Genomic DNA, 55163 nt, shown 5'->3' with positions numbered 1-55163 from the left:
AGCTGGAGGCGCTGATAAACAGGCGCGTGAATGGCTGACGAAACTTTTGAGAACCTGACCCAGACGGAATCGGTAGCGGAACGGATCGCTTCTGAGGCGTTGATCGTGGATGTGGACGGTTTTGAAGGGCCGTTGGACCTGTTGCTGACGTTAAGCCGGACGCAAAAGGTAGATCTGCGAAAAATCTCGGTTTTGGAACTGGCCCGGCAATATCTTGAGTTTGTGGAAAAGGCCAAGCGCTTACGGCTGGAGCTGGCTGCCGATTATCTGGTGATGGCCGCATGGTTGGCATTCCTAAAATCCCGCCTGTTGCTGCCGCCCGATCCGACTGAAGAGGGGCCATCAGGCGCAGAACTGGCAGCGCATTTGGCATTCCAGTTGGAGCGTCTGCAGGCGATGCGCGATTCTGCTGCTAAGCTGATGGCACGAGATCAGTTGGGGCGCGATTTCTTTGCTCGCGGCATCCCTGAGAATGTCGCCCGAGTTAAAAAAGTGACCTATACCGCAACCCTTCTGGATCTGATGCAGGGGTACGCGCGGATCAGAACCAAGGATGAATTTCGCCCCTTTGTCATGGACCGCGACGCGATTTTTACCATGGAACAGGCGTTAGAACGTATGCGCGGACTGATTGGTTTTGCAGGAATGTGGACCGACATTGTCAGCTATTTACCCGATGATTTTACCAGCGATCCGGCGCGTCGCCGCAGTGCGACAGCCTCAACATTTGCGGCCTCGCTAGAATTGGCAAAACAGGGGCAGGTCGATCTTCGGCAATCTGACACATTTGCCCCAATAGAGCTGCGCCGTAAGAAAGATAATTGATGTCCGAAGATATAGTGAAACAAGAAGAAAGCCTGTTTGAGGCCCCTCCCATGGCGGAGCAGGAGCGCATGTGTGAGGCTATTTTATTTGCCACAGCCGAGCCGGTCACAGTGAAGGAGATCGAGGCGCGGATGCCGCATGGATGCGATGCGGCCGAGGCGTTGGTTTATTTGCGAAAACGCTATGAAGGGCGTGGCGTCAGCGTGGTCAAAGTCGGGGATGCGTGGGCCATGCGTACCGCATCGGATCTCGGGTTTTTGATGCAAAAAGAAACGGTTGAGATCCGCAAGCTCAGCCGTGCGGCGATCGAAACCTTGGCTATTATTGCCTATCACCAACCGGTGACACGGGCTGAGATCGAGGAAATTCGTGGCGTATCTGTGTCACGCGGTACTGTGGATCAATTGTTGGAAATGGAGTGGATCCGTTTCGGCCGCCGCAAGATGACACCAGGTCGCCCGGTGACATTTGTGGTGACGCAAGGGTTTTTGGATCACTTCGGTCTGGAAAACGCGCGCGACCTGCCAGGATTGAAAGAATTGCGTTCTGCTGGGTTGCTGGACAATCGCCCGCCGCCAGGATCGATGCCACAACTGGGTGAGGGGGATGAAGATGCCGGCGAAGAGACACAAGAAGGTCAAAGTGAGCTGTTTGAAGACTGACAGTTTCGTGAGTTGAGCTGTTTTTGGCGGCATCAATTACTATATTTAGACATCAAGAGACAATGGATAATGACGTAGATGAACCCTAATCAGATCCTGAACATGGCTATGCGAATGATCATGCGCCGCGTGATCGGTAAGGGCGTCAACCTTGGCATGAATGCAATTGAGCGCAAGATCAACAAAGGCCAACCACAGCAAGATGCAGCCATGACAGCACAGAATCGCGACACCATAAAGCGCACCAAACAGTCGCTGCGCACCACGCGGCGGTTCGGAAAGTTCTGACCCTAGCTTTTGAAGTGTTTGGACAGCTTTAGCCCCTGACCCTGATAGTTTGATGCAAGCTCTACGCCATAAAGCTGTTCGGGTACCTGATCCATTTTTTCATAGACCAAGCGACCGACGATCTGACCATGCTCCAACACGAATGGAGCCTCGTGACAGCGCACCTCAAGCACACCACGTGAGCCTGAACCGCCGGCTGCATCATAGCCGAATCCGGGATCGAAAAACCCGGCATAGTGAACGCGAAACTCACCAACCATGGCCAGATAGGGGGCCATTTCTGCCGCGCAATCTGGTGGGATGGCGATCGCCTCACGACTGACAAGGATGTAGAATGCGCCGGGGTCGAGAATGATCCGCCCATTTGAGGTGTGAACCTCTTCCCAATACTCTGCCGGATCGTAATGGGCGAGCTTCGACAGGTCCACAACACCCGTGTGGCGTTTTGCGCGGTAACCAACAAGGTCGCCTGATGTTGGTTTCAGATCGACCGAAAACCCCAACCCATCCGAAATCACCGGATCGCCCGACACGATGGGTGTACGTTGATGAACTTCAAGCAGTTTCTCATCGGAGAGGATCGTTTTTCCTTGTCGAAAAATTACCTGATTGAGCAACTGACCTGGTTGCGCCAGGACCGAGAAACTCTGTGGGCAAAGTTCGGCGTAAAGCGGGCCATCATAACCCTCGGGCACGCGATCAAATTCGATCCCATGATCGGTGATCACGCGGGTCATCAAGTCAAGCCGTCCGATAGAGCTTTTGGCGCTGGCGGCGGCTGTCATGCCCTTGGGCAGGTGCAATCGTTCCATTAAGGGTACGACATAGACGCAGCCCTTTTCCAACACGGCACCACCTGTCAGCGAGACCTCGTGCATGGTTAGTTCGTCCAGCCGTTCGGATACAGTTGATGACCTTCCCGGCAAGAAAGAGGCGCGTACGCGGTAAGCCACGTCGCTTAACCGCAAATCAAGCGAGGCGGGTTGAATTTGTTCATTCAGAATCGGCAAGGACGCCGAAATACCGCCTTCGACAATCATCTTTTTGATCTGCTGATCTGCTAAAACGCCGGTTTTCATCTGCGTTCTCCCTCGTCGCCGTGATGCGGATACAAAAACACCCACCCGAGAAACGGGCGGGCGGTTTTGAATTTGGTCGGGCTAGCAGGACTCGAACCTGCGACCTTCCGTCCCCCAGACGGACGCGCTACCAGGCTGCGCCATAGCCCGACGATTGGCGTTACATACCCTATTTTTCTGAGGGAACAAGAGGGAATTCCCGAAATTTCCACGTTAGTTGGATGCCTTGCTGCCCGGCCGGGATGCCAGTGCTTGCAGACGTTCAGCAATTGGCGCGAGCGCGGTGATTTGTGCAGCTGTCAAAGGCCGGTCAAACCGTGACAGAGCCGTCAATACGCCAGAGCCCGCCATGCAGTCATCGGCAGGGTCCTGCTGTATGGAAATCTGTTCTGGCCGGACCATGGGCGCCTCTGCCGGGCTGGGATCTGCATCTATGACAGTTGTGGGAGTGGTATCTTTCACAGCGGTTTCAGGTGAAACAGATGGTTCGGCGTCTGCTTGTTGCACAATTTTTGCTGTCGCGGCGGTCTCTCTGGCTTCTGAAGGCTCTTCCCTTGGTGTAGGTGAAGGAGTTGCATCAACCGGTATATCAGTGACTGGCTGCGTTGTGCCGACAGGGAGAGGCTCTGGTTTCTGTGCCGGATTTTGAGGCGTCGAAGCAACAGTTGCATCGATTATGCTTGGGGCAGGGCCAGCACCGCCATCATCCAACGATTGAGACAACGAGGCCACATGTTTGATACCATCAGCGCGCAGGATTTTCTGAACCCCTTTGATGGTCATGCCATCATCATGCAGCAATTTTTTGATACCGCCGATCAATCGCATATCATTGGGGCGGTAATACCGCCGTCCACCCGCGCGTTTGACCGGTTTTATCTGGCTGAATTTGCTTTCCCAGAATCGGAGGACATGCGCAGGTGTTTCTAGCCAGTCGGCCACTTCGCTGATTGTTCGAAAGGCATCGGCAGATTTGGCCATAACCAGTTCCCGAGGTTATTTCTTGTTCCCGGCCGCTACGCGATCTTTCATTAGATGCGAAGGGCGGAAGGTCAGGACACGGCGTGGATTGATCGGAACTTCTTCGCCAGTCTTGGGGTTGCGTCCAACACGGGCGGTCTTTTGACGAACTGAGAAGGTGCCAAAGGACGAAATTTTGACCTGCTCACCTTTAACTAAAGCATCGGAGACATGATCAAGAACACTTTCTACCAGCTGTGCAGAATCATTCCTCGATAGACCAACTTCGCGGAAGACGGCCTCGCTTAAATCCATCCGGGTTAATGTTTTATCACTCATGATGTCCCCTCCGACTGTTGTATGACTTTAGGGCGGAAGGAATTTACGAGTCAATGTCAATGGCTTGAGAGAGGGTCTTTAAGCGATGTTTCTCTGACACTTAGGCGCTTACCAACGCAAAATCACAGCACCCCAAGCCAATCCGCCTCCGATGGCTTCGGTCAAGACGAGGTCACCTTGCTTGATTTTGCCCTCAGAAACGCCAACAGACAGGGCCAAGGGAATCGATGCGGCAGAAGTGTTGCCATGATTCTGTACCGTCACCACGACGTTATCCATCGGGATGTCCATCTTCTTGGCTGTGCCTTGAATGATGCGGATATTCGCCTGATGTGGCACGATCCAATCGATATCGGCGCTTGTTAGTCCGATTTTATCCATTGCCGTTTCAGCAGTGCTCGCCAGCTTCTCAACCGCCTGACGGAAGAGGGCATTGCCCTGCATGCGAAGCTTGCCCGAGGTGCCGGTCGAAGATACGCCGCCATCAACATAGAGCATGTCACGATGGCGACCGTCTGAATTGAGATCCGCCGATAGGATACCACGATCAGCATTGGTGCCTGCGCCATCTTGTACCGACAAAATCAGCGCACCAGCCCCATCACCGAACAAAACGCAGGTGGCGCGATCCGTCCAATCCATGATTCGGCTGAAGGTTTCCGCACCAATCACCAAAATGCGATCAGCCTGCCCAGAAACAACCATCGCATTTGCATTGGTCAGCGCATAGACAAAGCCGGCACAGACGGCTTGGACATCATACCCAAAACCGCGTGTCATCCCCAATCCTTGTTGCACCATCGTTGCGACAGAGGGGAATGTCAGGTCTGGGGTGGATGTCGCGACAATCACACCGTCGATATCATCAGCTGTCAGGCCAGCACTCTCAAGCGCGGCCTGCGCCGCCTTGATGGCCAGATCTGATGTCAGCTGCCCCTCGGCCGCAAAATGGCGCTGTTCAATGCCAGAGCGGCTGCGAATCCATTCGTCGCTTGTATCGAGTGATTTTTCGAATTCGGAGTTCGGGACAATGCGGTCAGGTAGATAGTGACCGACGCCTTCGACAACGGCGCGTAACTTCATTCATCTTCACCGTTGTTTGAGTCTTCGGTCAGGTCATCCTGCTCAAGCAGAGAGGCAGATGCAACCCGTGCGGCCAGCTTTTCGGTAAAACCTGTTTCGGCGAGCTGATATGCCAGTTTGACCGCTGCTGAAACCCCGGTTGCATCAGCAGCCCCATGGGATTTAACAACGGTACCGTTTAGCCCAAGAAAAACACCGCCATTGGCGCGGCGCGGGTCAACGCGTTTCTTGAGGCGTTGCAATGACGTAAAGGCCAGAAGTGAGGCCAACCGCGACAAGACACTGTATTTAAAGGCCTCACGCAACAGGGTTGTGATGAGACCTGCTGTGCCTTCGCCGGTCTTCAAAGCAACATTTCCGGTAAATCCATCGGTAACGATGACATCACAAACGGTGCCAGGAAGGTCGCGACCCTCAACAAAACCGACGAACTCAAAGTCTGCATTGCGCGCGTTGGCGGCAATTAGGTCATAGGCTTCTTTCAGCTCGGCCCGGCCCTTGTGCTCTTCAGTGCCAACATTGAGTAAACCCACGCGTGGGCGTTCAAGGCCAAAACCGTTGCGGGCATAGGATGTGCCCATGAGCGCGTATTGCATCAGGTCCTTGGCGTCGGCGCGGATATCGGCGCCACCATCAAGCATGATGTTGAAGTTTTGTGGGTTTTGCGAGGGCCACAGCACGGCAATAGCGGGGCGGTAAATGCCGGGAAGCTTGCGGAGCCGGATAACCGACATCAGCATCAATGCGCCGGTATTACCGCAAGAGACACAGACTCTGGCCTCGCCTTTGCGCACAGATTCGATAGCAGACCACATGGATGTGTTTTTGCCCTGACGCATGATCTGGCTGGGCTTATCCGACATCTGAACGACGTCGCGTGCATTGCGAATTTCACAACGTCCGGCGAGATTTTTGCGGCGCGCGACAAAGCGCTGCAGTTCTTCACGCGGGCCGTGAAGAATGAACCCGATATCAGGGTTTTTCTGGGCAGAACTAGAAATACCGGCAACAACAGCTGCCGGTCCTTCATCGCCACCCATAGCATCAACAGATATAATGATGCGTCCGCTTTGAGCGTTGGACTGATCCAATGCAGAAGTCATGCGGACGCGATCCCCGTTTGCTTAGGCTGCGTCGTCTTCCAGATCGACTTCGTCTGCCATGGCGACGATTTCGCGGTCAGCATAGTGACCACAAGATGCACAAACATGGTGCGGGCGCTTCAGCTCACCGCAGTTTGGGCATTCATTAGGATTCGCAGCAACCAGTGCGTCATGGGCACGACGGTTGTTGCGACGTGATTTCGATACTTTGTTTTGCTGGACGGCCATGTCGCAACCTCAATTTTAGTGGGTACATACGACCCAATGTTAATAGCTTGACCGGCTCTTAATCGGTTAAGAGCATCCGGTTCAAGTCCAAATCCCGTGAAAACGCGAAAATACAGTGAATTCGCACGGGGGCAAGTGTTTTTTTGTCACGCTACTCTGGCTTTTCCAGCTTTGCCTTTAAGGCGGATAGGCCAGCAAATGGGCGTGTATCTTCATCGGTCATCGGGGTGACGCCTTGTTCAGCATAATTCTGCTGCTCAAGAGCGCCGTCTTCTGTTCTGGGATAGTCGGGCAGGGCAAGCGCCAGTGATTCCACCATGATCGATTCGATATCGATAACCTCACCAAGAAGCTCAAGATTATCATCTTCGGGCATCTCAAAGCCATCGTTCGTTGCCTGCTGTTCAGGCAGTTTCCGAACGAACTGACGCGTCACAGGCTGATCAATACGTGTTGTAACCGGTTTAAGTGTCACGATGCAGGGTTGGACAACGGTTGCGCCAAGCTGTGCTTCAACCGTCCAGTCAGATTTTCCGTGCGCCTTAAGAGCGCCAGTAAAGCGTAGCTTTTTTAGCCCACTTAACCCAAGAGATTGCGCAATGATCTCACATTTCTTCGAATCTGGCGTTAAATTGAACGCGACAGGCTTGTGCGAAGAGAGCTTTGCAACGTAGTAGGATGTTGTCGTGTGTTGTATGTCTTGCATGATGTTTGGTCTCTAGTTTCTTGAACCTGTAGGCCACCTTGTTGTATGCGGGATAAAAGGCCTTAGGGGCCAAGTTCAAGAGGGCAGTGATGTTCACAGTAAAAAAACGGTTTCTGTCCGGTGTGGGCGTATTTGGCTTGGTGGCTATGACAGCCTGTACAGCACAATATAGCAATCATGGTTATGTACCACCACAAGAAGACTTGGCCGAGCTGGTTGTTGGTGTCGACAGTCGTGCCACCGTTGATGATGTCATCGGTGCGCCATCCACGGCTGGTGTGCGTAGTGGCGGTGATTACTATTATATCCGCAGCCGCATTCGAAAATATGGTGTCAAAGCCCCAGAGGTTGTTGAACGTCAGGTTTTAGCAATCAGCTTCGATGAGGCTGATCAGATCAAGAATATCGAACGTTTCAGCCTTGCAGATGGCAATATCGTTCCTTTGGCGCGCCGCGTGACCGAGACGTCCGTTCATGGGCAGGGGTTCCTCAAACAACTTCTTGGCAATATCGGCAATTTCGACCCAAGCCAATTCTTGAACTAGCCCACGTCATCGCCATGACATATCCTCAGGGTCAAATGGAGCGTATCCAGTATGGCTGATGAAGGGCTAGAAGGCATGGGCGCATTAGAAACATGCCGATATTCGTTCCGTGTGGCCGAATCTCTGGCAGATATCCGGGCCTGTCAGGCCCTAAGGCATCTAGCCTTCCACCGGATGAATGAGGCACAACAAGCGTTGGATCAGGACGCCTTCGACGCCATCTGTACGCATGTTTTGGTGCATGAAGTGAAAAGCCAGACATTGGTATGTTGTTTTCGGATCCTTCCACTTTCTGGTGGGGCGGAGGTGGAGCGCAGCTATTCTGCACAATTTTATGAGCTGTCTGGCTTGAGCAATTTCACCGGTCCTATGGTTGAGATGGGAAGGTTCTGCATTCATCCGGATTACTCTGACCCGGATATCCTGCGCCTCGCTTGGGGGGCAGTCACGCGCTACGTTGACGAAAACAATATAGAAATGTTGTTTGGGTGCTCATCATTTAAGGGCACCGATTTTGAAGCGTATCTTGATGCCTTTGCAATGCTGAAAGAGCGCCATCTGGCACCACGTCGTTGGCAGCCACGTGTCAAGGCTCCGGCGGTCTTTCGGTTCGCGCAGGCGCTGCGTTTACGCAAGCCAGACGCTAAGATGGCAATGTCGCGAATGCCGCCCTTGTTGCGGACCTATCTTTTGATGGGGGGGTGGGTTTCAGACCATGCTGTTATAGACAGTCACATGGACACATTGCATGTTTTCACCGGGTTGGAGATCAATGCGATTCCAACTGCACGCAAACGTTTGTTGCGGGCGGTGGCGCAATAGCTTGACGGCGCTGTGCTACCGAGATAGCCGCGTCTCATGGCACGTATACCCCTTCTTCAGCTCAACGATATTTCACTGACATTCGGCGGCGAGCCGGTGTTTCATGACCTTTCCCTTGTGGTGCAGCCCGGTGATAGGGTGGCGTTGGTTGGACGTAATGGCTCTGGCAAGTCGACCCTGATGAAAGTCATGGCCGGATTGGTTGAGCAAGACCAGGGCAAAAGCATCGTCCCCGCAGGTATCAGCGTGGGATATATGGAGCAGGACCCCGATTTGTCTGCGTTTGAAACGTTGGGTGATTATGCGGCCAGTGCTTTGGATCCGGGCGAGATGTACCGGGTTGAAATGGCCGGTGAAGGGTTGAAATTTAACCCTGATCGCCCAGTCGCAACGGCCTCTGGTGGGGAACGGCGCCGTGCGTCATTGGCCAAACTGATGGCTGAAGCACCACAATTGATGCTATTGGATGAGCCGACGAACCATTTGGATATCGAGGCGATTAACTGGTTGGAGCAGGAGCTGAAATCAACCCGTTCGGCTTATATCTTGATCAGTCACGACCGTGCATTTTTACGCGCACTAACGCGTGCAACCCTTTGGATCGACAGGGGAATGGTGCGTCGTCAGGAAACAGGGTTTGAAGGATTCGAAGCCTGGCGTGACAAGATTTGGGATGAAGAAGATCAAGCCCGCCATAAGCTGAACCGCAAGATCAAATCCGAGGCCCGATGGGCTGTCGAAGGCATCAGCGCACGGCGCAAGCGGAACCAAGGCCGGGTGAGAGCCTTGCAGGACCTGCGCGCAGAACGTTCTGCCCAGATTAAACGCGAAGGTGGTGCAGCCATGGCGTTGGACAGTGGTCCAAAATCGGGTAAAAAGGTAATAGAAGCTGTAGGAATATCAAAGACTTACAAGGATAAGATCATCTTGTCTGATTTTGATCTAAAAGTTCAACGCGGCGACAGGGTGGCCTTTGTTGGCCCTAATGGCGTGGGCAAAACTACCGTACTCAAGATGCTGCTGAAAGAGATTGAACCGGACAGTGGCACTGTTGGATTGGGCACAAAGCTGCATAAGGCAGTGTTTGATCAATCGCGAGCGCGACTGGACCCTGAGCAAAGCCTTTGGGATAACCTAACCGCTGATGATGAAATGCGGATTTCTGGCCAGTCAGACCAGGTGATGGTCCGGGGCATGCCGCGGCATGTTGTTGGGTACCTCAAGGACTTTTTGTTTGATGAACGGCAGGTGCGCGCACCGGTTAAGTCCTTGTCTGGTGGTGAAAAAGCCCGGCTTTTATTGGCCAAACTGATGGCGAAGGAAAGCAATCTTCTGGTCTTGGATGAACCGACCAATGATCTGGATATTGAGACGCTGGATCTGCTGCAAGAACTGCTGGACGATTATGATGGCACGGTGCTTCTGGTTAGCCACGACCGTGATTTTCTGGACCGTGTGGCCACCATTACCGTCGCCATGGAGGGTGATGGTCAGGCGGTGGCTTATGCCGGTGGTTGGTCAGATTATCAGGCGCAGAAACGTGATTCTGTTGCGTTTGAAAGTTCAGAAAGTAAAGATAAAACAAAGGCTAAGGATAAATCATCCAAGTCGAAGTCTGACCCTAAAAGCCAGCTATCCTTTACAGAACAGCACCGGTTAGAGAAGATCCCTTCGGAAATTGATCGGTTGAACGCCGAGATCGCCAAGCTAGAAGAGCTGATGGCTGACCCCACGCTATTCACGCGTGAACCCGTGAAGTTCAAAAAGGCGATGGAAGCCCTGACCACGCGGCAAGAGGCCTTGATGGCCGCCGAGGAAGAATGGTTGGTTCTGGAAGAAAAAGCCGAAGCGGGCTCCTGAAATTTGCGTACAGGTTGTACACAAATGGGGTCAGTTCTGTACACAAATCGGGCTGTCGCATTCACTGCATTCTGAGCGCCCCGTCGAGGCGGATAACCTCGCCGTTGAGATAATCACATTCAACAATGAATGCCGCCAGTTTGGCGTATTCAGATGGATCGCCTAAGCGTTTGGGGCAGGTGACGTCTTGAGCAAGGGTGTCTTGCACCTCTTGCGGCAGACCTTGCAGCATCGGGGTCAGAAAAATGCCCGGTGCGATGGCCATCACCCGAATGCCGTCACGGGACAGATCGCGGGCCATGGGCAGGCTGAGGCTGACAATACCCCCTTTGGAGGCGGCATAGGCAGCCTGACCTTTTTGGCCGTCAAAGGCGGCAATGGACGCAGTGTTAATGATGACACCGCGAGTACCGTCAGGTGATGGTGTGTTTTGGGCGATTTCAGCGGCGGCGAGACGGGCAATGTTGAAGCTGCCCACCAGATTGATGTCGATGGTGCGCTGAAAGGCAGACAGATCATGCGGGCCGTCACGACCGAGGGTTTTTTCGCCAATGGCAATACCCGCGCAGTTGATGGCGGCGGAGATTTTGCCCATGTGCGATTTCGCGGTTGCGATCGCAGCCAGCACCGAATCCTCGTCTGTGACATCGACCTCGACAAAATGAGCACCGATTTCAGATGCCAGTGCCATACCTGCCGTGACATCACGATCCAGTATAGTGACTTGTGCGCCCTGAGTGCAGAAATGACGGGCTGTGGCCGCGCCGAGGCCAGAGGCGGCACCCGTGATGATGGCGGCGGTATGGTCAAGTTTCATGGTAAATCCCTTAACTGAACATATGTTCAGATAAGCAGATGTTATGACTTTGTCAAAACTGACGCCGCATTACACGGGCGCTGATCGATAGGCCGACCACTGTTAGCAAGATGCGCCAAACGTGATGGAGTGTCACCAGTGCTGGGCTGGCCTCAAGGCTAAGAGCCACCAACGCCATCTCAGTGACGCCGCCGGGGGCGAAGCTGATCAGCAGGGCATCAAAGGGCAAGCCTGTGTAGTGGTGCAACGCGATGGCAAAGAGAGCGGCCATTGCCAGCATTCCACCAACTGAAAGCATTGAGAGCCAGAGACCACGTTGCAGCTGGCTGCGGTTCAATCCGCCGAAGCGGCTGCCCAATGCAGTGCCGATCACAATTTGCGCAGCATTTACCAACCATTGCGGCAGGTGCAGGTCGATTATTCCACTGAGCGAGACAATCGCCGCCACGACCAGCGGGCAGGTCAATTGTTTGGCGGGCAGGGGGAGAATGCGCCCAGCGAGAATGCCAAGGACAATAACCATGATCGTTGGGGGCAGATCCAGAAGTGCGGTATTGGTCTCTGCCATCGTTGCGCCGCCCGCGCTGCCGACGGGTTCACCAATCCAGAGCGAAATGCCAAAGGGTAGGGCAGTGACTACCAGAATGACGCGCAGGAACTGTTGCAAGGTCAGGCGGGCGGGGTCCGCGCCCATTTCTTCGCCAATGGCTAGCGATTCATATAAGCCACCGGGGGCACCTGCATAGAACGATGTGACGCGGTCATATTGCCCAACTTTGTTGAAAATAGTGAAGCTATAGGCATGCGCCAAAGGCACAAAGATAAAAACCGCGATCAGACCAGCAACGCGTTCGGGGGTGAGCACAAAGAGATCTGGTGTGATCCGGGCACCGATCATCACGCCGATGACGGCGATGAAAATCAGGCGCAGCCAGTTGGGAAAGCTATATCCGCTTGGCAGGTGTTGCGGCACAAGGGTGGAGATCACGCCGGTTAGGATCAGCGGACCCAGCAGATAAGGAAGTGGTAGGCTAAGCCATTGCGCCCCGAAGGCGGCAGCACTGCTAAGCGCGATCAGTATGGCGGTGGTCAGGGCGTGGGGCATAAGCCCTATGAACCACCGCCAAGTGATTGGTGCAAGCGGCTTATTCGTTCAACGACCAGTCATAGGCGCTGTTTGAGATGCGGCCGATTTGTTTGATGGCTGCCTTACGTTCTGCGTTGGCGTATTTAGCCAGATGGTTGAGAACGGCGGCTTCGGAATTGCCGAAGTCATAGGTGAACCATTTGTAGATCTTGGAAACGGTGATCTTGCCGTTTTTTACCGACAATCCGCGTGGGCTGTTGATATAGTCGCGGGCCAGCTTATCCATCAGCTTGTTGGTGTTTTTAGCGGTAAAGGCCTGATTGTGCAGGTTCGGACAGCCGACCGAAGCGCAGTTGACGGCGTAATGAATGCGCGGGTCTTTCCAGATCGGGCGCAGAATGGCGTGCTCGATATCGTCCAATGCAAGGTCTGCGCCTTCAACGGTAATCAGTTCCGAGCCCCATGGACCGTTGGAAAATAGCCCTGAAGTGTCAATGTCGCGGATCGATTTGACCGGGTAGTTGTCCAGAATGACCTTAACGGTGAGGGCATTATAGAGATTGATCCAATAGGCCAATTGTACGGGGCGGGCGCGGTCGGTGATTTCAATCTGGCTGAGTTGGCCGAGATAGGTGTTGAGCGCAGCTTTGTCTGCGGCAGAAACTTTGCCATAGGCAAACCGGTTGAGGCCGTTTTGATCTTGGCGCACATATTTCTTGAGTAGCCTATCCCAAGTACCGTGATTGATTGGGGTTGTATTAGACGGGTTGTTGTCTTCCCAGATCTCCCAAGCTTCAGGGGCAGAAGAGCTCCACCCGGCCAAAAGCGTATTGGGCAGGGTGAGCATGGTCAGCACGATGATGAATTTGCGCAGCATGATGGCGGTCCTGTCTGATGGCGTTTCCAACGTTATGGGTTGTGGCGGCTGAAAGATGCAAACAACGCTTCTGCACAACGGCGTGAGGAAGGTTACAACAACAGTCTGGGTTTGCATCTTTGGTGGGTTGGGCGACGTGCCAAATGCATGAAACTGGATGGTAGACCAGAAAAGTGTTATTCTAATCTTATTGTTACGAGACGTTCTTTGTTTTCGGATTTACAAGCGTTTGTTTGGGAGGGTTGAGATGGTTCATATCAATCCGGATTTTATTTCGCAGGAGCGCAAGGCGCTGATCGCATGTGCCAAATCGCCCCGTGCTGATCGCCTGAAGGCGATGGAGTTGATCGTGGATGAGGCGTACCTGCATGTCATTCATGAGCAGGACGCTGATCAATTGATCAAATACCTTGTGCATGAGACAGAGGATGAAGCTCTGTGGGACATGTATGAGGACGATACATTGGATGATGTTCAGTGTGATCTGATTAAGGAATCTCTGATCAAGCGGGCGTTGTCGCGTAGATTACTGAGTGGCTGGGGGCCGCCACAATTCTGTACGGTTTCAGCTTGTTCGCGTTATTGCGCCGATGAGGATGATAAAAGTGGTCATGGTTGTCTTCGATGCCGGTATCACTGGGATTGCGAATAGCATTCCATAACACCTTGGCAAACCCGGCTGTGTACCCCATATGCAGGCGCATGACACAGACCACGAACACTCCGAACCCTTCGTTTCGCGCCAGGCTTCAAGGTGCGTTGGCCAGTCCTATTGTGCGCAATTTTATTCTGGGCGTGATCCTGTTCAATGCCATCATTTTGGGGTTGGAGACCTCGGAAGTGGTGATGGAGGCGGCAGGTGGGCTGATTTCGAGCTTGGATAAACTGTGTCTGGCGATTTTTGTGGTGGAGATTGCGGCGAAATTGGTGGCGCATCGTGGTCGATTTTTCCGCGATGGGTGGAATATCTTTGATTTTGTCATCGTGGCCGTAGCACTGATCCCGGCGGCACAGGGTCTTGCCGTTCTGCGGGCGCTGCGGATCTTGCGTTTGTTGAGGGTTATCTCTGTTGCGCCATCCCTGCGCCGGGTGGTTGAAGGGCTGATCAATGCATTGCCGGGCATGGGGTCGGTGTTTTTGCTGATGGGGCTGATCTTTTACATCGGTGCGGTGATGGCAACGAAACTGTTTGGCGATGCTTTTCCGGAATGGTTCGGCACCATTGGAAGCTCGGCCTATTCTTTGTTCCAGATCATGACGCTGGAAAGCTGGTCGATGGGCATTGTGCGCCCGGTGATGGAGGTTTTCCCCTATGCTTGGGTGTTTTTCGTGCCTTTTATCCTGATCACCACCTTTGCGGTGGTGAACCTTGTGGTGGGTCTGATCGTGAATTCGATGCAGGACGCCCATAACGCCGAAGCGGATGAGCGCACGGATCACTACCGCGATGAAGTTCTGGCTCGGCTTGAGGGGATTGAGGCGCGGTTGGCTGAAAGAGCGGAGCCAAAGAGCGCGAACGCTTCGGAGTAGCGAAATAGATCTGTCGGAGAAAATTTTGAAACAGATCGCGAGCCTCAAATTGTCGCGAAAACCGACACCTATTTGGCGTGTTATGACCTAACCCGCACTGAAATCAGCTTGATTTTTCGTGAATACGGCGGCTATCCTCAGGTGTATTGTTTGTATTCTCGGGACCAATTTTATGAAAATTCTGCAAATCACAACGGCAATCGTTCTTGCCGCTTCTACCGCACAAGCTGCCACAATCGTTGAAAGCACAGATTTCGCAGGGCAGACGTTAACCGGGCTTCTAAGTCCGTCCGCTAGCCCCTTTGATATTTCTGATGTCGGGGCACACTCCGTTCAGGGCAGTTTGATGGCGAGCTGTTTTCTGGGTGACTGCGGTTCAAGTGATGTATCAGATACGTTCTCAGTTAATTTGGGAACTGATCGTGAGATCGTGTCTATGGTTCTTTCTATATCCAATGCATTTAGCGGGTTTAGTTCGTCAGGAAATGGCCCTGATCCAGTGATTTCCAATGTAAATGTCACTCATCCGATAACGGCTTGGACCATCAATTCGATAACCGGGAATGGATCGCTCGATTTGTCCAATATTTTTAGCGATCCTTATACAACAGGTGTATATTCTCTTGGGGTTGGACTGAACACCGATGGTCTGATTGCCGAATTTTCCGCTGATTGGAAGATCGATTTCGTAGTTGCTGACATCTCGACCGGCATCTCGACTGTGCCCCTGCCTGCGTCGGCTGGGTTGCTACTTGCGGGTTTGGGTGGTTTTGGGTTGATAGGCCGCAGGAAACGACCAGCGGTTTGACCCGCAGTGAACTTTATCAAAAGTCTTTGAAATTAGGCGATTTTGGTAGGCCCGGCAGGACTTGAACCCGCAACCAAAGCGTTATGAGCGCTCTGCTCTAACCAGTTGAGCTACAGGCCCGCCTGAGGCCCCTCGTACGGCGGTTGAACAGAGTCGTCAAGGCTTTGCGATTGCGCTGATTTAGCGGATAGGCTAACGGGGGCGCGATAGATGTGGGAGCAAGGCCATGAGCGACGGAAAAAACGGGATCACCTATGCTGATGCAGGCGTAGATATCGATGCAGGCAACGCTTTGGTCGACCGGATCAAACCAGCAGCGAAGCGTACCAATCGATCTGGCGTGATGTCTGGTCTTGGTGGCTTTGGTGCTTTGTTCGACCTCAAAGATGCAGGTTACAATGATCCGATTTTGGTGGGTGCCACTGATGGTGTTGGTACCAAGCTGCGGATCGCGATTGATACCGGTAATGTCGACACGATCGGGATCGATCTGGTGGCGATGTGCGTTAACGATCTGGTGTGCCAAGGCGCCGAGCCGCTGTTCTTCCTTGATTACTTTGCGACCGGCAAGCTGGAGACAGAGCAGGCCGCGCGCATTATCGAAGGCATTGCCGAGGGCTGCGTACGTTCTGGCTGTGCGTTGATTGGCGGTGAAACGGCTGAGATGCCCGGCATGTACGGCGCTGGTGATTTTGATTTGGCGGGTTTTGCAGTTGGCGCGATGGAGCGGGGCACAGCCTTGCCGGATGGCGTGCAAGCGGGCGATGTTTTGCTGGGGTTGGCCAGTGATGGCGTGCACTCCAATGGTTATTCACTGGTGCGTAAGCTGGTTGAGATGTCTGGCCTTGGCTGGGATTCTGATTGCCCATGGGGTGAGGGAACACTGGGCGAGGCGCTGCTGGCGCCGACTCGTTTGTATGTCACGCAAGTGCTGGATGCGATCCGTGCGGGCGGTGTTCATGCGTTGGCGCATATCACTGGTGGCGGCTTGACAGAAAACCTGCCACGGGTGCTGCCGGATGATCTGGGCGCCGAGATTGATCTGGACAGCTGGAGCTTACCGCCGGTGTTCAACTGGTTGGCAGAGCAGGGTGGCATGGCCGAGGCCGAAATGCTCAAGACCTTTAACTGCGGTATTGGCATGATCCTGTCGGTTGAGGCCGGACAGGCGGATGCGATCGCTGCGTTGCTGCGTGACGCGGGCGAGGACGTGTCAGTGTTGGGCAATGTCGTTGCGGGCGAGGGCGTGAGCTATACAGGATCGCTTCGGTGACAAAACGGGTTGCCATTCTGATTTCTGGGGGTGGCTCTAATATGGTGTCGCTGGTCGATAGCATGACCGGCGATCACCCGGCGTGCCCTTGTCTGGTTCTATCGAATAATGCCGATGCTGGTGGCTTGGCCAAGGCGCAGGAGCGTGGTGTGTCCACAGTTGTGGTGGATCACCGGCCTTACGGCGAAGATCGGGTCAGCTATGAAAAGCAACTGATTGACGCTTTGGAAGCGGAGCAGCCCGATATCATCTGTTTGGCCGGGTTTATGCGGGTGCTTACGGCGCATTTTGTCAACCATTGGCAGGGGCGGATGCTGAACATTCACCCCTCTCTTTTACCCAAGTACCGCGGGTTGAATACTCATGCGCGAGCGCTGGAAGCGGGCGACAGTGAAGCGGGATGTACCGTACATGAAGTGACGCCAGCCTTGGACGACGGTCCGATCTTGGGGCAGGCACGGGTGCCGGTTTTGGCCGGGGATACGGCGGACCTTTTAGCGAAGCGTGTATTGGTCCAAGAACATCTGCTTTATCCTGCTGTGCTGCAGCATTTTGCGGCCGGAGATAAACGTCAAATCAATCTGACCTGAGGAAATGTTTTTATTTCAGTGCCCGTTCACTTATAGGTGAAAAGAAAGACGAAAAGATTTATGAAAGATTCACCTAGCTTGATGAAAACTCTGAAAACGACGCAAGAGCTGGCCGAGTTCTGCAGCCGGGCCGCCGCGCATGACTATGTCACAGTAGACACCGAATTTCTGCGTGAACGGACTTATTACTCCAAACTTTGTTTGGTTCAGATGGCCTTTCCCGGGGATGGTGAAGATGACGCGGTTCTGCTTGATCCGTTGGAAGAGGGGCTGTCTTTGGCGCCGCTTTATGAGTTGTTTCTTGATACATCCGTTGTGAAGGTTTTCCATGCCGCGCGACAAGATTTGGAAATCTTTTTCGTCGACAAAGGCGTTATTCCTACGCCCTTGTTTGATACGCAGGTCGCTGCGATGGTTTGCGGTTTTGGTGAACAGGTTGGTTATGAAACGCTGGTGCGCAAAATTGCCAAGGAATCGGTTGATAAAAGTTCACGGTTTACCGATTGGTCACGCCGTCCATTGACGGATGCACAAAAGGATTATGCACTGGCGGATGTCACACATCTGCGCCAGATCTATGAATTTTTGGCGAAAAAGCTGGCTGAAACCAATCGCGCGGCCTGGGTTGCTGAGGAAGTAAGCGTTCTGGAAAACCCCGACACCTATATTATAAACCCAGAAGATGCCTGGAAGCGGGTTAAAACGCGCAATTCGTCCGGTCGGTTCCTTGCGATTGTTCGAGAATTGGCGCGGTTTCGCGAAAATTATGCTCAGACCAGGAATGTTCCCCGCAATCGCGTGTATAAAGATGATGCACTGGTTGAGCTGGCTTCAACTAAGCCTGCAGATGGTAAAGATCTGTCACGTGCACGGCTGCTGTTGCGTGAGGCCCGTCGAGGTGAGATCGGGGATGGGATTTTGGCGGCCGTTGCTGCAGGCAAAAACTGCCCCACAGATCAGCTTCCGAAAGTGGACGATTCCCGTGACAAGCTGCAGGTCAATCCGGCATTGGCTGATCTGCTGCGGGTTTTGTTGAAAGCTAAGACCGAAAATTACGGGGTTGCGTCCAAACTGATCGCGAATGCGTCCGAGTTGGATGCCATTGCGGCGGGGATTCGTGATTTGCCAGCTCTCAAAGGCTGGCGCAATGATGTCTTTGGGACCGATGCAATCCGCCTGTGCAATGGCGAGATTGCACTGGCAGCCAAGAAATCGGCGATCAAAATCGTGGAGCTATGACCCTCAGGGTCTTGCGGTGACGCTGTTGGCCGCCGCTGAGACCCGAATGGTGTTGATTCCCTGCAGGTCCTGATTGGACACAAACAACGCGGCCTGAATAGTGCGGGAACGCTCAGAACCTTGCGGGGTCGTCGCGGGCTGGACAGCGCTAAGCGTGTAGTGCAACACGCCGGGTTCTGTCTTTACCTCGATCAACCGGACATCAAAAGCGCCTTGCTGCGTTGGCAGGCCAGTGGCCAGAATGATTGCACCGCCAGAGGTTTCGTCAATTTGTAGCGACTTCACTTGCGCCACAGGAATGCCCTGATAGGGGATGACTTTTACTTTTTTCTTGAACAGGCCGGTTTTTTTGATTGTGGCTGTGTTCTTAGCGGGCTGAAGTTCGCCCTTTTTTTCCGAGTCGATCAGCGGGTTCACGGTTGTCGTTGCGCCGCTTGTTTGAACTGAGGTGGCTTTGGATTTGCCGCCGCCAAACCAGCTGCAGCCGGACAGCGCGATAGAAGAGAGTAGGACACCACAAAGAAAGATACGCATTTTAACGGCCTTTTGTTCTTTCCTTTCGGTTACCGCATCCTGCGAGCGATGAAAAGAGACTTACGGGGCTGGACCTTCGGTTTCGGGAAACATAGGTGTCAGATCGTGAAAATCAGGAGCGCAAAATGGCCCAACCGGCATTTGAAGAGATTGTCGAAGATTTCGAATTTCTGGAAGATTGGGAAGACCGATACCGCCATGTGATTGATTTGGGCAAGGCGATGGAGCCGTTGGAGGAGGCGTTGAAAGTGCCTGCGACCAAGGTGGATGGTTGCGCCAGTCAAGTTTGGCTGCACATCACAATTGAGAACGATACTTTTACATTTGAAGGCGAAAGCGACGCGATGATCGTGCGCGGGCTGATTGCTGTTCTCAAAGCGCTGTATAACGGTGCTGGCGTGCAAGAGGTGGCCAATGTGGATGCAATGGCTGAAATGACGCGATTGGGCCTCAATGAACATCTCTCGGCGCAGCGGTCTAATGGCCTGCGCGCGATGATTGTCAGAATTCAGGAAACCGCAGCGGCGGCCTGAATGGGTGTCTGGCGGCGTGAAGGCCGCCAGTACGTTAGTGATTAAAACCCTTCGAGCACCAGTTTGCCCTTGGCTTTTCCTGTTTCAAGGATGGCATGGGCCTGTTTGAGGGTCTCGGCGTTGATTGTGCCCAGTGTTTCAGTTGCGGTGGAACGGACCTTGCCCGCATCGATAAGCTCTGCGACTTCGTTCAGGATGGCGCTTTGCTGGGATATATCGGCGGTACCAAAGAGCGAACGAGTGTACATGAACTCCCAATGGGTTGAGATCGATTTGTGTTTGAACGGGGCAATGTTCAAATCTTCGGGATCATCGATCAGGCCAAAACGACCCTGTGGTGCGATTAGTTCTGCAATCTGTTCGATGTAGTCGCCGGTATGATTGGTCGAAAACACATAGCCCGGTTGGCCGATGCCAAGCGCATCGATCTGTGGGGCAAGGGGTTGGCTGTGGGTGACCACATGATGGGCACCTAACTCTTGCACCCAAGCCTGTGTTTCCGGGCGTGAGGCGGTGGCAATGACGGTGAGATCGGTCTTGGCGCGCAGCAGCTGGATTGCGATGGAACCAACGCCGCCAGATCCGCCGATGATCAACACTGCAGGGGCCGCGCCGGGAACAGAATTAGTGACACACAGGCGGTCGAATAGCATTTCGTAGGCGGTGAGCGTGGTCAGAGGCAGAGCCGCGGCAGCGGCGTTGCTGACCGATTGGGGCTTATGACCAACAATGCGTTCGTCCACGAGGTGATATTCAGCATTGGTGCCGGGGCGGTTGATGGCACCGGCGTACCAGATGGTGTCACCCGCTTTGTATGTTTCAACGGCATCGCCGACCGCGACCACTTCGCCAACCGCATCCCAGCCAAGAATATCCGGCGTGTCGCCCTCAGGCGCGCGCAGCTGGCGGATTTTATAGTCTACCGGGTTGACCGAGATAGCCGCGATCTTGACCAAGAGATCGCGATCCGTTGGGGTGGGTTTTTCGGCGTCGAAATTGATCAGCGCGTCGGCACGGTCAATTGGACCTGTGGCGGTGTAACCTACAGCTTTCATTGTATTTTCCTATGAATCTTGAGTGAGTTTAGTTAGGTGTTTCGGGTAAGCGCTGCCTCAACAGAATCGACAACGTGTTGTACCTTTTCTACGTCCAGCGCATCAGGGTGGGGCGGGCCGAACTGGCCGATGTCATTGTCGAAGTATTTACCCGTGGCCTGTGCGAATTCATCCGACAGGGCGGCGCGCGCAAGAATTTTGGCACCGATATCCAGACCTTTTCCTGCAATGCCAAAACCTTCTTTGACCATCTTGCTGCCCAAAAGAGAACCTGGATTGATGGCTATAATCGCGGGGCCATTTGCACCAAGTTCTACGCCCATATGGCGTGACCACATAGTCAGGGCCAGCTTGCTTTGGGCATAGGCCTCCATGTCTTGCATGGGCTGGCTGGTGCTCAACGCTTGCAGGTCCACAGGGGACTGTGCGGCGGACGAGAGGTTTATGACGCGCCCATCAGCGCGCATCAGAGGAAGCAGCCGCTTAGTCAACAAGGCAGGCGCGAAGGTGTTGACCGCAAACCGGACATCAAAACCATCAGCCGTCGTTGTGGCGGATGTTTTGAGGATCCCTGCGTTGTTGATCACAACATCCAAAATGTCATGTTTCGCGGCAATGTCAGTGGCCAGCTTTTCAACCTCATCCATGCGGGAAAGATCAGCAAGAAAGCCTTCGACGGTGCCGGACGTTTGCAGCTCATCAAGCGCTGCTTTGAGCTTTGCTGGGCTGCGGCCGTGCAAAAGAACAGTGTGGCCTTGCGCGACAAGCAGTCTGGCTGTGGCCTGCCCGATCCCGTCGGTTGCGCCAGTAATGAGAATTGTCTTGGTCATAGTGTTTGCTCCGCTATGGGATTAGTCAACTTTGGTCATTTCATGTAGGGTGAAGCTGTCGACCGCTCCGTCGGTTGCCACCATGTAGGCGCTCAGGTGTGGGGCGTTCATATGGTCCTGCCACAGCGCGCGGCTTTCCCAGTTCTCGAAAAACATGAAATGAGTTGGGTTATCGTTGTCTGAAAGCAAATCGTATTGCTGGCAGCCCGCTTCGGCACAGGTGATTGGGATGAGTTTCTCAAGTTCAGAGCGAACCAATGCCTCTTGTCCCGGTTTTGCAGTGATGTGAGCGACGATTGTGAGCGACATGGTGATACTCCTTTGACTTTCAGTTGTGGCTATGAATATGTCTTAAGGAGCATACTGCGCAATACGCACAAAAATGACATATAGGTACAATATGGATACTGTAAGGAAATTGGACGGCACACAGCCACGTTTTACCAAGTATGACTGTAGCGATGGGTGCCCGGTTGAGCTGGCGTTGGAACAGATTTCTGGTAAATGGAAAGGGTTGGTGATTTATCACTTGCTGGGTGAAACGCTGCGGTTCAGCGAGTTGAAGCGACGGATGGGCAGTGTGACACAACGCAGCTTAACCAAGCAACTTAGAGAGTTAGAGGCTGATGGCATTTTGCACCGTGAGGTTTTTGCCGTGGTTCCGCCAAAAGTAGAATATAGTTTGACGGTCAAAGGGCAAAAGCTTCAGCCGATAATCGAGGCGCTGCATGCTTGGGGTTCTGGGCAAATGCCCTGAAACCTGACGGGGTTAATCTGCTTCCCATTTGAACGTATCACCATTCGCACGGACCCGCCCGGTGGAGGGCAACGTGAAGTGTGTGCCAAGGATTTTGCATCCCTTTTCGCTGACGTTTTCCAGCAAGGCGCGACGAGAGACAACCGCCAGCTCAGGGTCCATGTCATAGCGAAAATGCCAATCAGGGCGGTGGCATTGTGCCGTGGTGTGGATGGCGTCGCCTGTGATTAGCGCCTCGGAGGCGCCATCTTTGATCAAGACAGAGACATGGCCGGGGGTGTGGCCGGGCGTGGGGATGAGCGTGACGTAATCCCCCAGCTTGTGATCGGCTGTAACCAGTTCAGCCTGTCCGGCGGCGATGACCGGCAGAACGCTTTCCTGGTAGGTGTCGTTGGGATTGGCGGCGTAATGGTCGTTGTCCGCATCCGGCAGCAGGTATTTGGCATTCGGGAACGTCGGGACCCAGCGGCCATCGACAAGGCGTGTGTTCCAGCCAACGTGATCGGCGTGCAGATGCGTGCACAGAACATAGTCGATATCATCCGGGGTCACGCCTGCTGCGGTCAGGGCGGCCATGAAGCGCGTGTCAGAGCGTTTGTTCCAATCCGCCGTGCCGTGGTTGATTTTATCGTTGCCCACACAGGCATCGACCAGAATGATGTGTGACGAGGTTTTCAGCAGAAACCCCTGAATTGGAATGATCAATTTGCCGCTGTCAGGGCAAAGCTGATCCGGAGCATGGGCATTGAGGACCGCATGCAATTCTGGCCCAGCCGTTGGGAAAAGCTCCTCGGCCGGCTTGAACGGGCCGTTGATTTCCAGAATGCGCCAAACTTCGACGTTGCCGACTTTCAACAACATGAATTGATCCTCTTATAGGCGGATCAAAACTGATCCGTCATGCATGTTTGGCCAAGGTGGTGGCCAGATCACCGTAGCCAGTAAAGCGGTATTCGAACTCGAGGCCAAGGCGGTCGGCGCATTCTTTGGCTTTTTCTTTAAGGGCTGGGTTTTCCAGTTGGGCCTGATAAACCAGTTTGGTGTAGTTGCCGAAGATCATGTCGCGCAGTTCCGGGTGACGATCCAACCCCATGGGCTTCCAGATGAAAGCATCGAATTGCCGAACCAGAAAGTCAGTCAGGTAAAAGGCAGTGATTTCACCGGCCTCTGACCGGGCGTCAAAAGCATCGTTGCCTTCAAAGAATGAGTAGCAATGTGGCCCCTCGACCATTTTAACGCCCAGTTCATCACATTTGGATTGAAGCTGCCCACCGGTGCCACAGTCGGCGTAAACTACAAAGATGTCGTCATAATCATTACGGTGTTTTTCAACTGCTTCGACCACTGCGTCGGTGATTTTGTCTGGGTAAAGGTGCAACTTGGCAGGCAGGCAGGTCAGGCTCATGTGGTCCCAGCCATTGAGTTTCTTCAAAGCAAGGATTTCATGCGCCAGGGCACCGCAGGCGATCAGAAGGATGCTGCCGCGCTGTTCGGCTGCAAGGCCGGATTCTGTCAGTGTTTCGTCGTCGGGCAGGACAGGGTTGCTTGTCATGGCTGGGCCTCGCGAGGAGAGTGATACGTTTAAGATATAAGACTGAGCTGGTCAGCACACGAGGGGCAACGCCATTTTGTGATCTGCGAGCGACGGTGTTAGCGACAGTCACAAAAAAACGAGGCCAGCTTGGCCCCGTTTCAAATTCACACAGATGAGATGGTTAATTAACCTGTCACACCTTGGTTATGCTTGCGGCTCATGAAGTCTTTGGCCGTTTCAACCGCGACTGCCGCATCGCGGCAATAGGCGTCTGCGCCAATGGCTTTGCCAAATTCTTCGTTCAGCGGCGCACCACCAACAAGAACAGTATAGTCGTCACGAATGCCTTGTTCGATCAACGTGTCGATCACAACTTTCATGTACGGCATTGTGGTTGTTAGCAGGGCGGACATGCCCAGAATGTCTGGTTTTTCGTTTTCCAGCGCTTCGAGGTAGCTTTCAACAGGGTTGTTGATACCGATGTCGACAACCTCAAAACCTGCGCCTTCCATCATCATGCCGACAAGGTTTTTGCCGATGTCGTGGATGTCGCCTTTGACGGTGCCGATGACCATTTTACCAACGCGAGGCGCGCCAGTTTCAGCCAGCAGAGGCTTAAGGATGTGCATGCCACCCTTCATCGCGTTTGCGGCCAGCAGAACTTCAGGAACGAACAGGATGCCGTCGCGGAAGTCTTTGCCAACGACCGTCATGCCGCCAACCAGAGCTTCGGTCAGGATGTCGTATGGCGCCCATTTACGCTCAAGAAGAATGTTTACGGCTTCTTCGATCTCTTCTTTGAGACCGTCGTAAAGGTCGTCAAACATCTGCTGGACTAATTCTTCGTCGTCCAGTTCCGACAGGATGATGTCGTCTTCTTCGTCAGACATATGCGGCTTCCTTGATGTTGGGCGCAGTGGCGCGCGTGTTAACTCTGTCCCAGCTTTCGTCAATTTGTCGCAGTCGGACTTTGCGATTTGCGACACAGACGGAAGCGGTTCCGACTTCATACCAGCTAATTTGGGGTCGTGGAGGAAAAACTTGCATCCCTTGGGAAGGTTTTTATACAATGTTCGCTAAATGTTCTTGGTGATGGTATGCGAGACGAAAAAACGATCAAACAGGGGGTGCGGCTTGCCGGGCGGGGCAGTCTGAGCAACGCAAACGGTCGCTATGAAAAGCAGACCCTCAGTTATGAGGATGACGGCTGGGGTTTGCCGGAGGAGGAGAGACTACTGAGAACACATGTGACGTTTGAGCAGGCGCGTAGTGTGGTCACTTATAACCGGTCCCCGGATTTGCCGTTTGATCGATCTATCAATCCCTATCGCGGGTGTGAACATGGATGTGTGTATTGTTTTGCCCGCCCAACCCATGCCTGGCTTGGCATGTCGCCGGGGTTGGATTTTGAAACCCGGTTGATTGCAAAGTCTAATGCGGCAGAGGTGTTGGAGCGAGAGCTACGAAAGCCGCGTTATAAACCAGCGGTGATTGCGATTGGCACCAACACGGATCCGTATCAACCGATTGAGAAACAGTATGAAATCGTGCGCTCTTGCTTGATTGTGCTGCGGCGGTTTGCCCATCCTGTGGCGATTGTCACCAAGGGCACATTGATTGAGCGTGACATTGATATCCTGTCTGAGATGGCCGCAGCAAAATTGGCTGCTGTTGGGGTGTCAGTCACCACCTTGGATGCCGATTTGTCGCGCAAGATGGAGCCGCGCGCGCCATCGCCCAAACGTAGGTTGGCGGTGATCCGGCGTTTGTCGCAGGCGGGTATTCCAGTGCGGATCATGGCATCACCCATGGTGCCGGGGCTCAGCGATCATGAGATGGAAGCCATCCTAACCGCGGGCAAGGACGCAGGCGCCGTGGCTGCCAGTTGGGTTATGCTACGGTTGCCATTGGAAGTGTCGGACTTGTTTCGCGAGTGGGTCGAGCAACATTACCCCAATAAGGCCGCTAAAGTGATGACCCTGCTGCGGGATATGCACGGCGGGCGTGAATACAGCGCACAATGGGGCAAACGCATGCGTGGGGAGGGTCCTTATGCCAAGTTGGTGGCCAGTCGATTTGACCGGGCCACCCGGTGTTTAGGATTGCGGCAACAGATGGTGCCGCTGGACTGTGGTCTGTTTGTACCGCCAAAAGTGCAGGGGGCTCAGATGAGTCTTGAATTGTAGAGAATAGCCTTAGTTTCTTGATGCGTTATCGCTCACATGTTTTTACAATAAATTCCCATTGGGAAAATAATATTACTTGACGGAATAGATTTAATTGCCGAAATTGCCGATGAGCCTGCCCGGGTTTCGGTGTGAAATGAACTTGTGTCGCAATTGAGTGTTCAGGGCCAACGCGAATCTGCTCTTGAGGGGTTGCCGAATGAAAACTACGCGCACTGGAGTTGACCGAATGGATTACGCCTCTGACAGCACTGCGGTCTATGCGCAGAACCTGCGACATATGTTGCGGGAATTACTGCTGGCGATCGTCGAAAAACGAGCCCCGGAAATTGCGCCGCTTTTGAACGGAGAAGGTGCCAAGAAAATCCCGGACACCGCGATGATGGGTGATTACCTTCAGGCGGCGAACATCTGGTTCCAGCTTCAAAAGATCGTTGATGAAAACGCCGCCGTCCGGGAGCGCCGCAAAATTGAGACCAGCCACGGGGCAGGGGCCGTCGATGGCAGCTTTGCCCAAGCCATGGCACAGATCAAAGAGAAGAATGCCGATGGGTTTGCATCGGCTGCGGCGCAGCTTTGTGTTGGGCCTACATTGACCGCGCACCCGACCGAGGCCAAACGTGTCACGATCCTTGAAATTCACCGCCGGATTTATCGACTGTTGGTAGATCTAGAAACGCCACGTTGGACCCCGCGTGAACGTGAAGATTTGATTGAAAACCTACACAATGAAATCGATTTGTTGTGGTTGTCTGGCGAGTTGCGGATGGAACGCCCCAGCCTAGCAGATGAGATCGAATGGGGACTGCAGTTTTTCCGTGACAGCTTGTTTGATGCGACGCCGCAGTTGTTTGAGCAATTCGCCCGCGCCAGAGCAGAGGTTTTTGACGATACTCAATCTGAGATCCATCCTGCAGTCCGGTTCCATTCCTGGATTGGAGGCGACCGGGACGGCAACCCGAATGTCACAGCCGAGGTCACACAGGATGCAATTGATCGCGGGCGTGCGACCGCGATTGAATGCTATCGTGCGGCGCTGGTGGATGCGATCAGGGGGCTTAGTATCAGTGGCAGTCTGGCAAAACTGCCGCAGGATTCGCTTGCCGCACTCACTGCCATGGTTGACCGCGCGCCCAATCCCGAATCCATTCGAGCGCGCAATCGGGGTGAATATTTTCGGCAAGCGCTGAGCGCGATTCTGGCACGTCTGTCTGGTGCAGATCCTTACAAGCATATCAGAGATCTGATTGCGGACCTGCGCGCCATTGAAAGCGCACTGGAAGCGATAGAAGCGGACACATTGGCACGGCAGTTTCTACGCCCTATCCGATGGCGGGCCGAGGTTTTTGGCTTCAGGACTACATCGCTGGATATCCGGCAAAACTCGACCGTTGTGACCGATGTATTGTCAGAAATCTGGGCCAAGCAGGGCGAGGCGACCGAATTTGGCACACCCGCATGGTCCGAGCGGCTGCGCAAGGAGATCGCCCGTGATGATTTTCCTGTCATGCCTGTGGATGAGTTGAGCGCTGATGCGCGCGAGCTGACGACACTTATGTCCGTGATCTATGAGGCCCGCAAAGGTGAGGATCCGGCAAGCATTGGTGGGTTTATTCTATCGATGACCCGTTCAACGGATGATTTGTTGGCGGTTTATCTACTGGCGCGCTACGCCGGGTTTTCGGTGGATGCGATCGGCCTGCCGATCGTGCCATTGTTTGAAACCATTGATGATTTGCGCAATGCGCCACAAATCTTACACAACCTGATTGAGGTGCCACTGGTGCGCCGCAGCCTGAAACGACAAGGCGGCAAGGTCGAGATCATGCTTGGCTATTCTGATAGCAACAAAGATGGCGGATTTATCTGTTCCACCTGGGAGTTGGATAAGGCGCAGCGTAAAATCACCCGCGCACTGGCGCAGCATGGCTTTCAGCCGCTGTTTTTCCATGGTCGTGGTGGATCTGTCAGCCGCGGCGGCGCCCCGACGGGTCGCGCAATTGCGGCGCAACCTGCGGGCACCATTGCCGGCGCCATGCGCATCACGGAACAAGGCGAGGTGGTATCTGCCAAATATGCCAACCGGGGCACTGCGTTGTTCGAGCTGGAACTGATGGCCTCCTCGGTGCTGGCGCATACAGCACTTTCCAAACCTTCGGGCAAGGATGAGCCAGAATTCCATGATGCATTGGAGGCGCTGTCCGGTATGTCACAGGTGGCCTATAGCAACCTGCTGCACCGTCCGGGTTTTGTATCCTATTTCCAGCAAGCCAGCCCGGTTGAAGAACTGGCCATGTTGAAAATCGGCTCGCGCCCGGCGCGGCGTTTTGGGGCCAGCAGCCTGGCTGACCTGCGTGCGATCCCATGGGTCTTTGCGTGGACGCAGAACCGCCATTTGCTGACAGGGTGGTACGGATTTGGCACGGCTTGCGAATCCTTGAGCAAGGTGCGTGGTACAGAGGCCAAAACCCTATTGCGCAAGATGTATAAACGCTCGCAGATTTTCAGGCTGATGGTGGATGAAGTCGAAAAAACCCTGTTTCAGGCAGATATGGAGATCGCGGAAAAATATTGCACGCTGGTTACGGACCCCGCGCAACGCGATGATATTTTCGGATTGATCAAGTCAGAATACGCCCGTTCAAAAGAGGCCATTTTGATGATCACGCAAGATCAGGTTTTGGCACAGAGATTCACGATGTTGACCGAGCGTTATGATCGTGTGTGCGATGATCTTCAGGCGATCCATTTGATTCAGATTGAACAGTTGAAACATTTGCGCAGTGATGAGGCGTCGAAAATTTCGATCCCTTTGCTGCAATCAATGAACTGTATCGCATCTGGTTTGGGTTGGACGGGCTGACGTTTCTTGTCAGCCCTCGGATCAACCTCGTGTTACTTAACCCGGATTTTGAATGGGTAAGATATCAAGCCGAGCGACGACGGCGTGATTTGCGGGCAGGGGGTGTGTCATCGTCACCGGTGCCATCCGCAGCGGATGAAAATGCGCCTAGTTTCTCGGTGATCTGGTCCAGAGTCGGGCGATCACCACGGGGGCGGGTTTCCAGCGCTTCACGCATCTTGCTCAGATGCTCGGCCATGGTGCCACAGCAGCCGCCAATGATTTTGGCCCCGGAATCACGCGCCAGACAGGCGTAATCGGCCATCAAATCCGGCGTGCCATCATAATGGATGTGGCCATCGACATATTTCGGAATGCCAGCATTGCCCTTAGCGATGAGCGGACGCTCGGTGCCCTGTGCAGCAAAGCCCAACACGGTGCGCAGCAGATCAGATGCCCCAACGCCGCAGTTTGCCCCAAAGGCCAACGGCGGTGTTGGCAGTTTCTCGACCATGGTGGCCATATCGGCTGAGGTCACACCCATCATAGTGCGTCCGGCAGTGTCAAAGCTCATGGTGCCACACCATGGCATATCGGCGAGGGCAAAGGCCTCGGCCGCGGCTTTGTATTCCTCAGGGGCCGAAATGGTTTCCAGCCACAGCACATCCGCGCCGCCTTCTTTCAGGCCCTCGGCCTGTTCGTGGAAGATTTCCACAGCCAACTCGTGCGTCATTGACCCCATTGGGGCAAAAATATCGCCGGTTGGACCAACAGAGCCAGCAACGATTACAGTGCGGTCACGGCGGTCGGCGACTTCGCGGCCAATTTCGGCCGAAATACGCGACAGTTCGCGTGCGCGTTTGGCAGCATCGTGCAGTTTCAGGCGCGCCGCATTACCGCCAAAAGAGTTGGTCAGAAACAGGTCGCTACCTGCATCCACAGCCATGGTGTACAGTTTGTGAATCTTCTCAGGCTGCGTATCATTCCAAAGCTCTGGCGCATCGCCCGAGGTAAGCCCCATGTTGAACAGGTTGGTTCCGGTGGCCCCATCGGCCAGAATCCAGTCACGTTCCTTTAAAAAGTCAGCAAATACAGTGGTTGTCATGGGGAATTCCTACTCTCTAGCGCGCCTGTATCACACGCGCGCGAGAATTAGGCAAATTCATAATTCTCATGATGATTGTGAGGTTTGTTTGAATTGATGGAGGATATTGTCAACACAAGAATGTAGCAACGCCTTGAAGCGTTGCTACGGTTGCGAAGGGTTTTATGGACGAAGCCGGATTGGCCGTGGTCCAGCACCATATATTCGCTCTTGAAGAGTGCGGATCGGGTCCGCCTTATCGGCAAGATCTGCGGCCTCCAAAGCGCCTGCCACTGCGTCCATGAGTGTCATGATCTGCGCTTGGGAGTGACCTGCTGCATTGACCGCATGAATATGACCTTCAAGTTCGACTTCGGGCGTTGGCTGCGTGCCGCCCATCTGCGCTAGGGCATTGGTGAAGTCGTGTATTGGATTATTCATCTTTGTCACTTCATTGCTAGAGGGTGCCGGCGGCGGAGGGGCGCACGGCGGATTTGGTGCTGCGGTGGTGGCCCATTGTGCCTGTGTTGCGTGGATCAAAGCCCGAAAATTGGCCAGAGTCATCGCTGCATTTGGCCCAATGATAGCGTGATTGGGTTGACCGGGCAAAGGCGCAGCTCTCAAAACCAGTTGTGGATCCAGTTGTGCCGTATCAATTTGAAAGACGGTCATTCCGGCGACGTGGCTTGTTCCACCCCATGGCGGGCCAAAAGGCCTTCGAAAAGAGGGGAGATTGCACGGGCTAACCGTTGCTACTGACAACCCCTGTGGAACGCCAGCGTTGTTCAACGGGTTTAGCCACTCTACTTCGTTGGCCATATAGGTATCAACATCGGCATTACGAATGCCAAGTTGACGCCCCAATGCATCGCCAGTGACGGGCTGACCCGCGCCATTTGCCTCCATCCCGCGATAAACAATGGGTTGGGCCGAGGCCGTACCAGTGAACAATAGAAATATTGCACTGAAAAATAATAATATATTGCGAAAATACCGCATGAGATTTCTCCAATCTCCGAAAGCCGAGAGGCCATGCTCACAGCTTTCGGTGTCTGTTTTTTTAAGAGGGGTTATTTGTTGTTATAAGCAACGTAGGCGTAACGAGCGATGCCGGCCTTCTTCCCGCTGTCTGCCATGACTGATGCGGTAACCATATAGGTGTCGACAATCAGCCCATCCGGATTGTTGAAACGCTTCATCAGCGGCTCCCATTGAAGAGATGTTTCCTTGAAACGCTCGTCAAAGATTTGACCGAGGTTTTGGGAAATAGTGATCGAATCGGCTGGTGCGATTGCCCCTTTGAAGATTGTTTGCAGATACTTCTGAATGTCAGAAACACCCTGTTCAGAGGGGTCCCAGACCACCAGATCATCTGTTGCTGAAACTGGCAGCGCACCTGTGGTCGGTTGGGACCGGATGCCTTGGTAGTAATAGCCAAAGTTTGTTGCGAAATTCGAGGTGGTATAGGTATCTGTATCTGTCGAAATTGTTGCCATGTTATTGGCTTCTGCCCCTGCAGCCGCAAGCTGATCTGCCAGGGCTTTAACCCTGAAATCACGGGTATTTCTTTGGGCATCAAAGACGGCCCCGGCGATCAGTGCTTCGGCAGCAGCGGCCAGACCTTTGAGTGCAATTGGGCCAACAACTTTGACGATTTCTGTTACTGCAGTAGTCATATTTTGGAATCCTCTTTAAGGTTTAAAGATGTGAATTCCAATAAAAGCAATAATTAAAAATTAATTAATAAAAACAACTTGTTACAAGTGCTTTTACTGGGTGATTCCCTGTTCACTATACACCAAATTCATGGATCTGTAACGATTTATTTCGTGTTATAGGCGAGTGACGCGTATCTGATCATGATAAATATCTGTTGCGGAGCTGGTTGCAGAAATTCTGAAATGAAGAGTGTGTCTATCTGAATTTTAGACTGGAAAACCGAAAAACCGGCGCTGTTCATTTTTTGCGAATTGGTGGGCTCATTTTTGAGCAATTTGCGAGTCAGTTTTTTCGACATGCTTATTGCATACTCTTGAGGGAGGGTTCCTTGAAAAACCAATAGGAGATATTGCTCAAGTATCTGCTTCGTGAAGTTTTTTTGGTTGAACATCACCAGGTCTTCAATCGCGGTTACGACACCTTCGCTGTTTGGCGGAGATGACGCTGTCCCGTTGAAGAAGTATCCGAAATGATCTGCGTAAGCGGTGGTGAGTTGAGTATGGGTGATCCGATTTAGGGATTGCGCATCGTGGATTTCGAGAGATGTGCCAATTATGGGTTGTGAGATTGAAATAACGGGTGATGAGGCGCCGGAAGACACCTGAGTAATTTTAGCAAATATTTGATCGGCACCAACCCACACAAAACGTCTCCGCAGTTCAGCAATGAGGAGAGCATACTAAATGCAACGCGAGAGTATGTGTCGTATATCGTACTAACGCTGAAGTTCTTGAAAGGATGCAGTAAAATTTTCGCTTGGAGGGTCGGGGAAGCCAGATTTAAAAGAATTTAGCTAAAAAATGAAGTTGAAATTGGCGAGGAAATAAATAGCGGGCGCCCCAATGGTACGCCCGATCAATTAAATTGACTTAGATATCGGTTTCGCTCAGCACCTGCTCGCGGGCGGTGGCGAGCAGTTCGGCCATTTTGGCGCGGATGGTGTTAGCGTCAGCCAGATCACCAAGGTCGCCTGTGACCTTGCGCACCACGTCTTCGTGGCCTTGTTCTTCGAAATCTGAGCGCACGACCTCCATCGCATAAGTATCTGCGTCGTCGCCTGATTTGCCCAGTAATTCAGCGGCCCAGAGCCCCAAGAGCTTGTTGCGGCGGGCTTCGGCCTTGAAGTTCATCTCTTCGTCGTGGGCAAACTTGTTTTCGTAGGCTTGTTCACGTTCGTCAAAGGTTGTCATGATGCTCCCTCAGTCTGCTGTTTCTTCAATTACAATATGTGTTCGCACTTAATAAATCTCAAGGAGGCACAGCCACCTTGCGACAATCCGGTCCATGGATTAAGAGAGCGCATGAGTGGCGGGTAGATTCATGCCCCATCAGTCGACGGAGAACGCATGGCACGGCGCAAGAAAATTTACGAAGGCAAAGCCAAGACCCTTTATGAGGGCCCTGAGCCAGGAACAATTGTTCAGTATTTTAAGGATGATGCGACCGCTTTTAACGCCGAGAAAAAGGCTGTCATCGAAGGAAAGGGCGTTCTGAACAACTTCCTTTCTGAGTATTTCATGACCGGCCTAACCAATATTGGTGTTCCGACGCACTTTCTGAAGCGTATCAATATGCGTGAGCAGCTGGTGCGCTCGTGCGAGATTGTGCCGCTCGAAGTGATCGTGCGCAACTATGCCGCTGGAACCATGGCCAAACGTCTGGGTCTGGAAGAGGGCACGCAATTGCCGCGCCCGATCGTTGAATATTGCCTGAAAGACGATGCCCTTGGGGACCCGCTGGTCACTGAAGAGCATATCGCCGCATTCGGTTGGGCCAGCCAACAGGATATGGATGATATCCTGAGCCTTGCGCTGCGGGTGAATGATTTCATGGCTGGCGTTCTGTACGGCGTTGGTATCCGTCTGATCGATTTCAAAATCGAAGTTGGCCGGGTTTATGACGGTGAATTCCAACGCTTGATCGTGGCTGATGAAATTAGCCCAGATAGCTGCCGCCTGTGGGATATCGAGACAGGTCAGAAGCTGGACAAGGACGTGTTTCGCCGTGATTTGGGCAGTCTGACGGATGCCTATACCGAAGTGGCCAAACGTCTGGGCGTTCTGCCCAAGGGCGCCACACCGATGGCACGGCCGACACTGATCAACTGAGATCGTTGAACGATAAGAATTAACCGGGCGCAGGACGCGCCAAAACGACGGGATATAAGACAATGAAGGCACGCGTGCATGTGATGCTCAAAGAGGGTGTTCTGGATCCACAAGGCGAGGCCGTGCGTCACGCGCTTGGTGCGCTTGGGTTTGACGGCGTCGAAGGTGTTCGCCAAGGCAAGGTGATCGAGCTGGAACTGGCTGATATCGATGCCGAAACCGCCCGTGCGCAAGTGGGTGAGATGTGCGAAAAGCTGCTCGCCAATACTGTAATTGAAAGCTACCAAGTGGAGATTGGCTGATGCATGCTGCCGTCATCGTTTTCCCCGGATCTAACTGTGATCGGGATATGGCCGTGGCCTTGGAAAAGGCCGGTGCAAAGGTTTCGATGATCTGGCACAAGGATGCAGAACTGCCCTCGGATGTTGATGTGGTTGGCATCCCTGGTGGATTTTCCTTTGGGGATTATCTGCGTTGTGGTGCGATTGCGGCCAACTCGCCGATTTGCCGGTCTGTGATTGCGCATGCGGAACGTGGCGGCTTTGTTCTGGGGATTTGCAACGGCTTTCAGGTGTTGACAGAAACGGGGCTACTGCCCGGTGTTTTATTACGCAATGCCAAGTTGAAGTACATCTGCAAAAACGTTGAATTAAAAGTGGAAAACACGAGCAATGCCTTCACCTCAGCCTATGAGGCGGGGCAGAGCATTACAGTTCCGATTGCCCACCACGATGGCAACTATTTTGCGGACGCTGAGACATTGGCGCAATTGAACGGCGAAGGTCGCGTTGCGTTCCGGTACGCGGAAAATCCGAACGGTGCGATTGAAGATATCGCTGGCATTCTGTCGCCGAACAAACGGGTTTTGGGCATGATGCCTCACCCCGAGCGGATGGCAGACCCTGTACATGGGGCCACCGATGGGGCTGGATTGTTTGACGGATTGGTTGGTCAGCTGACCAACGCCTGATTTCGAAGTTGTGAGGTTGCGCCACTTGAGGCCCGTGCTTTGGGGGCGTATTCTGGAACTATGACTGATAACAATACACCTGCAACGCCTGAAAAGGCGCATACCATTGGATGGCGTGCGCGTGCGGCGTTGCTGATATTGGTCGGCATATTTATCGTGATCATTCTGGTCACCAATTCACTGTTGACCGACAGGTTCACGGAAAACACTCGCAATAGGGCCGAGCTGCGGTTGGCGCTGTACAGTGGGAACCTGTTGAGCGAATTGCGACAAAACGCAATTGTGCCGCAGTTGTTAGCGCGTGATCCTACCTTGATCAGCGCATTGTCCACCTCAGATTATAGCCAGTCCACGCAACGGTTGATTTCATTTAACGAAGAAATTGGCGCAGCGTCGTTGTCTTTGCTGGATAAAGACGGTCGTACGGTGGCTTCGACCGAGCGTAATTCACTGGGCGAGATCCACCGGCAGTCGCCATATTATATTGAAGCTATCCGTTCAAAGGACACGATTTTTAAGGTTCTGCAGGATGAAACCGGACTTTTCCGGTTCTTCTACTCTCGTGCCATCAAAAGCCAAAATACTCCGGCAGGTGTTATTGTGGTTGAGGTCGATTTACAAAAATATGAACGGGCTTGGGCGGGCATTTCGGATGCTGTTGTGGTCACCGATAGTGAGGGTCGGGTCATTCTGGCGACAGAACCCCGTTGGCGCGGGTTGACGGAAACTGATGCGTTGGCGCGCGAACCGGTTAGCAGCGCCATCCAGCGCGCCATTCAGGCTACGGCTGATTGGAGTTCACTGCCGCCCGACGCTTATGTCGAAGGGCAGGGCGTGATGCGGATTGAAGGGCGCGTAGCCTTTCGCGGGTGGCGGATCGCCAGCTTTACCACATTTGCCAGCATCCGGGAAAAAGTGAATGGAGTTCTGGCCTTAGAGATTATGGTCTTCGCGATTCTTCTGGCGGCAGCATTCTATTTACTGAACCGTAAAATCACGGTTCGCATGGCTTTGTTCCAACGCGAGTCGGCAGAGCTTCGCGCATTGAATGCCCGGCTGCAGCGGGAAATTGCCGAACGCCAGCGGGTGCAAGAGACCCTCGCCGTGGCTGAGCAGACGCTCGCACAGAGCTCAAAACTTGCAGCTTTGGGGGAAATGTCAGCCGCCGTAAGTCATGAGTTGAACCAGCCTTTGGCGGCGATGAAAATCTATCTTTCGGGGGCAAAGCTGCTGATGGAGCGTAACCGTCCGGAAGAGGCGATTTCGTCGTTTCAACGCATTGATGACCTGATTGAGCGGATGGGCGCCATCACAAAGCAGCTTAAGTCTTATGCGCGTCGCGCAGGAGATGCGTTTGTGCCTGTAAATATGGGTGATGCGCTCAGTTCAGCGTTGGCTATGATGGAACCACAGTTGCGCCAACGTAAGGTGAATATCACCCGATCCGAGCCCGATGAGCCAGTGATTGTCATGGGGGACAGGTTGCGGATTGAACAGGTCATCATCAACCTGTTGCGCAACGCAATGGACGCCACACAGGTCACCCGTGATGCAGAGGTTGATATCTTGTTGGCCGCTGGCGAAACAGCAGTTCTAACCGTGCGTGACAATGGCCATGGGATTGAGGATATAGATAACCTTTTTGAGCCATTTTATACGACCAAGCAGCCCGGTGATGGTGTGGGGTTGGGGCTTGCCATTTCTTCAGGTATCGTGAACGACCTTGGTGGAAGATTAACCGCCCGCGATGCGGCACAGGGCGGGGCTGTATTTGAGATGCAGCTACCGATCTTGCCAGAAGAAACGCAGGCAGCGGAGTAGAGATATGCCCACAGCGATGAAAATTGCGATTGTCGACGATGAACAGGACATGCGCCAGTCGATCAGCCAGTGGCTGGCCTTGTCGGGCTATGACACGCAGGCCTTTGCATCCGCGGAAGAGGCGCTCAAGGTGTTGGGTCCTGATTACCCAGGCATTGTTGTCACCGATATCCGTATGCCTGGCATGGACGGTATGCAGTTTTTGAAGAAGCTGATGGGAACAGATTCCTCGCTGCCAGTGATCATGATCACTGGGCACGGTGATGTGCCCATGGCGGTTGAAGCGATGCGCCTTGGGGCCTTTGACTTTCTGGAAAAACCGTTCAATCCTGATCGGATGAGTGAATTGGCCAAAAAGGCAACGAATGCACGCCGTTTGACCATGGACAGTCGTATTTTGCGCCGTGAGCTCAGCGATGGTGGTCAGTTGATGAAAAAGCTGATCGGGGCTAGCCCGGTGATGGAACGTCTGAAAGAGGATATTTTGGATCTAGGGCAAGCGGATGGCCATATTCTGATCGAAGGGGAAACCGGCACTGGCAAAACCCTTGTGGCGCATGCCTTGCATGCCGCTGGCGCACGTGCCGGGCGCAAATTTGTTTTAGTCTCTTGCGCGGCCTTTGAAGACGACGCGCTGATGCGACGCCTGTTTGGCCCCGTGCAACCAGAAGACAGCCAGTTACCAGCTGTTGAGGAAGCCCGTGGTGGGACGTTAGTTCTGGAAGATATCGAGGCGTTGAGTGATACCGCGCAGGCGCGCCTGCTGACGTTCATCAATGACGAAGGTACCCCGCCAGAAACCCGGATCATTGCCATCTGCAACCTGCAAGAGCAGGATCGCACCTGCGAAGACGCGCTGCGGGCTGATCTGTTTTACCGGCTGGCCAGCCTACGCATGACTGTGCCGCCGCTGCGCCAGCGTGGTGAAGATATTTTGACGTTGTTTACGCGTCTGAGTGAGCAATTCTCTGATGACTATGGATGTGAGCCACCGCAGGTGTCTGCGCAAGAAGCGGCGCAATTGCTGCAGGCCCCTTGGCCGGGCAATGTGCGTCAACTGATTAATCTGGCCGAACGCGCGGTGCTGCAATCGCGCCGTGGCAGTGGGACAATTGCCTCGCTCTTGATGTCGGATCATCAGGAAATGCAGCCTGTGATGACCACCGAGGGCAAACCGCTCAAGGAATATGTCGAGGCGTTCGAACGGATGCTGATCGATAACACCATGCGGCGGCACAAAGGGTCGATTGCCTCGGTCATGGATGAGCTGTGTCTGCCACGCCGGACCTTGAACGAGAAGATGGCCAAATATGGATTGCAGCGCTCAGATTACTTATAATGACCCAGTGGGCAGGGTTATTCACATTTTTCCATTGTAATTCGTCTCAATGAGACATTAGTGTAAAACTAAGATGCGCGAAGATAATGTAACGCATCCGAGAGTTTCGCTGTTCTGAACATAAGTCAGGAAAGATTCCGACGCGTTTGAACAGACCGATTGTGCCCGTATTATTCGGGCAAACCAAATGCCTGTAGCCTGGATAACCGGCCGCTTGCACATAACAGGTCCAAATCCGGACCGGAGTAGAAGAAACGCGATGAGGCGCGCGAGACAACAGATCTTTGGGGCAGGGGCCGAAAACGGCACCCCTGCTTTTGCGCTGTCCATTGCCATCAACACAAAACCGCCGCAGAACGCCGCCCCACCGGGGCTGGTCCGTTTGCCGTGGTCAAGACGGAACACATGGCTAAGAAAATGCTTATCGATGCCACCCACGCGGAGGAAACCCGCGTCGTGGTGGTTGACGGAAACAAGGTCGAGGAATTTGATTTTGAATCCGAAAACAAACGGCAACTCGCCGGAAATATCTATCTCGCAAAAGTAACACGGGTTGAACCTTCGCTTCAGGCGGCTTTTGTTGAATATGGTGGCAACCGTCATGGATTTCTGGCGTTTTCAGAAATTCACCCGGATTATTACCAGATCCCGGTTGCTGACCGCGAGGCATTGCTGGAAGAAGAGCGCGCCTATGCTGAGGCAATGAAAGCGCGAGATGACGAAGATGAGGCGCCAAAACGCCGGTCACGATCGCGCAGCTCCAGCAAGGCTGAGAAAGTTAAATCAGAAGACGCAGTTGTCACCGCAGATGCGTCGGACGATACAATCTCCGGCATGGAAACCATCGACCTTGAGGACGAGGCCGGTGCCGACACGACACTGGCTGCGGATGATGCTGTTGAAACATCCACTCAAGATGTCGATGAACAAGACAGCCCTGCACAAGGCGCTGCGGCCGAAGCCACAATAGAATCTACTGCAGAGGTTGCTGACGCGGATTCCGCAGCAGAAGAAGACAACACAGATGCCGCAGACGCAGCTGCGAGTGATGAAACTTCTGAGGCAGAAGGGGCAGTCGCCTCATCAGAAGACGCAGATAGCACAGACGATGCGGATAAGGATGCGGACAAGCCCGAAGGCAAAACCCGCGGCCGACGTCGCCCACGTCGCAATGCGCGGCGTGCAGACGCCAAAGATAAAGACGATTCCATCGAATCTGTGGCCGATGAAGACGACAGCGAAGACATTCGCCCACCACGCAAACCGCGTGCGCGTCGGTATAAAATTCAAGAAGTGATCAAAGTGCGCCAAATCTTGCTGGTGCAGGTGGTCAAAGAAGAACGCGGCAACAAGGGCGCGGCCCTGACGACATACCTGTCACTGGCTGGTCGCTATTGTGTCTTAATGCCTAACACTGCACGTGGTGGAGGCATTTCCCGCAAGATCACCAACGCACCCGACCGCAAGAAACTGAAAGAGATCGCCAACGAGATTGATGTGCCACAGGGGGCGGGTTTGATTATCCGTACCGCTGGGGCCAAGCGCACCAAGGCCGAAATCAAGCGCGACTATGAATACCTGCAACGGATGTGGGAGCAAATTCGTGAATTGACGCTAAAATCAATTGCGCCTGCGAAGATCTATGAAGAGGGCGACCTGATCAAACGCTCGATCCGCGATTTGTATAACCGCGAGATCGAAGAAGTGTTGGTTGAGGGTGAAGGTGGTTACCGCATCGCCAAAGACTTCATGAAGATGATCATGCCGTCACACGCCAAAAACGTGAAGCATTACACCGAGACCATGCCGTTGTTTGCGCGCTTCCAGGTTGAAAGCTATCTGGGGTCAATGTTCAACCCCACGGTACAACTGAAATCGGGTGGCTATATTGTGATCGGCGTGACCGAGGCGTTGGTGGCGATCGACGTGAACTCTGGTCGAGCGACCAAAGAGGGCTCAATCGAGGATACCGCGACCAAGACCAACCTTGAAGCAGCTGAAGAGGTGGCCCGCCAGCTGCGTCTGCGCGATCTGGCAGGCCTGATCGTCATCGATTTCATCGATATGGACGAGCGCAAGAACAACGCTGCCGTTGAAAAGCGGATGAAAGACAAGCTCAAAACCGACCGTGCGCGTATTCAGGTGGGTCGGATTTCCGGTTTTGGCCTGATGGAGATGAGTCGTCAGCGTCTGCGTCCCGGTATGATCGAGGCAACAACACAGCCTTGCCCATCGTGCCACGGTACGGGCTTGATCCGTTCTGATGACAACCTTGCGCTGTCTATCTTGCGTCAGATTGAAGAAGAAGGTGTGCGCCGTCGGTCACGCGAAGTTCTGGTCAAATGCCCGGTCGGCATTGCCAACTTCCTGATGAACCAAAAACGTGAGCATGTGGCGCAAATCGAAGCACGTTATGGTCTGTCGGTTCGGATTGAAGGTGATCCGATGTTGATCAGCCCGGATTATACGATTGAGAAGTTCAAAACCGCGACCCGTGCCGTGCCCGAAGCCACTGCACCGGTTGTGTCTGTTGACAGCTCGCTGATGGATGATTTGCCTGTTGAGGACGAAGCGGAAGAGGTCGTTGCGACCTCTGAGGCCGAGACCGAATCTGAAGAGCAGCCCAAGAAAAAGCGCCGCCGCCGTCGTCGTCGCTCTAAAGGGCAGCGCAATGAGGGTGATGTGGCAACGGGTGAAGCTCAGGTCGAAGGGGCTGATGCCGCAACGGACGCTGCGGTGGATGATACTAAAGCCGATACCACAGAGGCAAAACCTGATGCTGAGGTCGTAGAGGCCCCAGCTGCGCAAGAGGGCGAAGCCGAAGCAACTGCGGATGCTGACAAGCCTGCACCAAAGCGCAAACGCACGCGGAAAAAGCCAGCAAAGAAGGTTGAGGCAGCCGAGGCTGAAACAGCTGAAGCAAGCCCAAAGGCAACCGATGCTGCGGCAGAAGCCCCAGCAGAAGAAGCCCCGGCCAAGCCAAAGCGCACACGTCGTAAGCCTGCCAAGGCCAAGGTTGCTGCTGAGGAAGCGCCTGCTGCACCAGCTGAGGAGGCTCCGACAGCTGCAGAGGCACCTGTTGAGCCAGCCCCTGAGCCGGTTCAGGAAGCTGCCCCAGAGGTTAAAGCTGAACCAGAAGTTGCCCCGGCACCAGAACCTGTTGCCGTGGAAGCTGCGCCTGAGCCAACGCCAGAGCCTGTTGCTGCGGTTGCGGTAGAGGAGGCAGTAGCGCCCGTAGTGGAAGAGGTGGCTAAGGCGCCGGTTGAGGCCAAGCCCAAACGCCGTGGTTGGTGGTCGCTGAGCTAAGGTTCCGCTGACAATATAGAATGATTATGGCCCGCAGATCCGCTCTGTGGGCCATTTTTATGTCAGGAGGGCAGAGAGGTCAGGCCGTTTTGCGAACGAAGTAAGCGTTGCTGCCCGCGCGCTCTTCGGTTTTAACCAGCTCGTTCCCGGATTCATTGCAATAATGCGGAACATCGATCACAGCTGCCGGATCATCGGCGATCAATTCCAGAATATTACCGCTCTCGAGCGCCTTGAGCCGCTTTTGCAGCTTCAACACGGGCAGGGGGCACAGCAGCCCGCGGGCATCAATGGTCAGTGTTGGTTCCATAAGCGCGAGATAACGAAGCGATCACGTGCTGTCCACAAGGATGTGACAGCACGCCGCGTGACCTTTGCCATGTAATTGATTATGTGGGGGATATGTTTGGAATCGAAATCATAGACGCCAGCCTTGTGCCGGCCATGATCGTGGCGCTAATGGCGGGGGTAATCTCATTCCTCAGCCCCTGCGTTTTGCCCATTGTGCCACCGTATCTGGCGTATATGAGCGGGGTTACACTGACGGACCTGAATGAAGATAAAAGCGCGCGCACTAAGGCCATGGGCCCCGCGCTTTGCTTTGTGTTAGGGTTATCGACGGTGTTTTTGCTGCTTGGGTTTGCAGCCTCGGCCTTTGGCACGGTGTTTTTGCAATACCAAAGTACTTTCAATACTTTGGCCGGTGTCATTGTGATGGTCTTTGGCGCGCATTTCATTGGCATTTACCGCATTCCGTTCCTCAACCGCGAGGCGCGTATGGATGTAGGGGACCGAGGTGGGTCAGCCTTTGGGGCCTATATTCTGGGGTTGGCGTTTGCCTTTGGCTGGACGCCATGCATTGGGCCACAACTTGGGGCGATCTTGTCGCTGGCGGCCTCGGAAGGCTCAGTTTCGCGTGGGACCCTTTTGCTTGCAGTTTATGCCATCGGACTTGGTGTGCCATTTCTGGTAGTGGCGATGATGTTGCCCAAACTGGGTGGTGCAATGACGTGGATGAAACGTCATATGGAGCAGATTGAAAAGGTCATGGGGCTATTGCTCTGGACGATTGGTCTGTTGATGTTGACCGGCGGATTTTCGGCCTTTTCCTTCTGGTTGCTTGAGGCCTTTCCAGCATTGGCAACCATAGGGTAACACCGTGGTTACGCAGACTATGCAAACCTTTGAAGGTATAATGAAATTACCGTGATTTTTCCTCTGTTGTGGGGCTGATAAAGCGCTTCACAGACCTCCCGAAAGTACTTTAGAGTGGGAGGCAAGAGGATGAAGATGAGCAGTTCAGCCAAGGCATCAGTACGACGTCGCCACGTGTTTTATGTGCCGGGCTATGATCCATTTCATCCGCGCCGTTATCGCGAATTATACCGTTCCGAGGGAGCGGAGCAGGCACGAGTTTCAGGTTATGAACTATCAGTTTCACGGGCCGAGACCGGCACGCAGTTTGGTTGGAATGTTGCCGCGCGGATAAATGGCCAGGACATCGAGACCAAAGTCGAGGTTCTGTACTGGTCCGATCTGGTGCGTAAAAGTATGACAGGTGGGGTGATTGATACCTATTTGCGCCTGATCAAAACCGCATGGATTTATATCAGTACCGGTGCCCTGTTCCGGCTAATGCGATTGCGTAAGGGGCCGGTGATTGCGGCGCTTTATCCGGTTGGGTTTTTGCTGCTGCAATTATGTATTGCGATGCTGCTGGCATGGGGTGTCGGGAAAATGCTGACCTTTTTTCACCCCCATCTTTTTTGGGCGGGTATAGTGGTTATTCCCCTCATATTGCGTTGGTTCCTCAAAAACGACAATCGCTTTTATGCTTATTATCTCATGAATGATTACGCTTATTCCGCGGGAGAATGGGGGGCATACCCGACAGCGTTGTCTCAAAAAATGGCTGATTTTTCCCAAGAAATAGTGGGGGCTCTGCACAGTGATGTGGACGAAGTTTTGGTGGTTGGGCATTCGTCGGGGGCCTATCTGGCGGTGACTTGTCTTGCAGATATGCTGCGCCAAAACCCGAACCAGAAATGGCAGGCCAAACTGTCCTTTCTGTCATTGGGGCAGGTGGTGCCGATGGTTTCCTTTTTGCCCAAAGCGGATAAGCTTCGTTGCGATCTGCAGTATTTGAGTGAACGGTCAGAATTGACTTGGGTTGACGTCAGCGCCCCAGCGGATGGTGGAACATTCGCTCTTTGTGATCCGGTTGCAGTGACAGGTGTGGCAACGGAAGATAAACGCTGGCCGTTGGTTCTGTCTGCGGCGTTTTCAAAACATTTAAGCGCCGAGAAATGGCACGCAATGCGCTGGCGCTTTTTTAAATTGCATATCCAGTATCTGTGCGCGTTTGATCGCCCGGGTGATTATGATTATTTTGAAATTACAGCCGGGCCTGAGACGCTTGCAGATCGTTATGAGGGTCGCAAGCCATCCCCAAGCCGGATCGAAAGACCTGCGTCGCGCTATACTGAGGTGTCAGGATGACTTTGCCCTCCAAACCGGCGTCACGTGAAGGCAAGGTTTCGATTCTGAAATTTGCTCGCCTCTTTCAGAAGGATATCTTTGCGGCCTTGCCTGCGCGGTTTTACCGGGCGTGGATGGCCGAGTTTCGCACGCCGTTCTTTCGGTCGTTTATGTGTAATGATCCAGAACTTGTCGATCTGGTGTTGAAACAGAGGCCTGACGATTTTCCTAAATCAGACCGCATTCGTGAAGGGCTGGCGCCGTTGCTGCGCAATTCGGTTTTTGTCACCAATGGTGAGGTTTGGAAAAAGCAGCGCCGTATTATTGATCCAGCCTTTGAGGGTGGCAATCTACGCGATACCTTTCCCGCCATGGTCGCCGCAGGGCAGAGCGCGGTGGAGCGGTTTAAACCACTCGCTAACGGTTCCCCGGTTGAGGTTGAGCTGCACAGCAGCCATGTCGCTGCGGATGTGATCTTTCGAACGTTATTTTCCATTCCGATAGAACATGAGCTGGCGATGTCTGTGTTTCAGGAATTTCAAACCCATCAGCGTAGCCAACCGGTTGTGAATCTTGGGGCATTGCTGCCTTTGCCACGGTGGTTTCCCCGGTTTCACCGGCGTAAAACCCGAACAACGGCGCGCAATATTCTGCAACTGATCGAACAGCTGGTACAGAACCGAATGGAGCAGATCAGGGCAGGCACAGCCCCGGATGATTTGGCCAGCAAGATCATGACAACGGCTGACCCTGAAGACGGCACAACGTTCGGCTTTGATGAGGTGGTTGATCAGATTTCTATCTTCTTTCTGGCCGGGCATGAAACCAGCGCCTCGGCCTTGGCTTGGGCGTCGTATCTTCTGGCGCTCTACCCTGAGTGGCAAGATCAAGTTGCGAACGAAGCTCAGGGCGTTTTTGCTAATGAAGTCCCTCAGTTTTCAGATATGTCAAAGTTGCGTATCACCCGAGATGTGTTTCGCGAGGCTCTCAGGCTTTATTCTCCGGTTCCGATGATGGTGCGCGAGGCGCGATGCCCGCAGGAATTTCGCGGCAGGAAAGTTCCCAAAGGAGCGCAGATTGTCCTCAGCCCCTGGCATTTGCATCGGCATGAGCGCTTGTGGGAAGATCCTGATGCCTTTAATCCGGCCCGGTTTCAGACAGAGAATGGTCGAGCTTGCCTGCGCAACGCTTATATGCCGTTTTCTGCCGGACAGCGGGTGTGCCCCGGCGCGGGTTTTGCCATGATCGAAGGGCCTCTTTTGCTGGCGATGCTGGTTGCTCGCTACCGATTTGAGGCGATTGAGGGGCAAGAGCCGGTCCCAGAAGCGCATCTGACCGTGCGCAGCAAAGATGGGATATGGCTTAAGATCAGCCCGCGCTAAGTGCCGGGTATCTGTGCTTGATAATAATCCAGCACATAGAGTCTGATGGCTGACGCCAATCCTGTATCAGGATCTCGTCCGGCATCGATTTTAGCGGCTAATGCGTTCAGGGGTAGATTCTGTGCTTTTGCAATTTGGCGAAAGGCCTGCCAGAACTCTTCCTCAAGTGAAACGCTGGTACGGTGACCCTGCAACGTCAGTGAATGTTTGACCGGACGCGCCATCAGGGATCGCGCTTGTGATCAGAGAGATCACGCTCTTGTTTTTCTGTGCGGGCACGGTCCAGATCTTTGCCAGCTTTGGATTGGCCGAATTTAATGGAGTTTTCTTCAGCGCGAGATTTTTTATCAGCCCGCGCCTTAGTTTTTCGATACCGGTTCAGGTTGACCGGCCCTGAACCAGAATTACCCATCAGTCCTTGGGCCCAACCATTTGCTCAGGGCGGACAACCGCATCAAAGGTCGCCGCATCCACAAAGCCAAGCGCGATGGCTTCTTCCTTTAGCGTGGTGCCGTTCTTATGCGCGGTTTTGGCAACCTTGGTGGCGTTGTCATAGCCGATGGTCGGGGCCAGTGCTGTGACCAGCATCAGGCTTTCTTTCATCAGCTTATCGATGCGCGGCTCGTTGGCCTGAATGCCCAGCAGCATACGTTCGGTAAAGCTGTCTGCGGCATCACCCAGAAGTTGGATGGATTGCAGCAGATTGTAAGACATCATCGGATTGTAGACGTTCAGCTCAAAATGACCTTGCGAGCCTGCAAAGGTCATCGCGGCATTGTTTCCCATGACATGAGCGGCAACCTGTGTCAGTGCTTCCGCCTGTGTCGGGTTGACCTTGCCGGGCATGATGGACGAGCCGGGCTCATTCTCGGGCAAGATCAACTCGCCCAAACCGGAACGCGGACCAGAGCCAAGGAATCGGATGTCATTGGCGATTTTGTAGCAGCTGCCAGCAATCGTGGCCAACGCACCAGACATAAAGACCATGGCGTCATGAGCAGCAAGAGCTTCGAACTTGTTGGGGGCGGTCACGAAAGGAAGCCCGGTGATCTTGGCCATATTAGCCGCAACGGTTTCGCCCCAGCCTTTTTGTGTGTTCAACCCGGTGCCGACTGCAGTGCCGCCTTGTGCCAGTTCATAAATGTCGGGCAGGGTGGCATTGACCCGTTTGATACCCTGACGGATTTGATGGGCGTAACCGCCAAATTCCTGACCCAGTGTCAGAGGCGTGGCGTCTTGTGTGTGCGTACGGCCGATTTTGATGATGCCTTTGAACTCTTCGGCTTTCTGCTCTAGCCCTGCGGCCAGCTTTTCCAAACCCGGCAGCAACACGTCGCGTACACTCATCGCGGTTGCGATGTGCATGGCTGTGGGGAAGGTGTCGTTGGATGACTGCCCCATGTTGCAGTGGTCATTGGGGTGCACAGGGTCTTTGGAGCCGATCTCGCCGCCGAGGATTTCAATTGCACGGTTGGCGATCACCTCGTTCGAGTTCATGTTGGATTGCGTGCCAGAACCGGTTTGCCAGACAACGAGCGGGAAGTTGTCGTCAAATTTTCCCTCAATAACTTCGCCCGCAGCCTGAATGATTGCGCCAGCCAACGTGTCGTCCAACTTTCCCGAGGCCTGATTGGCCATGGCGCAGGCTTGTTTGATCACACCCAAAGCCCGAACAATGGCGACCGGCTGTTTTTCCCAACCGATTGGGAAGTTCATGATCGACCGCTGCGTCTGAGCACCCCAATACTTGTCCGCAGGGACTTCCAAGGGGCCAAAGCTGTCGGTTTCGGTCCGTGTCTGTGTCATTTGGGGGCTCCTGTCCGTTTGTCCCTGTCATACCGCAGCAGAGCAAAAGTGCAATGTTATGCAGGGCATCGGGGCTGTTTCGTACTGTTTTATTCGGGAAATGTTGGCTATTTGCGGAAACTGTCGAGGCTGACAACTTCGGCGTCCTCTCTGGGGGCCTCTGGGTTATCATCTTCGCTTGTGGCGTCCAGATCATTCTCGTCCAGATCATCCATGTCGTCCTCATCGTCTTGAGATTCGAACCGCAGACCAAATTCGACGGACGGATCAACAAAGGTCTGAACCGCGTCAAATGGGACATTAAGGTTTTCTGGTGCATCACCAAAATTCAATGTGACCGAGAACCCTTCATCGGTGACGATCAAGTCGTCAAACCAATGTTGCATGACGACGGTCATTTCCTCAGGGTAACGCTCGCGCAGCCAGTCAGCGATTTTGACATCAGGGTGTCCGGTGTCAAAGGTGATGAAAAAATGATGCGCGCCGGGCAGGCCGTTGTCCCTGACATCTGTCAGGACCTGCTGGATCAAACCGCGCATGGCGCGATGCATCAAACTTCCGTAGTCAATCGTCTGTGACATGGGCAAATTCCTGTCTTGCACAATTCAGCATAAGGGATTCGATCCAAAACAAAAGACCTCGCAGCCTTATGTCTGGATTTGTTGAAATACTTATTTGGCATCGATTGGCATGTCCAGAGACAGGCAGCGAACAATTCCAAAGAGGCATGATTTGGGTGAAGTGCAGGCTTCTGTTGCCAGGTGCCTGCGAACCCCGCCTAACCTGGCTAGAGGTTAGGGCTTAAGTTTCGGTATTTCGAACAGCTTACGCTGCGAGAGCTACCGGAGCACGATTGTTATTGGCAATTATGCTTTAGCGAACCGATAACGGTGGTATCTCACCGAGACAAAGCTAACCCCTTTAGACGTTCGTCGATCCTATTTCGACCCCTTGCCAACCTCCAATAAAGGGATGTTTGGTGGAGTCGCCGGGTACCGCCCCCGGGTCCGATCCGCTTATTACGAGCGCGTTTATGTCCATAGTTCCCGAGGGAACAAACCTTATATAGTTCCCAGTTTTTGGAATGCAAAGAGGAGAAGACGCAAATGTCGTACGATTTTGTGCTGAAAGCTGTGATAGGCAGGCTATGTGTCGGAGCCTAGGTTTCCGACGTCATCGGTCAGCAGAGTGATAAACTCTCGCACCCTTCTTGGCACATAACGGTTGTCTGGGCGAACGATCCAGATCCCTTCGGGTTCGGGTTGGAAATCTGGTAGAATGGAGATCAGGCTTTGCTCAGCAATATGACGCTTTACATAGTAATCTGGTAACTGTGCAATCCCCGACCCCTGTAAGGCCATTCTGGTCAATGCCGTACCGCTGTTGCAGCGTAGCATGCCATTTATGTGCTGGTGGAGAGGGCGGTCGTTTTGCGCAAACCGCCATTGTCGTGCTGATCCTCTCAGGCAATTGTGATGGCGTAAGTCAGCGAGTGTTTGAGGCGCGCCATGTTGATCAATGTATTTTGGTGATGCACATGCCAGCAGGCGGCGCTCTCCGATTTTCCGTGCAATCAGCGTAGAATCGGGAAACTCGCCCAGTCGCACGGCTAAATCATAGCGGCGCTCAACCAGATCGAAGCGATCGTTGGACAGGTCAAGTTCGACAGACACATCGGGATGGAGCATCTGAAATGATGCAACAGACGGAGCAATCACCCGCTCGCCAAAATCAACGGCTGCTGTAATTCGGATATGTCCGGTTAGTTTATCCTGCTGTGCTGTTACCTCAAGCTCGGCCGCCTCCAATATCTTGACGGCCTCCCGACACCGGGACAGGTAGTTTTCCCCATCTGGTGTGACTGATACCTGTCGTGTCGTTCGAATGAAAAGCTTGACCCCCAAGCGTGCCTCAAGCTCGGAAATACGCCGGCTGACGCTTGCGACCGTGGTGGTGAGAGAGGCGGCTGCGGCTGTAAAGCTGCCGGTATCGGCAACGGAGATAGCCTCTTTGATTCCACGCGGATCCATTATTGCATATATGTAATAGTGATTATCATATTGTCATAATTATACCGATTATCAAAAAGGTCTAGATACCTTTCATCACGAAAGGATATGATAATGACATCTACAACTCAAAAACTTGTCACCGCATTAGGTTTTGCCATGGCTGCAGGGCAGGCCGCCGCTTTGGATTGCTCTGATTTGCCTGATCACGCGGCCCTCACTGAAGCGCTCAAGGCCAGCACGGCGAGCACCTCTGAGACGATCAATGGCGGTTTGGAACTCAATATGTGGGTCAGTCTGGTCAACCGCGATGGGGAAATCTGTGCGATTGCAATGACCGGCGATGACCGTGGAGACCAATGGCCGGGAAGTCGGGTGATATCTGCTCAGAAAGCTAATACAGCGAATGCCTTTAGCCTGCCGGGGCTCGCGCTGTCGACGGCCAATCTTTATTCTGCAACGCAACCTGGTGGCAGCTTGTTCGGTTTACAGTTTTCCAACCCGGTGAATCCGCAGATTGCTTATGGTGATGCGACTGCATATGGCACTGAAAATGACCCACTGGTTGGTCAGAAACTGGGAGGCGTGAATGTTTTTGGCGGTGGTCTGGCGCTTTATGATGCAAAGGGTGTGTTGCTTGGTGCGATAGGTGTCAGCGGGGACACGTCCTGTGCCGATCACAATATCGCCTGGCGGACACGTGATGCGTTGCAATTGGGCAATGTGCCTGCAGGTGTCAGCGCCAATGGCGATGACGGCATCCTGTATGACATCAACGAAGAGGCAAGCGCCTCTGGTTTTGGTCATCCGGTCTGCGGTGGTGGTGAGGTAGCTGTCGCGATAAAAATCGGGGCAGGCCAATAATCAAGCCATGACTTGCGATGGCTATCTTTGTGCCTGTTGTTCATAAAAAAACGGCGCCGAAAGATCGGCGCCGTTTCGTTTTAATATCAGTTGCTGCGCTTATTCAGCAGGTTGCGATGCAACACCTTGCTTGTCACGCTGGCTATCACGGTACAGAGCTTTGGAAAGCGAAACCATCATCAGGCCCATAACCATAGTGAAGGGCAGGGCACCGATGATCATCGCGTTTTTCAGCGCATCCATCGGATTGTTGTCGCCTGCAGCGATGATCAGCGTACCAATCACTGCCGTCAGGATCAGACCCCAAACGATGCGGTGTTTGATGCCGGTTTCCTGGCTGCCACCTGACATGATGGTGTTCATGACCAAGATACCCGAGTCAGCCGAAGTGACCAGGAAGGTCATGATCAAAATAACGCACATTACGTTCAATGCTGACAGCAGACCGCCCTCAATCATGTACGACAGTGTTACGAACAGTTTGTTTGTGTTCGAAGCACCGGTGATCGCGCCTTCTGCGACACCTGACAGTTCCAGATCGATTGCTGTCGCGCCGAGGATTGTCATCCAGGCAAAGCAAACCAGAGCGGGTGCGATAACGCAGCCCAAGATGAACTCACGAACTGTACGACCTTTGGAGATACGTGCCAAGAACAAGCCAACAAATGGCGAGAACGCAATCCACCAAGCCCAGTAGAACGTTGTCCAAGCTGACTGCCAGCCAAATTGACGCCCGTCGTTACCGACAGCGTAAACTGCTTTCAACGTTTCATCATCCAGCTCTGCTGCGGCACCTTCAAGACCAGATTTAAAGGTCTCAAAACCGTCTGATCCGCCCCATGCGCCCCAAGCGTTGGTCGCACCACCGAACAGATCGTCTGCCAGTGGTTTGGCTGCTTCAGGCAAAGCGGCGGCAAATTCAGCAGCATCTTGTGGGCCATATGAGCCAAAGCTGATCGAAACGAAGTTGATGATGTAGTCCACCAGAGCGGAGCCATATGTGGTCATGGCAAACATGAACGAACCGAAGATGACGAAGGTCAACAGCAAGATCAGGGACAGAACCAAGTTCAGGTTCGACAGGTACTTAACGCCACGGCCAACACCAGACACAGCCGACAGGATCGACATTGCCATGATGGAAAGCAGACCAGCAATCAGGCCAACTTTGCTCGGTGTCGGAACAGCACCTTCTTCGGTACCCATGTTCATCAGCCATTCCATGCCTGTGATGGCAAAGAGACCGTCGATGAACTGGCTAACGCCAAAGCCGATTGTCACGGAAACACCCAGAATGGTTGCAACAACGCCCAGAACGTCAACGATGTGACCGAGGGTACCGTTTACGGCTTTGCCAAACAGGGGTGTCAGTGCCGTGCGGATTGTCAGCGGCATGTCACGTGTATACGCGAAGTAGGCCAGCGACAGACCGGTCACAACATAGATCGCCCAAGCGTGGAAGCCGTAGTGCGCGAATGTGTAACGGTAGGCTGATTTGACAGCTTCAGGTGTGTTGCCTGTTACGTCACCAGCAACAACAACAGGGTTTGATCCCCACAGGCTGAGCGGTTCTGCAGTCGCGAAGACCATCAAGCCCACGCCCAGACCAGCACCAAACATCATCGAGAACCAAGAGAAGTTTGAGAATTCAGGTTTTTCACCTTCGGGGCCCATCACTTTACTACCTGTGCCAGGAAGAAGGGCGACAACAAACAAGAAGAAAGCAAACAGACCTACGATGATGATGTAGAACTGGTTGAAGACAGCTAGGATTTGGCTGTTGAGGCTACCCAGCGTTGAATTTGCGTTTGCAGGCCAAACGAGGGCCCAGAGAACCAGCGCGACCATGATGCCCTTGCTGAGCAAAGCAATCGGAAGGCTGTTGTTTTCATAGAATCCTGAATCTTCTGTTTTGATTTCAAGATCCGTAAACGGAGGTTTGATGCTCATTAATTTGTCCCTGTTCTGTTTCATCGTAAAGAAAATAGAAAAGCGCACTGAAGCCGAGCAGACTTCAGACCCTATTTTTCTTTATTACCATAATCTCTCATGTGGGAAGAGGGCCTCCAGGGAGGATTCCGGCATTAGTTTTCCTAATTGCGACCTTTTTGTGGTTTTAAATGCGACATGGAATGGGTTGAGGTCAAATAATCTTGAATATGATAAAGAAAAACTGAAGTGCTCTATTTGCGTACCGTAGAGGATTCGCCTGCATATATGTGGCTGATTACTGAAGTCGCAATGGGAAAAATAGAGATAATTTCTCGGCGGGTAATAAGGTGCGCCACGGGCGGCGTTACAGGACTTGTTTCCGACCTTGAGCTGGTGTCCCACTGACGAAAGCCCCAAGGATCGTGTTCACATCGTCACCTGGGGTACGATCCTTGCTCTGGTGATTGGTGGCCTGCTGCTTGCTGGCGGCCTTGGTGCGATCAATACCGCGATGATTATTGGCGCGTTGCCATTTTCGGTTGTGATGGCATTGATGGGGGCCTCTATAGTCAAAGCGTTGATCCGCGGCGGGATGCGTGAAAAACATGATGAAGCATCTGGTGCGCCAGCTGAATAAAATACGATAAATCTGGTTGCCCTTTAATCAGGGCGACCGCTACAAAAGCTCCGAGGCGAATGCTTCGGGGCTTTTTTGATGAGGGAAGTATGAATAATCTGGATGTTGAATTTGTAAGGGCACAATTCCCCTCGTTTGCTGAGCCAACCCTTCAAGGTCAGGCGTTTTTTGAAAATGCGGGCGGGTCATACACCTGTGCGCCGGTTATTGAGCGTTTAGATCGCTACTATAGACAACGCAAAGTCCAACCCTATGCACCTTATGAAGCCTCTCGCCTTGCAGGGGAGGAAATGGACGAAGCCCGTAGTCGTTTAGCCGCGCTTTTTGGTGTGGCGACGGACGAAGTTAGCTTTGGGCCATCAACCACACAGAACACCTATGTTTTGGCGCAGGCTTTTCGCCAGTGGATGACAAAGGGGCAGGCAATTATCGTTACCGATCAGGATCACGAGGCCAATTCTGGCCCATGGCGTCGGCTGGCAGATGACGGCATTGAAATTCGCGAATGGAAGATAAACCCAGAGTCTGGCTTGCTAGAGCTGCAAGATCTTGAAAACCTACTGGATGAAAACGTGCGTCTTGTCTGTTTTCCGCATTGCTCCAATATCGTGGGTGCGATCAACCCGATTGTCGAAATTACATCGGCAGCCCATGCTGCCGGGGCCTTTGTCTGTGTTGATGGCGTTAGCTATGCGCCGCATGGGTTTCCTGATATCGGAGGCTTGGGTCCCGATATCTATTTGTTTTCAGCATATAAAACCTTTGGTCCACATCAGGGTGTGATGGTGATCCGTCGCGAATTGGGCAGCCTGTTGCCCAATCAGGGCCATTGGTTCAATGGCGATACGCTCTACAAAAAGTTCACTCCAGCGGGACCTGATCACGCACAAGTCGCTGCCTGTGCCGGTATGGTGGACTACTACGATGCGCTGGCCAGCCATCATGGCATCACGGGTGACGGACCGGCGCGTTGTCGCGGGGTGCACGATTTGATGCGGACACATGAAACACAATTGCTTCAACCACTTCTGGATGCCTTGAAAGATCGAAACTCTGTTCGTCTGATCGGGCCCGACCTTGCTGCAGCAAAAGCCCCAACCGTTGCTGTTGCCCTTAACCGACCGGGGGTCGAGGCAGCGCAGGACCTTTCGCGCCATGGAATCATGGCGGGAGGCGGTGATTTCTACGGCTCACGTCCGTTGCAGTCGATGGGGATCGATATGGAGCGGGGGGTCTTGCGGTTGAGTTTCGTGCATTACACCACCAAAGCTGAAGTTGATCAGTTGATAAACGCGCTGGATGATGTGCTCTGAGAGTTCAATTGCCATATTGATGCCGCTCTGTGGCCGTTATCCCGCGCTGTTTTTATTGAACAAAGGATGCTCTTGTGAAACAGGGCGACCCTGAGCGATTTGCAAGCTCAAGACGCAACAATTGGGACGATAAAGATGCCGTTGACCGATCATATGCCCACCGGGGCCCGACTGGTTGTAGGAGTATGCTTTGCTGCAGTAGGTTGGCATGCGTCGCAAATGATCAGACCGTTAATGACTGAGGGGACGGATTTTGGTTGGTTCAATGAGGTCAATGTCGTGCTGGGACTGATCTGTGGTTGGGTTGTGACCGGATCTCGCCTAGGACGTGGCTATCCCGAAGGGATCAGTGCCGGGCTGACTGGCATGGGGGCATTGGTGTTCTGGGCACTGTTCCTGCAAAGCTTCAATGAGATGCTCAAACTGGCGCTGGAGCGCCGCTATGACGGTCCGGTTGAAGCATTGATAGCTGTGTTTGAGATTGGCATAGATTACGGTTTGCAGGCCTTATACATACCATTGATCGGCTTTCTGCTGGGGGCATCTTTCTTAATCGGCTTGATCGGTGAATGGTGCGCGCGGCGCTGGTAGTATGCGATATTTTCTATATAAAGCAATGGCCTATGATCCATTGTTGCGGATTGTGTTGGGGCGTGATTGTGCAGTGGATGTCGAGACGTCATCCTTTGAAAACACGGCACTTATCGACGACCCGGCCTGTTTCCCATGTCTTGTTGCCAAAGATGGCGGCAAAGTGGATGGCATCTTGTTCACACCCGAGAACGAGATCGAGATTGAACGCCTGACATATTTTGCGGCCTGTTTAGGGGTATATCCTCTGCAAACGCAGGACGGCAAGGTGACCACCTTTTGGCGTGACAAGTATCAACCACATCAGGAAGCGAGTAATTCGCCTCATGGCTGGTCCGTGACATGGGGTGCAATTGCGCTGGAGGTCACGCAGGAAATCATGGCCTACCATGAGCGCAGATCTGCGAACGCAGTCAATGCCGGGTTGCAGATGATCTTATCACGGGCCCATGCCCGGGTTGAGGCCTCAAAAGGTGTGCCTGCAAATTTGCGCAGCCTGATGCAATACGACCAAATTGAAGTTGTGCAACAAGACAGCCCGCATGCGGGGTTTTTTGTTACGCGCGATTTCCAGCTTCGTCATCCGACGTTTTCTGGCGGGCAAAGCCCGGTGGTCCGGCGTGAGGTTTTTGTAGCTACGGATGCGGCAATTGTTCTGCCCTATGATCCGGTGAAGGATCGTGTGCTACTGGTCGAGCAGTTTCGCATGGGACCTTATGGGCGCGGCGATATTCGGCCCTGGATGCTGGAGCCAGTCGCAGGCCGGGTTGATCCGGGGGAAACGCCCGAGGCTACCGCGAGCCGTGAATGCG

The 55163-nt window shown here is 53.4% G+C and carries 59 protein-coding genes, 2 tRNA genes, 1 other RNA gene and 1 pseudogene (2 of these 63 only partly in view); 31 read left to right on the top strand and 32 right to left on the bottom strand.

Features of this window, described 5'->3' with window-relative positions:
- The 4 genes from nagZ to D9A02_RS14065 all read left to right on the top strand — a co-directional run.
- Nucleotides 1-38 carry the 3' end of a beta-N-acetylhexosaminidase gene (nagZ, locus tag D9A02_RS14080; RefSeq protein ID WP_120501552.1) on the top strand. Its footprint begins 970 nt before the window's first position, so only the last 38 of its 1008 coding nucleotides appear in the window; its start codon lies off the left edge, out of view; the stop codon is at nt 36-38.
- A complete protein-coding gene (locus D9A02_RS14075; protein WP_120501551.1) occupies nt 31-825 on the top strand; it encodes a ScpA family protein in 795 nt (264 codons plus the stop codon). The genes nagZ and D9A02_RS14075 overlap by 8 nt, the downstream gene beginning before the upstream one ends.
- A complete protein-coding gene (gene scpB / locus D9A02_RS14070) occupies nt 825-1487 on the top strand; it encodes an SMC-Scp complex subunit ScpB (RefSeq protein ID WP_120501550.1) in 663 nt (220 codons plus the stop codon). The genes D9A02_RS14075 and scpB overlap by 1 nt, the downstream gene beginning before the upstream one ends.
- Before the next feature lie 78 nt (nt 1488-1565).
- Entirely contained in the window at nt 1566-1775 is a 210-nt protein-coding gene (locus D9A02_RS14065) for a hypothetical protein (RefSeq protein ID WP_120501549.1), read from the top strand.
- Nucleotides 1776-1777: 2 nt separating this feature from the next.
- On the opposite strand, the gene D9A02_RS14060 is transcribed toward D9A02_RS14065, so the two are convergent.
- The 8 genes from D9A02_RS14060 to D9A02_RS14025 form a co-directional block, all read right to left on the bottom strand.
- Complete coding sequence (locus D9A02_RS14060; protein ID WP_120501548.1) at nt 1778-2854, bottom strand: 2'-deoxycytidine 5'-triphosphate deaminase; 1077 nt, start codon at nt 2852-2854, stop codon at nt 1778-1780.
- A gap of 73 nt (nt 2855-2927) precedes the next feature.
- Nucleotides 2928-3004 (bottom strand) — tRNA-Pro (locus tag D9A02_RS14055).
- A 63-nt stretch (nt 3005-3067) separates the two neighbouring features.
- On the bottom strand, nt 3068-3835 hold the full coding sequence (locus D9A02_RS14050; RefSeq protein WP_162933076.1) for a MerR family transcriptional regulator: 768 nt from the start codon (nt 3833-3835) through the stop codon (nt 3068-3070).
- 15 nt (nt 3836-3850) lie between these two features.
- A complete protein-coding gene (gene ihfA, locus D9A02_RS14045) occupies nt 3851-4153 on the bottom strand; it encodes an integration host factor subunit alpha (protein WP_120501546.1) in 303 nt (100 codons plus the stop codon).
- 108 nt (nt 4154-4261) lie between these two features.
- Nucleotides 4262-5236, bottom strand: a complete 975-nt coding sequence (locus D9A02_RS14040) for a beta-ketoacyl-ACP synthase III (RefSeq protein ID WP_120501545.1) — start codon at nt 5234-5236, stop codon at nt 4262-4264.
- Entirely contained in the window at nt 5233-6339 is a 1107-nt protein-coding gene (gene plsX, locus D9A02_RS14035; RefSeq protein ID WP_120501544.1) for a phosphate acyltransferase PlsX, read from the bottom strand. The genes D9A02_RS14040 and plsX overlap by 4 nt, the downstream gene beginning before the upstream one ends.
- Before the next feature lie 21 nt (nt 6340-6360).
- Nucleotides 6361-6567, bottom strand: a complete 207-nt coding sequence (gene rpmF, locus D9A02_RS14030) for a 50S ribosomal protein L32 (protein ID WP_120501543.1) — start codon at nt 6565-6567, stop codon at nt 6361-6363.
- A 151-nt stretch (nt 6568-6718) separates the two neighbouring features.
- The gene (locus tag D9A02_RS14025) at nt 6719-7273 is read right to left on the bottom strand and encodes a DUF177 domain-containing protein (RefSeq protein WP_120501542.1); all 555 of its coding nucleotides are present in this window, start codon (nt 7271-7273) and stop codon (nt 6719-6721) included.
- Between the two features lie 89 nt (nt 7274-7362).
- Between D9A02_RS14025 and D9A02_RS14020 the strand changes: the two genes are divergently transcribed.
- Genes D9A02_RS14020 through D9A02_RS14010 form a run of 3 tightly spaced genes read left to right on the top strand, consistent with a single transcriptional unit; the run spans nt 7363 to nt 10500 of the window.
- A complete protein-coding gene (locus tag D9A02_RS14020; protein WP_120501541.1) occupies nt 7363-7818 on the top strand; it encodes an outer membrane protein assembly factor BamE in 456 nt (151 codons plus the stop codon).
- A gap of 51 nt (nt 7819-7869) precedes the next feature.
- Nucleotides 7870-8640, top strand: coding sequence for a GNAT family N-acetyltransferase (locus tag D9A02_RS14015; protein ID WP_254054637.1), 771 nt, complete (start codon nt 7870-7872; stop codon nt 8638-8640).
- A gap of 36 nt (nt 8641-8676) precedes the next feature.
- A complete protein-coding gene (locus D9A02_RS14010) occupies nt 8677-10500 on the top strand; it encodes an ABC-F family ATP-binding cassette domain-containing protein (RefSeq protein WP_120501540.1) in 1824 nt (607 codons plus the stop codon).
- A 61-nt stretch (nt 10501-10561) separates the two neighbouring features.
- Here D9A02_RS14010 and D9A02_RS14005 read toward each other — a convergent pair whose 3' ends face one another.
- The 3 genes from D9A02_RS14005 to D9A02_RS13995 are packed head-to-tail and all read right to left on the bottom strand — an operon-like array spanning nt 10562 to nt 13281.
- Complete coding sequence (locus tag D9A02_RS14005; protein ID WP_120501539.1) at nt 10562-11317, bottom strand: SDR family NAD(P)-dependent oxidoreductase; 756 nt, start codon at nt 11315-11317, stop codon at nt 10562-10564.
- Nucleotides 11318-11369: 52 nt separating this feature from the next.
- The gene (locus tag D9A02_RS14000) at nt 11370-12422 is read right to left on the bottom strand and encodes an AbrB family transcriptional regulator (protein WP_120501538.1); all 1053 of its coding nucleotides are present in this window, start codon (nt 12420-12422) and stop codon (nt 11370-11372) included.
- A 40-nt stretch (nt 12423-12462) separates the two neighbouring features.
- Nucleotides 12463-13281, bottom strand: coding sequence for a DUF547 domain-containing protein (locus D9A02_RS13995; RefSeq protein ID WP_216824962.1), 819 nt, complete (start codon nt 13279-13281; stop codon nt 12463-12465).
- A gap of 247 nt (nt 13282-13528) precedes the next feature.
- Here D9A02_RS13995 and D9A02_RS13990 point away from each other — a divergent pair, with 247 nt between their 5' ends.
- The 3 genes from D9A02_RS13990 (at nt 13529) to D9A02_RS13980 (ending at nt 15619) form a co-directional block, all read left to right on the top strand.
- Nucleotides 13529-13933 (top strand): hypothetical protein, encoded by a 405-nt coding sequence (locus tag D9A02_RS13990; protein WP_120501537.1) that lies wholly within the window; start codon nt 13529-13531, stop codon nt 13931-13933.
- Nucleotides 13934-13983: 50 nt separating this feature from the next.
- Entirely contained in the window at nt 13984-14811 is an 828-nt protein-coding gene (locus tag D9A02_RS13985; RefSeq protein ID WP_120501536.1) for an ion transporter, read from the top strand.
- Between the two features lie 172 nt (nt 14812-14983).
- Complete coding sequence (locus D9A02_RS13980) at nt 14984-15619, top strand: VPLPA-CTERM sorting domain-containing protein (RefSeq protein ID WP_120501535.1); 636 nt, start codon at nt 14984-14986, stop codon at nt 15617-15619.
- 43 nt (nt 15620-15662) lie between these two features.
- Here the strand turns inward: D9A02_RS13980 and D9A02_RS13975 are convergent.
- A tRNA-Ile gene (locus D9A02_RS13975) sits at nt 15663-15739 on the bottom strand.
- Nucleotides 15740-15845: 106 nt separating this feature from the next.
- Here D9A02_RS13975 and purM point away from each other — a divergent pair.
- The 3 genes from purM to rnd all read left to right on the top strand — a co-directional run bounded on the left by purM (nt 15846) and on the right by rnd (nt 18721).
- Nucleotides 15846-16892, top strand: coding sequence for a phosphoribosylformylglycinamidine cyclo-ligase (purM, locus tag D9A02_RS13970; protein WP_120501534.1), 1047 nt, complete (start codon nt 15846-15848; stop codon nt 16890-16892).
- Nucleotides 16889-17482: a phosphoribosylglycinamide formyltransferase gene (gene purN / locus D9A02_RS13965; RefSeq protein WP_120501533.1), complete on the top strand. Its 594-nt coding sequence runs from the start codon at nt 16889-16891 to the stop codon at nt 17480-17482. The genes purM and purN overlap by 4 nt, the downstream gene beginning before the upstream one ends.
- Before the next feature lie 81 nt (nt 17483-17563).
- Nucleotides 17564-18721 carry a ribonuclease D gene (rnd, locus tag D9A02_RS13960; protein ID WP_120501532.1) on the top strand — a complete coding sequence of 386 codons (1158 nt, stop codon included), beginning with the start codon at nt 17564-17566 and terminating at the stop codon, nt 18719-18721.
- 3 nt (nt 18722-18724) lie between these two features.
- Here rnd and D9A02_RS13955 read toward each other — a convergent pair whose 3' ends face one another.
- The gene (locus tag D9A02_RS13955; RefSeq protein ID WP_120501531.1) at nt 18725-19255 is read right to left on the bottom strand and encodes a hypothetical protein; all 531 of its coding nucleotides are present in this window, start codon (nt 19253-19255) and stop codon (nt 18725-18727) included.
- Between the two features lie 125 nt (nt 19256-19380).
- On the opposite strand from D9A02_RS13955, the gene D9A02_RS13950 reads away from it, so the two are divergent.
- Nucleotides 19381-19788 carry a SufE family protein gene (locus D9A02_RS13950; RefSeq protein WP_120502541.1) on the top strand — a complete coding sequence of 136 codons (408 nt, stop codon included), beginning with the start codon at nt 19381-19383 and terminating at the stop codon, nt 19786-19788.
- A gap of 41 nt (nt 19789-19829) precedes the next feature.
- On the opposite strand, the gene D9A02_RS13945 is transcribed toward D9A02_RS13950, so the two are convergent.
- From D9A02_RS13945 to D9A02_RS13935, 3 genes are read right to left on the bottom strand one after another with little or no spacing between them, the layout of a single operon-like run.
- Nucleotides 19830-20843 carry a zinc-binding alcohol dehydrogenase family protein gene (locus tag D9A02_RS13945; RefSeq protein ID WP_120501530.1) on the bottom strand — a complete coding sequence of 338 codons (1014 nt, stop codon included), beginning with the start codon at nt 20841-20843 and terminating at the stop codon, nt 19830-19832.
- Between the two features lie 32 nt (nt 20844-20875).
- Nucleotides 20876-21673 (bottom strand): SDR family NAD(P)-dependent oxidoreductase, encoded by a 798-nt coding sequence (locus tag D9A02_RS13940; RefSeq protein ID WP_120501529.1) that lies wholly within the window; start codon nt 21671-21673, stop codon nt 20876-20878.
- Nucleotides 21674-21694: 21 nt separating this feature from the next.
- Entirely contained in the window at nt 21695-21982 is a 288-nt protein-coding gene (locus D9A02_RS13935) for a putative quinol monooxygenase (protein ID WP_120501528.1), read from the bottom strand.
- Nucleotides 21983-22073: 91 nt separating this feature from the next.
- Between D9A02_RS13935 and D9A02_RS13930 the strand changes: the two genes are divergently transcribed.
- Nucleotides 22074-22430, top strand: coding sequence for a helix-turn-helix domain-containing protein (locus D9A02_RS13930; protein WP_120501527.1), 357 nt, complete (start codon nt 22074-22076; stop codon nt 22428-22430).
- A 12-nt stretch (nt 22431-22442) separates the two neighbouring features.
- On the opposite strand, the gene D9A02_RS13925 is transcribed toward D9A02_RS13930, so the two are convergent.
- The 3 genes from D9A02_RS13925 to D9A02_RS13915 form a co-directional block, all read right to left on the bottom strand.
- Nucleotides 22443-23291: an MBL fold metallo-hydrolase gene (locus tag D9A02_RS13925; protein WP_120501526.1), complete on the bottom strand. Its 849-nt coding sequence runs from the start codon at nt 23289-23291 to the stop codon at nt 22443-22445.
- A gap of 37 nt (nt 23292-23328) precedes the next feature.
- Complete coding sequence (locus tag D9A02_RS13920) at nt 23329-23982, bottom strand: DUF1638 domain-containing protein (RefSeq protein ID WP_120501525.1); 654 nt, start codon at nt 23980-23982, stop codon at nt 23329-23331.
- 167 nt (nt 23983-24149) lie between these two features.
- Nucleotides 24150-24854, bottom strand: coding sequence for a B12-binding domain-containing protein (locus tag D9A02_RS13915; protein WP_120501524.1), 705 nt, complete (start codon nt 24852-24854; stop codon nt 24150-24152).
- A 207-nt stretch (nt 24855-25061) separates the two neighbouring features.
- Here D9A02_RS13915 and D9A02_RS13910 point away from each other — a divergent pair, with 207 nt between their 5' ends.
- Together D9A02_RS13910 and D9A02_RS13905 are read left to right on the top strand one after the other, a co-directional pair.
- Nucleotides 25062-26150, top strand: coding sequence for a PA0069 family radical SAM protein (locus D9A02_RS13910; RefSeq protein WP_120502540.1), 1089 nt, complete (start codon nt 25062-25064; stop codon nt 26148-26150).
- 199 nt (nt 26151-26349) lie between these two features.
- Nucleotides 26350-29013, top strand: a complete 2664-nt coding sequence (locus D9A02_RS13905; RefSeq protein WP_254054636.1) for a phosphoenolpyruvate carboxylase — start codon at nt 26350-26352, stop codon at nt 29011-29013.
- A 64-nt stretch (nt 29014-29077) separates the two neighbouring features.
- Here the strand turns inward: D9A02_RS13905 and bmt are convergent, their stop codons facing one another.
- The 5 genes from bmt to D9A02_RS13880 all read right to left on the bottom strand — a co-directional run bounded on the left by bmt (nt 29078) and on the right by D9A02_RS13880 (nt 32985).
- Nucleotides 29078-30097, bottom strand: a complete 1020-nt coding sequence (gene bmt, locus D9A02_RS13900) for a betaine--homocysteine S-methyltransferase (RefSeq protein WP_120501522.1) — start codon at nt 30095-30097, stop codon at nt 29078-29080.
- Nucleotides 30098-30259: 162 nt separating this feature from the next.
- Nucleotides 30260-31075, bottom strand: a complete 816-nt coding sequence (locus D9A02_RS13895) for a hypothetical protein (RefSeq protein WP_120501521.1) — start codon at nt 31073-31075, stop codon at nt 30260-30262.
- 71 nt (nt 31076-31146) lie between these two features.
- The gene (locus tag D9A02_RS13890) at nt 31147-31752 is read right to left on the bottom strand and encodes a hypothetical protein (RefSeq protein WP_120501520.1); all 606 of its coding nucleotides are present in this window, start codon (nt 31750-31752) and stop codon (nt 31147-31149) included.
- Between the two features lie 146 nt (nt 31753-31898).
- Nucleotides 31899-32438, bottom strand: a complete 540-nt coding sequence (locus D9A02_RS13885; protein WP_120501519.1) for a hypothetical protein — start codon at nt 32436-32438, stop codon at nt 31899-31901.
- Between the two features lie 226 nt (nt 32439-32664).
- Nucleotides 32665-32985, bottom strand: coding sequence for a DUF1476 domain-containing protein (locus D9A02_RS13880; protein ID WP_120501518.1), 321 nt, complete (start codon nt 32983-32985; stop codon nt 32665-32667).
- Between the two features lie 156 nt (nt 32986-33141).
- Here D9A02_RS13880 and purC point away from each other — a divergent pair, with 156 nt between their 5' ends.
- The 6 genes from purC to D9A02_RS13850 all read left to right on the top strand — a co-directional run bounded on the left by purC (nt 33142) and on the right by D9A02_RS13850 (nt 41339).
- A complete protein-coding gene (gene purC, locus D9A02_RS13875; RefSeq protein WP_120501517.1) occupies nt 33142-33903 on the top strand; it encodes a phosphoribosylaminoimidazolesuccinocarboxamide synthase in 762 nt (253 codons plus the stop codon).
- Between the two features lie 62 nt (nt 33904-33965).
- Nucleotides 33966-34205: a phosphoribosylformylglycinamidine synthase subunit PurS gene (gene purS / locus D9A02_RS13870; protein WP_120501516.1), complete on the top strand. Its 240-nt coding sequence runs from the start codon at nt 33966-33968 to the stop codon at nt 34203-34205.
- Nucleotides 34205-34873 (top strand): phosphoribosylformylglycinamidine synthase subunit PurQ, encoded by a 669-nt coding sequence (gene purQ, locus D9A02_RS13865; RefSeq protein ID WP_120501515.1) that lies wholly within the window; start codon nt 34205-34207, stop codon nt 34871-34873. The genes purS and purQ overlap by 1 nt, the downstream gene beginning before the upstream one ends.
- 60 nt (nt 34874-34933) lie before the next feature.
- Nucleotides 34934-36694: an ATP-binding protein gene (locus D9A02_RS13860; RefSeq protein WP_120501514.1), complete on the top strand. Its 1761-nt coding sequence runs from the start codon at nt 34934-34936 to the stop codon at nt 36692-36694.
- Between the two features lie 4 nt (nt 36695-36698).
- On the top strand, nt 36699-38033 hold the full coding sequence (locus D9A02_RS13855; RefSeq protein WP_120501513.1) for a sigma-54 dependent transcriptional regulator: 1335 nt from the start codon (nt 36699-36701) through the stop codon (nt 38031-38033).
- Between the two features lie 405 nt (nt 38034-38438).
- Entirely contained in the window at nt 38439-41339 is a 2901-nt protein-coding gene (locus D9A02_RS13850; protein WP_120501512.1) for a ribonuclease E/G, read from the top strand.
- A gap of 79 nt (nt 41340-41418) precedes the next feature.
- Here the strand turns inward: D9A02_RS13850 and D9A02_RS13845 are convergent, their stop codons facing one another.
- Complete coding sequence (locus D9A02_RS13845; RefSeq protein WP_120501511.1) at nt 41419-41649, bottom strand: sulfurtransferase TusA family protein; 231 nt, start codon at nt 41647-41649, stop codon at nt 41419-41421.
- Nucleotides 41650-41741: 92 nt separating this feature from the next.
- Here D9A02_RS13845 and D9A02_RS13840 point away from each other — a divergent pair, with 92 nt between their 5' ends.
- The 3 genes from D9A02_RS13840 (at nt 41742) to D9A02_RS13830 (ending at nt 45199) form a co-directional block, all read left to right on the top strand.
- Nucleotides 41742-42494: a cytochrome c biogenesis CcdA family protein gene (locus D9A02_RS13840; protein WP_120501510.1), complete on the top strand. Its 753-nt coding sequence runs from the start codon at nt 41742-41744 to the stop codon at nt 42492-42494.
- 135 nt (nt 42495-42629) lie between these two features.
- Nucleotides 42630-43838, top strand: coding sequence for a hypothetical protein (locus D9A02_RS13835; protein WP_120502539.1), 1209 nt, complete (start codon nt 42630-42632; stop codon nt 43836-43838).
- Nucleotides 43835-45199, top strand: coding sequence for a cytochrome P450 (locus D9A02_RS13830; protein WP_120501509.1), 1365 nt, complete (start codon nt 43835-43837; stop codon nt 45197-45199). Before D9A02_RS13835 ends, D9A02_RS13830 begins: the two co-directional genes overlap by 4 nt.
- On the opposite strand, the gene D9A02_RS13825 is transcribed toward D9A02_RS13830, so the two are convergent.
- From D9A02_RS13825 to D9A02_RS13800, 6 genes are all read right to left on the bottom strand, one after another.
- Complete coding sequence (locus D9A02_RS13825) at nt 45196-45426, bottom strand: ribbon-helix-helix domain-containing protein (RefSeq protein ID WP_120501508.1); 231 nt, start codon at nt 45424-45426, stop codon at nt 45196-45198. The genes D9A02_RS13830 and D9A02_RS13825 overlap by 4 nt on opposite strands.
- Entirely contained in the window at nt 45423-45611 is a 189-nt protein-coding gene (locus tag D9A02_RS13820; protein ID WP_120501507.1) for a DUF4169 family protein, read from the bottom strand. The genes D9A02_RS13825 and D9A02_RS13820 overlap by 4 nt, the downstream gene beginning before the upstream one ends.
- The gene (fumC, locus tag D9A02_RS13815; protein WP_120501506.1) at nt 45611-47005 is read right to left on the bottom strand and encodes a class II fumarate hydratase; all 1395 of its coding nucleotides are present in this window, start codon (nt 47003-47005) and stop codon (nt 45611-45613) included. The genes D9A02_RS13820 and fumC overlap by 1 nt, the downstream gene beginning before the upstream one ends.
- A gap of 107 nt (nt 47006-47112) precedes the next feature.
- Nucleotides 47113-47586 carry an SspB family protein gene (locus D9A02_RS13810; RefSeq protein ID WP_120501505.1) on the bottom strand — a complete coding sequence of 158 codons (474 nt, stop codon included), beginning with the start codon at nt 47584-47586 and terminating at the stop codon, nt 47113-47115.
- 159 nt (nt 47587-47745) lie between these two features.
- Nucleotides 47746-48100: a transfer-messenger RNA gene (gene ssrA, locus D9A02_RS13805) on the bottom strand.
- A 50-nt stretch (nt 48101-48150) separates the two neighbouring features.
- Entirely contained in the window at nt 48151-49035 is an 885-nt protein-coding gene (locus tag D9A02_RS13800) for a LysR family transcriptional regulator (protein ID WP_120501504.1), read from the bottom strand.
- A gap of 93 nt (nt 49036-49128) precedes the next feature.
- Here D9A02_RS13800 and D9A02_RS13795 point away from each other — a divergent pair, with 93 nt between their 5' ends.
- A complete protein-coding gene (locus tag D9A02_RS13795; RefSeq protein WP_120501503.1) occupies nt 49129-49878 on the top strand; it encodes a heme-binding protein in 750 nt (249 codons plus the stop codon).
- A 99-nt stretch (nt 49879-49977) separates the two neighbouring features.
- Here D9A02_RS13795 and D9A02_RS13790 read toward each other — a convergent pair whose 3' ends face one another.
- Nucleotides 49978-51828, bottom strand: a complete 1851-nt coding sequence (locus D9A02_RS13790) for a BCCT family transporter (RefSeq protein ID WP_120501502.1) — start codon at nt 51826-51828, stop codon at nt 49978-49980.
- Between the two features lie 385 nt (nt 51829-52213).
- On the opposite strand from D9A02_RS13790, the pseudogene D9A02_RS13780 reads away from it, so the two are divergent.
- The 4 genes and pseudogenes from D9A02_RS13780 to D9A02_RS13765 form a co-directional block, all read left to right on the top strand.
- Nucleotides 52214-52447 (top strand): annotated as a pseudogene (locus D9A02_RS13780) (BCCT family transporter); the annotation flags it as partial.
- Nucleotides 52448-52536: 89 nt separating this feature from the next.
- Nucleotides 52537-53760, top strand: a complete 1224-nt coding sequence (locus D9A02_RS13775; RefSeq protein ID WP_120501500.1) for an aminotransferase class V-fold PLP-dependent enzyme — start codon at nt 52537-52539, stop codon at nt 53758-53760.
- Between the two features lie 135 nt (nt 53761-53895).
- Entirely contained in the window at nt 53896-54351 is a 456-nt protein-coding gene (locus D9A02_RS13770) for a TrgA family protein (RefSeq protein ID WP_120501499.1), read from the top strand.
- A 1-nt stretch (nt 54352) separates the two neighbouring features.
- A protein-coding gene (locus D9A02_RS13765) for an NUDIX domain-containing protein (RefSeq protein WP_120501498.1) crosses the window boundary here: on the top strand, nt 54353-55163 show its 5' portion. It continues 290 nt past the right edge of the window; only the first 811 of its 1101 coding nucleotides appear in the window; its start codon is at nt 54353-54355; the stop codon falls past the right edge of the window.

The sequence above is a fragment of the Roseovarius sp. EL26 genome, assembly GCF_900327775.1.
Taxonomy (GTDB): domain Bacteria; phylum Pseudomonadota; class Alphaproteobacteria; order Rhodobacterales; family Rhodobacteraceae; genus Roseovarius.
Note: the sequence above shows the minus strand (reverse complement) of the source record. Positions and strands in the feature narration are given on the sequence as shown.

Coding starts and splice junctions, on each gene's coding strand:
- D9A02_RS14075 (WP_120501551.1), top strand. CDS start 31: ATGGCTGACGAAACTTTTGAGAACCTGACCCAGACGGAATCGGTAGCG.
- scpB (WP_120501550.1), top strand. CDS start 825: ATGTCCGAAGATATAGTGAAACAAGAAGAAAGCCTGTTTGAGGCCCCT.
- D9A02_RS14065 (WP_120501549.1), top strand. CDS start 1,566: ATGAACCCTAATCAGATCCTGAACATGGCTATGCGAATGATCATGCGC.
- D9A02_RS14060 (WP_120501548.1), bottom strand. CDS start 2,854: ATGAAAACCGGCGTTTTAGCAGATCAGCAGATCAAAAAGATGATTGTC.
- D9A02_RS14050 (WP_162933076.1), bottom strand. CDS start 3,835: ATGGCCAAATCTGCCGATGCCTTTCGAACAATCAGCGAAGTGGCCGAC.
- ihfA (WP_120501546.1), bottom strand. CDS start 4,153: ATGAGTGATAAAACATTAACCCGGATGGATTTAAGCGAGGCCGTCTTC.
- D9A02_RS14040 (WP_120501545.1), bottom strand. CDS start 5,236: ATGAAGTTACGCGCCGTTGTCGAAGGCGTCGGTCACTATCTACCTGAC.
- plsX (WP_120501544.1), bottom strand. CDS start 6,339: ATGACTTCTGCATTGGATCAGTCCAACGCTCAAAGCGGACGCATCATT.
- rpmF (WP_120501543.1), bottom strand. CDS start 6,567: ATGGCCGTCCAGCAAAACAAAGTATCGAAATCACGTCGCAACAACCGT.
- D9A02_RS14025 (WP_120501542.1), bottom strand. CDS start 7,273: ATGCAAGACATACAACACACGACAACATCCTACTACGTTGCAAAGCTC.
- D9A02_RS14020 (WP_120501541.1), top strand. CDS start 7,363: ATGTTCACAGTAAAAAAACGGTTTCTGTCCGGTGTGGGCGTATTTGGC.
- D9A02_RS14015 (WP_254054637.1), top strand. CDS start 7,870: ATGGCTGATGAAGGGCTAGAAGGCATGGGCGCATTAGAAACATGCCGA.
- D9A02_RS14010 (WP_120501540.1), top strand. CDS start 8,677: ATGGCACGTATACCCCTTCTTCAGCTCAACGATATTTCACTGACATTC.
- D9A02_RS14005 (WP_120501539.1), bottom strand. CDS start 11,317: ATGAAACTTGACCATACCGCCGCCATCATCACGGGTGCCGCCTCTGGC.
- D9A02_RS14000 (WP_120501538.1), bottom strand. CDS start 12,422: ATGCCCCACGCCCTGACCACCGCCATACTGATCGCGCTTAGCAGTGCT.
- D9A02_RS13995 (WP_216824962.1), bottom strand. CDS start 13,281: ATGCTGCGCAAATTCATCATCGTGCTGACCATGCTCACCCTGCCCAAT.
- D9A02_RS13990 (WP_120501537.1), top strand. CDS start 13,529: ATGGTTCATATCAATCCGGATTTTATTTCGCAGGAGCGCAAGGCGCTG.
- D9A02_RS13985 (WP_120501536.1), top strand. CDS start 13,984: ATGACACAGACCACGAACACTCCGAACCCTTCGTTTCGCGCCAGGCTT.
- D9A02_RS13980 (WP_120501535.1), top strand. CDS start 14,984: ATGAAAATTCTGCAAATCACAACGGCAATCGTTCTTGCCGCTTCTACC.
- purM (WP_120501534.1), top strand. CDS start 15,846: ATGAGCGACGGAAAAAACGGGATCACCTATGCTGATGCAGGCGTAGAT.
- rnd (WP_120501532.1), top strand. CDS start 17,564: ATGAAAACTCTGAAAACGACGCAAGAGCTGGCCGAGTTCTGCAGCCGG.
- D9A02_RS13955 (WP_120501531.1), bottom strand. CDS start 19,255: ATGCGTATCTTTCTTTGTGGTGTCCTACTCTCTTCTATCGCGCTGTCC.
- D9A02_RS13950 (WP_120502541.1), top strand. CDS start 19,381: ATGGCCCAACCGGCATTTGAAGAGATTGTCGAAGATTTCGAATTTCTG.
- D9A02_RS13945 (WP_120501530.1), bottom strand. CDS start 20,843: ATGAAAGCTGTAGGTTACACCGCCACAGGTCCAATTGACCGTGCCGAC.
- D9A02_RS13940 (WP_120501529.1), bottom strand. CDS start 21,673: ATGACCAAGACAATTCTCATTACTGGCGCAACCGACGGGATCGGGCAG.
- D9A02_RS13935 (WP_120501528.1), bottom strand. CDS start 21,982: ATGTCGCTCACAATCGTCGCTCACATCACTGCAAAACCGGGACAAGAG.
- D9A02_RS13930 (WP_120501527.1), top strand. CDS start 22,074: ATGGATACTGTAAGGAAATTGGACGGCACACAGCCACGTTTTACCAAG.
- D9A02_RS13925 (WP_120501526.1), bottom strand. CDS start 23,291: ATGTTGTTGAAAGTCGGCAACGTCGAAGTTTGGCGCATTCTGGAAATC.
- D9A02_RS13920 (WP_120501525.1), bottom strand. CDS start 23,982: ATGACAAGCAACCCTGTCCTGCCCGACGACGAAACACTGACAGAATCC.
- D9A02_RS13915 (WP_120501524.1), bottom strand. CDS start 24,854: ATGTCTGACGAAGAAGACGACATCATCCTGTCGGAACTGGACGACGAA.
- D9A02_RS13910 (WP_120502540.1), top strand. CDS start 25,062: ATGCGAGACGAAAAAACGATCAAACAGGGGGTGCGGCTTGCCGGGCGG.
- D9A02_RS13905 (WP_254054636.1), top strand. CDS start 26,350: ATGAAAACTACGCGCACTGGAGTTGACCGAATGGATTACGCCTCTGAC.
- bmt (WP_120501522.1), bottom strand. CDS start 30,097: ATGACAACCACTGTATTTGCTGACTTTTTAAAGGAACGTGACTGGATT.
- D9A02_RS13895 (WP_120501521.1), bottom strand. CDS start 31,075: ATGCGGTATTTTCGCAATATATTATTATTTTTCAGTGCAATATTTCTA.
- D9A02_RS13890 (WP_120501520.1), bottom strand. CDS start 31,752: ATGACTACTGCAGTAACAGAAATCGTCAAAGTTGTTGGCCCAATTGCA.
- D9A02_RS13880 (WP_120501518.1), bottom strand. CDS start 32,985: ATGACAACCTTTGACGAACGTGAACAAGCCTACGAAAACAAGTTTGCC.
- purC (WP_120501517.1), top strand. CDS start 33,142: ATGGCACGGCGCAAGAAAATTTACGAAGGCAAAGCCAAGACCCTTTAT.
- purS (WP_120501516.1), top strand. CDS start 33,966: ATGAAGGCACGCGTGCATGTGATGCTCAAAGAGGGTGTTCTGGATCCA.
- purQ (WP_120501515.1), top strand. CDS start 34,205: ATGCATGCTGCCGTCATCGTTTTCCCCGGATCTAACTGTGATCGGGAT.
- D9A02_RS13860 (WP_120501514.1), top strand. CDS start 34,934: ATGACTGATAACAATACACCTGCAACGCCTGAAAAGGCGCATACCATT.
- D9A02_RS13855 (WP_120501513.1), top strand. CDS start 36,699: ATGCCCACAGCGATGAAAATTGCGATTGTCGACGATGAACAGGACATG.
- D9A02_RS13850 (WP_120501512.1), top strand. CDS start 38,439: ATGGCTAAGAAAATGCTTATCGATGCCACCCACGCGGAGGAAACCCGC.
- D9A02_RS13845 (WP_120501511.1), bottom strand. CDS start 41,649: ATGGAACCAACACTGACCATTGATGCCCGCGGGCTGCTGTGCCCCCTG.
- D9A02_RS13840 (WP_120501510.1), top strand. CDS start 41,742: ATGTTTGGAATCGAAATCATAGACGCCAGCCTTGTGCCGGCCATGATC.
- D9A02_RS13835 (WP_120502539.1), top strand. CDS start 42,630: ATGAGCAGTTCAGCCAAGGCATCAGTACGACGTCGCCACGTGTTTTAT.
- D9A02_RS13830 (WP_120501509.1), top strand. CDS start 43,835: ATGACTTTGCCCTCCAAACCGGCGTCACGTGAAGGCAAGGTTTCGATT.
- D9A02_RS13820 (WP_120501507.1), bottom strand. CDS start 45,611: ATGGGTAATTCTGGTTCAGGGCCGGTCAACCTGAACCGGTATCGAAAA.
- fumC (WP_120501506.1), bottom strand. CDS start 47,005: ATGACACAGACACGGACCGAAACCGACAGCTTTGGCCCCTTGGAAGTC.
- D9A02_RS13810 (WP_120501505.1), bottom strand. CDS start 47,586: ATGTCACAGACGATTGACTACGGAAGTTTGATGCATCGCGCCATGCGC.
- D9A02_RS13800 (WP_120501504.1), bottom strand. CDS start 49,035: ATGGATCCGCGTGGAATCAAAGAGGCTATCTCCGTTGCCGATACCGGC.
- D9A02_RS13795 (WP_120501503.1), top strand. CDS start 49,129: ATGACATCTACAACTCAAAAACTTGTCACCGCATTAGGTTTTGCCATG.
- D9A02_RS13790 (WP_120501502.1), bottom strand. CDS start 51,828: ATGAGCATCAAACCTCCGTTTACGGATCTTGAAATCAAAACAGAAGAT.
- D9A02_RS13775 (WP_120501500.1), top strand. CDS start 52,537: ATGAATAATCTGGATGTTGAATTTGTAAGGGCACAATTCCCCTCGTTT.
- D9A02_RS13770 (WP_120501499.1), top strand. CDS start 53,896: ATGCCGTTGACCGATCATATGCCCACCGGGGCCCGACTGGTTGTAGGA.